This window comes from Klebsiella pneumoniae, assembly GCF_000742135.1.
GTDB lineage: Bacteria > Pseudomonadota > Gammaproteobacteria > Enterobacterales > Enterobacteriaceae > Klebsiella > Klebsiella pneumoniae.
Window position 1 is genome coordinate 5,049,078 of record NZ_KN046818.1, and the last position, 56,655, is coordinate 5,105,732.

54 protein-coding genes and 2 rRNA genes (1 of these 56 cut by a window edge) are annotated in these 56,655 nt (G+C 56.3%); 31 read left to right on the forward strand and 25 right to left on the reverse strand.

Annotated elements, in window-relative coordinates; genetic code table 11:
• The first annotated feature begins 139 nt into the window (after positions 1–139).
• Together DR88_RS02150 and rrf are read left to right on the forward strand one after the other, a co-directional pair.
• Positions 140–3,040 (forward strand): 23S ribosomal RNA (locus DR88_RS02150).
• Positions 3,041–3,137: 97 nt separating this feature from the next.
• Positions 3,138–3,253: ribosomal RNA gene (gene rrf, locus DR88_RS02145) — 5S ribosomal RNA — on the forward strand.
• Positions 3,254–3,619: 366 nt separating this feature from the next.
• On the opposite strand, the gene mobB is transcribed toward rrf, so the two are convergent.
• A complete protein-coding gene (gene mobB / locus DR88_RS02140) occupies positions 3,620–4,126 on the reverse strand; it encodes a molybdopterin-guanine dinucleotide biosynthesis protein MobB (RefSeq protein WP_002882596.1) in 507 nt (168 codons plus the stop codon).
• Positions 4,123–4,704: a molybdenum cofactor guanylyltransferase MobA gene (mobA, locus tag DR88_RS02135; protein WP_004178039.1), complete on the reverse strand. Its 582-nt coding sequence runs from the start codon at positions 4,702–4,704 to the stop codon at positions 4,123–4,125. Before mobA ends, mobB begins: the two co-directional genes overlap by 4 nt.
• Positions 4,705–4,775: 71 nt before the next feature.
• Here mobA and DR88_RS02130 point away from each other — a divergent pair, with 71 nt between their 5' ends.
• The 3 genes from DR88_RS02130 to dsbA all read left to right on the forward strand — a co-directional run bounded on the left by DR88_RS02130 (position 4,776) and on the right by dsbA (position 6,758).
• Positions 4,776–5,045 carry a YihD family protein gene (locus tag DR88_RS02130; protein WP_002882612.1) on the forward strand — a complete coding sequence of 90 codons (270 nt, stop codon included), beginning with the start codon at positions 4,776–4,778 and terminating at the stop codon, positions 5,043–5,045.
• Positions 5,046–5,120: 75 nt separating this feature from the next.
• Positions 5,121–6,107, forward strand: coding sequence for a serine/threonine protein kinase (locus DR88_RS02125; protein ID WP_002882726.1), 987 nt, complete (start codon positions 5,121–5,123; stop codon positions 6,105–6,107).
• A 27-nt stretch (positions 6,108–6,134) separates the two neighbouring features.
• Positions 6,135–6,758 carry a thiol:disulfide interchange protein DsbA gene (gene dsbA, locus DR88_RS02120; RefSeq protein ID WP_004146224.1) on the forward strand — a complete coding sequence of 208 codons (624 nt, stop codon included), beginning with the start codon at positions 6,135–6,137 and terminating at the stop codon, positions 6,756–6,758.
• A 48-nt stretch (positions 6,759–6,806) separates the two neighbouring features.
• Here dsbA and yihG read toward each other — a convergent pair whose 3' ends face one another.
• Positions 6,807–7,706 carry a 1-acylglycerol-3-phosphate O-acyltransferase, YihG family gene (yihG, locus tag DR88_RS02115; RefSeq protein ID WP_004150336.1) on the reverse strand — a complete coding sequence of 300 codons (900 nt, stop codon included), beginning with the start codon at positions 7,704–7,706 and terminating at the stop codon, positions 6,807–6,809.
• Between the two features lie 396 nt (positions 7,707–8,102).
• Here yihG and polA point away from each other — a divergent pair, with 396 nt between their 5' ends.
• A complete protein-coding gene (gene polA, locus DR88_RS02110; protein WP_025861477.1) occupies positions 8,103–10,895 on the forward strand; it encodes a DNA polymerase I in 2,793 nt (930 codons plus the stop codon).
• A 165-nt stretch (positions 10,896–11,060) separates the two neighbouring features.
• Positions 11,061–11,108, forward strand: a complete 48-nt coding sequence (gene spfP / locus DR88_RS31885; protein ID WP_071892919.1) for a small protein SpfP — start codon at positions 11,061–11,063, stop codon at positions 11,106–11,108.
• A 134-nt stretch (positions 11,109–11,242) separates the two neighbouring features.
• Here spfP and yihA read toward each other — a convergent pair whose 3' ends face one another.
• The gene (gene yihA / locus DR88_RS02105; protein ID WP_002882734.1) at positions 11,243–11,875 is read right to left on the reverse strand and encodes a ribosome biogenesis GTP-binding protein YihA/YsxC; all 633 of its coding nucleotides are present in this window, start codon (positions 11,873–11,875) and stop codon (positions 11,243–11,245) included.
• A 583-nt stretch (positions 11,876–12,458) separates the two neighbouring features.
• On the opposite strand from yihA, the gene yihI reads away from it, so the two are divergent.
• A complete protein-coding gene (gene yihI, locus DR88_RS02100) occupies positions 12,459–12,965 on the forward strand; it encodes a Der GTPase-activating protein YihI (RefSeq protein ID WP_002882743.1) in 507 nt (168 codons plus the stop codon).
• Positions 12,966–13,153: 188 nt separating this feature from the next.
• A complete protein-coding gene (gene hemN, locus DR88_RS02095; RefSeq protein WP_025861479.1) occupies positions 13,154–14,527 on the forward strand; it encodes an oxygen-independent coproporphyrinogen III oxidase in 1,374 nt (457 codons plus the stop codon).
• 35 nt (positions 14,528–14,562) lie between these two features.
• Here hemN and DR88_RS31160 read toward each other — a convergent pair whose 3' ends face one another.
• From DR88_RS31160 to glnA, 4 genes are all read right to left on the reverse strand, one after another.
• Positions 14,563–14,673, reverse strand: coding sequence for a YshB family small membrane protein (locus DR88_RS31160; RefSeq protein ID WP_085956360.1), 111 nt, complete (start codon positions 14,671–14,673; stop codon positions 14,563–14,565).
• 110 nt (positions 14,674–14,783) lie between these two features.
• The gene (gene glnG / locus DR88_RS02090; protein WP_002882749.1) at positions 14,784–16,193 is read right to left on the reverse strand and encodes a nitrogen regulation protein NR(I); all 1,410 of its coding nucleotides are present in this window, start codon (positions 16,191–16,193) and stop codon (positions 14,784–14,786) included.
• An 8-nt stretch (positions 16,194–16,201) separates the two neighbouring features.
• Positions 16,202–17,251 (reverse strand): nitrogen regulation protein NR(II), encoded by a 1,050-nt coding sequence (glnL, locus tag DR88_RS02085; RefSeq protein WP_004146229.1) that lies wholly within the window; start codon positions 17,249–17,251, stop codon positions 16,202–16,204.
• A gap of 188 nt (positions 17,252–17,439) precedes the next feature.
• The gene (gene glnA, locus DR88_RS02080) at positions 17,440–18,849 is read right to left on the reverse strand and encodes a glutamate--ammonia ligase (RefSeq protein ID WP_002882753.1); all 1,410 of its coding nucleotides are present in this window, start codon (positions 18,847–18,849) and stop codon (positions 17,440–17,442) included.
• A gap of 378 nt (positions 18,850–19,227) precedes the next feature.
• On the opposite strand from glnA, the gene typA reads away from it, so the two are divergent.
• The 5 genes from typA (at position 19,228) to fabY (ending at position 24,060) form a co-directional block, all read left to right on the forward strand.
• Positions 19,228–21,051 (forward strand): ribosome-dependent GTPase TypA, encoded by a 1,824-nt coding sequence (gene typA / locus DR88_RS02075; protein ID WP_002882755.1) that lies wholly within the window; start codon positions 19,228–19,230, stop codon positions 21,049–21,051.
• Between the two features lie 135 nt (positions 21,052–21,186).
• A complete protein-coding gene (yihX, locus tag DR88_RS02070) occupies positions 21,187–21,786 on the forward strand; it encodes a glucose-1-phosphatase (protein WP_004151865.1) in 600 nt (199 codons plus the stop codon).
• The gene (locus DR88_RS02065) at positions 21,780–22,640 is read left to right on the forward strand and encodes a virulence factor BrkB family protein (protein WP_002882807.1); all 861 of its coding nucleotides are present in this window, start codon (positions 21,780–21,782) and stop codon (positions 22,638–22,640) included. The genes yihX and DR88_RS02065 overlap by 7 nt, the downstream gene beginning before the upstream one ends.
• Entirely contained in the window at positions 22,637–23,074 is a 438-nt protein-coding gene (gene dtd / locus DR88_RS02060) for a D-aminoacyl-tRNA deacylase (protein ID WP_002882809.1), read from the forward strand. The genes DR88_RS02065 and dtd overlap by 4 nt, the downstream gene beginning before the upstream one ends.
• Positions 23,075–23,118: 44 nt before the next feature.
• Complete coding sequence (gene fabY / locus DR88_RS02055) at positions 23,119–24,060, forward strand: fatty acid biosynthesis protein FabY (protein ID WP_004178031.1); 942 nt, start codon at positions 23,119–23,121, stop codon at positions 24,058–24,060.
• 13 nt (positions 24,061–24,073) lie between these two features.
• Here the strand turns inward: fabY and DR88_RS02050 are convergent, their stop codons facing one another.
• The gene (locus DR88_RS02050) at positions 24,074–24,991 is read right to left on the reverse strand and encodes an alpha/beta hydrolase (protein ID WP_004150353.1); all 918 of its coding nucleotides are present in this window, start codon (positions 24,989–24,991) and stop codon (positions 24,074–24,076) included.
• A 204-nt stretch (positions 24,992–25,195) separates the two neighbouring features.
• On the opposite strand from DR88_RS02050, the gene DR88_RS02045 reads away from it, so the two are divergent.
• Both DR88_RS02045 and DR88_RS02040 read left to right on the forward strand, forming a co-directional pair.
• Positions 25,196–25,438, forward strand: coding sequence for a ribbon-helix-helix domain-containing protein (locus tag DR88_RS02045; RefSeq protein WP_004150355.1), 243 nt, complete (start codon positions 25,196–25,198; stop codon positions 25,436–25,438).
• Positions 25,438–25,821, forward strand: coding sequence for a type II toxin-antitoxin system VapC family toxin (locus DR88_RS02040; RefSeq protein WP_002882817.1), 384 nt, complete (start codon positions 25,438–25,440; stop codon positions 25,819–25,821). Before DR88_RS02045 ends, DR88_RS02040 begins: the two co-directional genes overlap by 1 nt.
• A gap of 173 nt (positions 25,822–25,994) precedes the next feature.
• Here DR88_RS02040 and fdhE read toward each other — a convergent pair whose 3' ends face one another.
• Genes fdhE through fdnG form a run of 4 tightly spaced genes read right to left on the reverse strand, consistent with a single transcriptional unit; the run spans position 25,995 to position 31,518 of the window.
• A complete protein-coding gene (gene fdhE / locus DR88_RS02035; protein ID WP_004150358.1) occupies positions 25,995–26,924 on the reverse strand; it encodes a formate dehydrogenase accessory protein FdhE in 930 nt (309 codons plus the stop codon).
• Positions 26,921–27,556: a formate dehydrogenase cytochrome b556 subunit gene (fdoI, locus tag DR88_RS02030; RefSeq protein ID WP_002882818.1), complete on the reverse strand. Its 636-nt coding sequence runs from the start codon at positions 27,554–27,556 to the stop codon at positions 26,921–26,923. Before fdoI ends, fdhE begins: the two co-directional genes overlap by 4 nt.
• Positions 27,553–28,455: a formate dehydrogenase subunit beta gene (fdxH, locus tag DR88_RS02025; protein ID WP_002882822.1), complete on the reverse strand. Its 903-nt coding sequence runs from the start codon at positions 28,453–28,455 to the stop codon at positions 27,553–27,555. The genes fdoI and fdxH overlap by 4 nt, the downstream gene beginning before the upstream one ends.
• 12 nt (positions 28,456–28,467) lie before the next feature.
• Positions 28,468–31,518: a formate dehydrogenase-N subunit alpha gene (fdnG, locus tag DR88_RS02020; RefSeq protein ID WP_085955160.1), complete on the reverse strand. Its 3,051-nt coding sequence runs from the start codon at positions 31,516–31,518 to the stop codon at positions 28,468–28,470.
• A 156-nt stretch (positions 31,519–31,674) separates the two neighbouring features.
• Here fdnG and fdhD point away from each other — a divergent pair, with 156 nt between their 5' ends.
• The 9 genes from fdhD to DR88_RS01970 all read left to right on the forward strand — a co-directional run bounded on the left by fdhD (position 31,675) and on the right by DR88_RS01970 (position 38,115).
• Positions 31,675–32,511, forward strand: a complete 837-nt coding sequence (gene fdhD, locus DR88_RS02010) for a formate dehydrogenase accessory sulfurtransferase FdhD (RefSeq protein ID WP_002882828.1) — start codon at positions 31,675–31,677, stop codon at positions 32,509–32,511.
• Between the two features lie 128 nt (positions 32,512–32,639).
• On the forward strand, positions 32,640–32,852 hold the full coding sequence (locus tag DR88_RS02005) for a YdgH/BhsA/McbA-like domain containing protein (protein ID WP_002882830.1): 213 nt from the start codon (positions 32,640–32,642) through the stop codon (positions 32,850–32,852).
• 402 nt (positions 32,853–33,254) lie between these two features.
• Entirely contained in the window at positions 33,255–34,235 is a 981-nt protein-coding gene (locus DR88_RS02000; protein ID WP_002882831.1) for a 6-phosphofructokinase, read from the forward strand.
• 11 nt (positions 34,236–34,246) lie between these two features.
• On the forward strand, positions 34,247–34,561 hold the full coding sequence (locus tag DR88_RS01995) for a PTS sugar transporter subunit IIB (protein ID WP_004151864.1): 315 nt from the start codon (positions 34,247–34,249) through the stop codon (positions 34,559–34,561).
• Positions 34,554–35,921: a PTS sugar transporter subunit IIC gene (locus tag DR88_RS01990; RefSeq protein WP_004150366.1), complete on the forward strand. Its 1,368-nt coding sequence runs from the start codon at positions 34,554–34,556 to the stop codon at positions 35,919–35,921. Before DR88_RS01995 ends, DR88_RS01990 begins: the two co-directional genes overlap by 8 nt.
• Positions 35,908–36,750, forward strand: a complete 843-nt coding sequence (locus tag DR88_RS01985; protein WP_002882856.1) for a class II fructose-bisphosphate aldolase — start codon at positions 35,908–35,910, stop codon at positions 36,748–36,750. Before DR88_RS01990 ends, DR88_RS01985 begins: the two co-directional genes overlap by 14 nt.
• Positions 36,751–36,808: 58 nt before the next feature.
• Positions 36,809–37,078, forward strand: a complete 270-nt coding sequence (locus tag DR88_RS01980; protein WP_002882858.1) for a hypothetical protein — start codon at positions 36,809–36,811, stop codon at positions 37,076–37,078.
• Positions 37,079–37,087: 9 nt separating this feature from the next.
• Positions 37,088–37,525 carry a PTS sugar transporter subunit IIA gene (locus tag DR88_RS01975; RefSeq protein ID WP_002882861.1) on the forward strand — a complete coding sequence of 146 codons (438 nt, stop codon included), beginning with the start codon at positions 37,088–37,090 and terminating at the stop codon, positions 37,523–37,525.
• Positions 37,522–38,115: a P-loop nucleotide/nucleoside kinase family protein gene (locus DR88_RS01970; protein WP_025861486.1), complete on the forward strand. Its 594-nt coding sequence runs from the start codon at positions 37,522–37,524 to the stop codon at positions 38,113–38,115. Before DR88_RS01975 ends, DR88_RS01970 begins: the two co-directional genes overlap by 4 nt.
• Here DR88_RS01970 and DR88_RS01965 read toward each other — a convergent pair.
• Both DR88_RS01965 and DR88_RS01960 read right to left on the reverse strand, forming a co-directional pair.
• Entirely contained in the window at positions 38,112–38,435 is a 324-nt protein-coding gene (locus tag DR88_RS01965) for an AzlD domain-containing protein (RefSeq protein ID WP_002882863.1), read from the reverse strand. The genes DR88_RS01970 and DR88_RS01965 overlap by 4 nt on opposite strands.
• The gene (locus tag DR88_RS01960) at positions 38,435–39,094 is read right to left on the reverse strand and encodes an AzlC family ABC transporter permease (protein ID WP_004195589.1); all 660 of its coding nucleotides are present in this window, start codon (positions 39,092–39,094) and stop codon (positions 38,435–38,437) included. Before DR88_RS01960 ends, DR88_RS01965 begins: the two co-directional genes overlap by 1 nt.
• 99 nt (positions 39,095–39,193) lie before the next feature.
• Between DR88_RS01960 and DR88_RS01955 the strand changes: the two genes are divergently transcribed.
• The 4 genes from DR88_RS01955 (at position 39,194) to DR88_RS01940 (ending at position 44,371) form a co-directional block, all read left to right on the forward strand.
• Positions 39,194–39,742, forward strand: a complete 549-nt coding sequence (locus DR88_RS01955; protein WP_002882865.1) for a helix-turn-helix domain-containing protein — start codon at positions 39,194–39,196, stop codon at positions 39,740–39,742.
• Positions 39,743–39,829: 87 nt separating this feature from the next.
• Complete coding sequence (locus tag DR88_RS01950; RefSeq protein ID WP_004150369.1) at positions 39,830–40,825, forward strand: substrate-binding domain-containing protein; 996 nt, start codon at positions 39,830–39,832, stop codon at positions 40,823–40,825.
• 115 nt (positions 40,826–40,940) lie between these two features.
• On the forward strand, positions 40,941–43,064 hold the full coding sequence (locus DR88_RS01945) for an alpha-galactosidase (protein WP_004150370.1): 2,124 nt from the start codon (positions 40,941–40,943) through the stop codon (positions 43,062–43,064).
• Between the two features lie 41 nt (positions 43,065–43,105).
• Complete coding sequence (locus DR88_RS01940; protein WP_025861489.1) at positions 43,106–44,371, forward strand: MFS transporter; 1,266 nt, start codon at positions 43,106–43,108, stop codon at positions 44,369–44,371.
• Positions 44,372–44,408: 37 nt separating this feature from the next.
• Here the strand turns inward: DR88_RS01940 and rhaM are convergent, their stop codons facing one another.
• From rhaM to rhaB, 9 genes are all read right to left on the reverse strand, one after another.
• Positions 44,409–44,723 carry an L-rhamnose mutarotase gene (rhaM, locus tag DR88_RS01935; RefSeq protein WP_025861491.1) on the reverse strand — a complete coding sequence of 105 codons (315 nt, stop codon included), beginning with the start codon at positions 44,721–44,723 and terminating at the stop codon, positions 44,409–44,411.
• The gene (gene fucO, locus DR88_RS01930; RefSeq protein ID WP_002882871.1) at positions 44,720–45,868 is read right to left on the reverse strand and encodes a lactaldehyde reductase; all 1,149 of its coding nucleotides are present in this window, start codon (positions 45,866–45,868) and stop codon (positions 44,720–44,722) included. The genes rhaM and fucO overlap by 4 nt, the downstream gene beginning before the upstream one ends.
• Positions 45,869–45,957: 89 nt before the next feature.
• The gene (locus tag DR88_RS01925) at positions 45,958–46,962 is read right to left on the reverse strand and encodes an ABC transporter permease (protein WP_025861493.1); all 1,005 of its coding nucleotides are present in this window, start codon (positions 46,960–46,962) and stop codon (positions 45,958–45,960) included.
• The gene (locus DR88_RS01920) at positions 46,959–47,966 is read right to left on the reverse strand and encodes an ABC transporter permease (protein WP_004220853.1); all 1,008 of its coding nucleotides are present in this window, start codon (positions 47,964–47,966) and stop codon (positions 46,959–46,961) included. Before DR88_RS01920 ends, DR88_RS01925 begins: the two co-directional genes overlap by 4 nt.
• Entirely contained in the window at positions 47,963–49,474 is a 1,512-nt protein-coding gene (locus DR88_RS01915) for a sugar ABC transporter ATP-binding protein (RefSeq protein WP_004150373.1), read from the reverse strand. The genes DR88_RS01920 and DR88_RS01915 overlap by 4 nt, the downstream gene beginning before the upstream one ends.
• Before the next feature lie 145 nt (positions 49,475–49,619).
• Positions 49,620–50,606 (reverse strand): rhamnose ABC transporter substrate-binding protein, encoded by a 987-nt coding sequence (gene rhaS / locus DR88_RS01910; RefSeq protein ID WP_002882880.1) that lies wholly within the window; start codon positions 50,604–50,606, stop codon positions 49,620–49,622.
• A gap of 81 nt (positions 50,607–50,687) precedes the next feature.
• A complete protein-coding gene (rhaD, locus tag DR88_RS01905) occupies positions 50,688–51,518 on the reverse strand; it encodes a rhamnulose-1-phosphate aldolase (RefSeq protein ID WP_025861494.1) in 831 nt (276 codons plus the stop codon).
• Between the two features lie 149 nt (positions 51,519–51,667).
• The gene (rhaA, locus tag DR88_RS01900; RefSeq protein WP_004150375.1) at positions 51,668–52,927 is read right to left on the reverse strand and encodes an L-rhamnose isomerase; all 1,260 of its coding nucleotides are present in this window, start codon (positions 52,925–52,927) and stop codon (positions 51,668–51,670) included.
• Positions 52,924–54,390, reverse strand: a complete 1,467-nt coding sequence (gene rhaB / locus DR88_RS01895; RefSeq protein WP_004150376.1) for a rhamnulokinase — start codon at positions 54,388–54,390, stop codon at positions 52,924–52,926. The genes rhaA and rhaB overlap by 4 nt, the downstream gene beginning before the upstream one ends.
• A gap of 310 nt (positions 54,391–54,700) precedes the next feature.
• Between rhaB and rhaS (DR88_RS01890) the strand changes: the two genes are divergently transcribed.
• On the forward strand, positions 54,701–55,537 hold the full coding sequence (gene rhaS / locus DR88_RS01890) for an HTH-type transcriptional activator RhaS (RefSeq protein ID WP_023285682.1): 837 nt from the start codon (positions 54,701–54,703) through the stop codon (positions 55,535–55,537).
• A gap of 73 nt (positions 55,538–55,610) precedes the next feature.
• Entirely contained in the window at positions 55,611–56,456 is an 846-nt protein-coding gene (gene rhaR, locus DR88_RS01885) for an HTH-type transcriptional activator RhaR (protein ID WP_002882891.1), read from the forward strand.
• Between the two features lie 32 nt (positions 56,457–56,488).
• On the opposite strand, the gene rhaT is transcribed toward rhaR, so the two are convergent.
• On the reverse strand, positions 56,489–56,655 hold the end of the coding sequence (gene rhaT / locus DR88_RS01880) for an L-rhamnose/proton symporter RhaT (RefSeq protein WP_025861498.1). The gene runs 868 nt beyond the window's last position; the window shows 167 of its 1,035 coding nt (coding positions 869–1,035); the start codon falls outside the window, past its right edge; the stop codon is at positions 56,489–56,491.

Sequence of the window (56,655 nt, forward strand, 5' to 3'; positions counted from 1 at the left end):
AACTCATCTTCGGGTGATGTTTGAGATATTTGCTCTTTAAAAATCTGGATCAAGCTGAAAATTGAAACGACACACAGTTAATGTGTGTTCGAGTCTCTCAAATTTTCGCAATCAGAAGTGAAACATCTTCGGGTTGTGAGGTTAAGCGACTAAGCGTACACGGTGGATGCCCTGGCAGTCAGAGGCGATGAAGGACGTGCTAATCTGCGAAAAGCGTCGGTAAGGTGATATGAACCGTTATAACCGGCGATGTCCGAATGGGGAAACCCAGTGCAATTCGTTGCACTATCGTTAACTGAATACATAGGTTAACGAGGCGAACCGGGGGAACTGAAACATCTAAGTACCCCGAGGAAAAGAAATCAACCGAGATTCCCCCAGTAGCGGCGAGCGAACGGGGAGCAGCCCAGAGTCTGAATCAGCTTGTGTGTTAGTGGAACGGTCTGGAAAGTCCGACGGTACAGGGTGATAGTCCCGTACACCAAAATGCACAGGCTGTGAACTCGAAGAGTAGGGCGGGACACGTGGTATCCTGTCTGAATATGGGGGGACCATCCTCCAAGGCTAAATACTCCTGACTGACCGATAGTGAACCAGTACCGTGAGGGAAAGGCGAAAAGAACCCCGGCGAGGGGAGTGAAAAAGAACCTGAAACCGTGTACGTACAAGCAGTGGGAGCACCTTCGGGTGTGACTGCGTACCTTTTGTATAATGGGTCAGCGACTTATATTCTGTAGCAAAGTTAACCGTATAGGGGAGCCGCAGGGAAACCGAGTCTTAACTGGGCGTTAAGTTGCAGGGTATAGACCCGAAACCCGGTGATCTAGCCATGGGCAGGTTGAAGGTTGGGTAACACTAACTGGAGGACCGAACCGACTAATGTTGAAAATTAGCGGATGACTTGTGGCTGGGGGTGAAAGGCCAATCAAACCGGGAGATAGCTGGTTCTCCCCGAAAGCTATTTAGGTAGCGCCTCGTGAATTCATCTTCGGGGGTAGAGCACTGTTTCGGCTAGGGGGTCATCCCGACTTACCAACCCGATGCAAACTACGAATACCGAAGAATGTTATCACGGGAGACACACGGCGGGTGCTAACGTCCGTCGTGAAGAGGGAAACAACCCAGACCGCCAGCTAAGGTCCCAAAGTCATGGTTAAGTGGGAAACGATGTGGGAAGGCACAGACAGCCAGGATGTTGGCTTAGAAGCAGCCATCATTTAAAGAAAGCGTAATAGCTCACTGGTCGAGTCGGCCTGCGCGGAAGATGTAACGGGGCTAAACCATGCACCGAAGCTGCGGCAGCGACACTATGTGTTGTTGGGTAGGGGAGCGTTCTGTAAGCCTGCGAAGGTGTGCTGTGAGGCATGCTGGAGGTATCAGAAGTGCGAATGCTGACATAAGTAACGATAAAGCGGGTGAAAAGCCCGCTCGCCGGAAGACCAAGGGTTCCTGTCCAACGTTAATCGGGGCAGGGTGAGTCGACCCCTAAGGCGAGGCCGAAAGGCGTAGTCGATGGGAAACAGGTTAATATTCCTGTACTTGGTGTTACTGCGAAGGGGGGACGGAGAAGGCTATGTTAGCCGGGCGACGGTTGTCCCGGTTTAAGCATGTAGGCTGGTTGTCCAGGCAAATCCGGATAATCAAGGCTGAGGTGTGATGACGAGGCACTACGGTGCTGAAGTAACAAATGCCCTGCTTCCAGGAAAAGCCTCTAAGCATCAGGTAACATCAAATCGTACCCCAAACCGACACAGGTGGTCAGGTAGAGAATACCAAGGCGCTTGAGAGAACTCGGGTGAAGGAACTAGGCAAAATGGTGCCGTAACTTCGGGAGAAGGCACGCTGGTGTGTAGGTGAAGTCCCTGCGGATGGAGCTGAGACCAGTCGAAGATACCAGCTGGCTGCAACTGTTTATTAAAAACACAGCACTGTGCAAACACGAAAGTGGACGTATACGGTGTGACGCCTGCCCGGTGCCGGAAGGTTAATTGATGGGGTTATCCGTAAGGAGAAGCTCTTGATCGAAGCCCCGGTAAACGGCGGCCGTAACTATAACGGTCCTAAGGTAGCGAAATTCCTTGTCGGGTAAGTTCCGACCTGCACGAATGGCGTAATGATGGCCAGGCTGTCTCCACCCGAGACTCAGTGAAATTGAACTCGCTGTGAAGATGCAGTGTACCCGCGGCAAGACGGAAAGACCCCGTGAACCTTTACTATAGCTTGACACTGAACATTGAGCCTTGATGTGTAGGATAGGTGGGAGGCTTTGAAGCGTGGACGCCAGTCTGCGTGGAGCCAACCTTGAAATACCACCCTTTAATGTTTGATGTTCTAACGTTGGCCCCTTACCGGGGTTGCGGACAGTGTCTGGTGGGTAGTTTGACTGGGGCGGTCTCCTCCCAAAGCGTAACGGAGGAGCACGAAGGTTAGCTAATCCTGGTCGGACATCAGGAGGTTAGTGCAATGGCATAAGCTAGCTTGACTGCGAGCGTGACGGCGCGAGCAGGTGCGAAAGCAGGTCATAGTGATCCGGTGGTTCTGAATGGAAGGGCCATCGCTCAACGGATAAAAGGTACTCCGGGGATAACAGGCTGATACCGCCCAAGAGTTCATATCGACGGCGGTGTTTGGCACCTCGATGTCGGCTCATCACATCCTGGGGCTGAAGTAGGTCCCAAGGGTATGGCTGTTCGCCATTTAAAGTGGTACGCGAGCTGGGTTTAGAACGTCGTGAGACAGTTCGGTCCCTATCTGCCGTGGGCGCTGGAGAATTGAGGGGGGCTGCTCCTAGTACGAGAGGACCGGAGTGGACGCATCACTGGTGTTCGGGTTGTCATGCCAATGGCACTGCCCGGTAGCTAAATGCGGAAGAGATAAGTGCTGAAAGCATCTAAGCACGAAACTTGCCCCGAGATGAGTTCTCCCTGAGACTTTAAGTCTCCTGAAGGAACGTTGAAGACGACGACGTTGATAGGCCGGGTGTGTAAGCGCAGCGATGCGTTGAGCTAACCGGTACTAATGAACCGTGAGGCTTAACCTTACAACGCCGAAGATGTTTTGGCGGATTTGAGAGAATTTTCAGCTCTGATACAGATTAATCGATACGTCGGTGAGATGTATTGATAAAACAGAATTTGCCTGGCGGCACTAGCGCGGTGGTCCCACCTGACCCCATGCCGAACTCAGAAGTGAAACGCCGTAGCGCCGATGGTAGTGTGGGGTCTCCCCATGTGAGAGTAGGGAACTGCCAGGCATCAAATAAAGCAGAAAGCCCGGTCGAAAGACCGGGCTTTTTGTTTTATCTGTTGTTTGTCGGTGAGCGCTCTCCAGAGTAGGACAAATCCGCCGGGAGCGGATTTGAACGTTGCGCAGCAACGGCCCGGAGGGTGGCGGGCAGGACGCTCGCCATAAACTGCCAGGCATCAAACAAGTGAAGAGCCCATCCTGCCGGATGGGCTTTTTGCGTTTCTGTCGTCCGGCCAGCGTGCCGGCATGTCTCCCCGGTGGCGCTGCGCTTGCCGGGGCTACGGATCCGACACGGGGCTACGTCCCTGTGGCCGGACAAGGTGCGCAGCACCGCCTCCGGGAAAATCCCTCCTATATCACCGTCGATAAATGACTATTGCCTCTCTAACCAACTCACAATAAATGTCGCGATCTGTGGTACATCATTTAAATCCAGCAGCGGAAGTGAGGTCGCGATCGATACATCGCTGGCCACGGCGATGGTATGCTCATCAATTACCAGCTCTTCTACACGATGGCCGCTGTTTTGCCGAAAAAGCAGGATCTTCGGCACGGGTTCATGTTTGAACCCCTCCACTAAAACCAGGTCCAGTTTGCTGGCATCCATTCGACTGACCAGCCACGTGAGATCTAATTCCGGCTTCTCTGGCGTCTCGGTCATCAATGCCCACCGCTGTTCGCTGGCGACAATAGTTTGCGCAGCGCCCGCCTTACGCAGTTCATAGCTATCTTTGCCCGGCTTATCCACGTCCATATCATGATGGGTGTGCTTTATCAGTCCCGGGCGTAATCCTAGAGCGCAAAGCTCAGGGATAAGACGCTTTAATAATGTTGTTTTTCCGGTACCGCTCCATGCGGCGATCGCCAGTAATGGGATCATGATGGCTCCTGCATCTGCTGCAAATCTTCGAGCGTATTTACATTAATGAAAGCAGTTTTCACATCGCTGAAATTCACCGGGCGCCCACCCATTTGTCGCATAAAAACCATCACCCTGCGCTCTCCATGTGCCAGATAAGCCTCCAGTTCCGGAATGATTTGACGATGAACTAATGCAACGGCAGGATGATCCCGTTCGCCGTCATGGGCCCAAACGACCGGTGCGTCCCCTCTCTGCTGGATAAAGCGCTCCACCAAAAAGGACGGAATGAACGGCGTGTCGCAGGGGCAAAAAACAAACCATGGGCTCGCGACCTGCTGCATCACAGCAAGCATTCCGGCCAGCGGCCCCTGATAACCCTCCTGTATGTCTCGAAAGACCGGATATCCGCTGGCACGCCACTGTTCAAGATGACGATTGGCGCTAATGACTAACTCATCTACCTGCGGGGCTAATGCTTCCGCGACGTGTCGCCAGAGAGGGCGACCATTTAGCGCCTGTAATCCTTTATCAATGCCGCCCATCCGCGTGGCCCTGCCGCCCGCCAGCACGACGCCGGTTATCGCCTCGCTTTGCATATGAATATCGCCTCTTTCATTGTGGGATTGACCCTGTTAACTTGTCCCTATCAAGAGTAAGGAGCATGACCATGAAATGTAAACGTCTGAATGAAGTAATTGAACTCCTCCAGCCAGCCTGGCAAAAAGAGCCTGAACTGAACCTGATGCAATTTTTGCAGAAGCTGGCGAAAGAGGCCGGCTATGATGGCGAACTGAGCGATCTTTCCGACGATATTCTGATCTATCACCTGAAGATGCGCGACTCTTCCAAAGATGCTGTCATCCCGGGTATTCAGAAGGATTATGAAGAGGACTTTAAAACCGCGCTGCTGCGCGCCCGCGGGGTAATAAAAGAGTAAAAGGTTGTAAGCGCTACCGCGTAAAGTGCAATGAGATGATATCCTGAACTATTCGTACGATTATCGGATGTCAGGATGCACGATAAGGCTTTTACTTTTCAGACGCTTCGCCCGGATACCATTATCGATGGGTTATTCGATCTGGGTATGCGGGTGGACTCCGGTCTCACCCCGCTAAACAGCTATGAGAACCGCGTTTATCAGTTCCAGGACGAAGAGCGCCATCGCTATGTGGTAAAGTTCTATCGTCCTGAGCGCTGGTCCGCAGAACAGATCCTTGAAGAACACCAGTTTGCGCTTCAGCTTGTAGAAGATGAAGTGCCCGTTGCTGCGCCGCTCTTATTTAATGACAGCACGCTTCATCAGCATCAGGGATTCTACTTTGCCGTTTTCCCAAGCCTTGGCGGTCGTCAGTTCGAAGCGGATAACCTTGATCAGATGGAATGGGTTGGCCGCTATCTGGGGCGCCTGCACCAGACGGGCTGCAAACAGCGCTTTACTGCCCGCCCGGAAATTGGCGTGCAGGAGTACCTGCTGGAACCGCGTCAGGTGTTTGAGCAGGCGACGCTGATCCCCTCTGGCCTGAAGGCCGATTTCCTGAAGGCGACCGATAAACTCATTGCTGCCGTCATGGAGCAATGGCACGGCCGCGGGAACACGTTGCGCCTGCACGGTGACTGCCATGCCGGTAATATCCTCTGGCGCGACGGACCACTGTTTGTCGACTTAGACGATGCGCGCACCGGCCCGGCGATTCAGGATCTGTGGATGCTGCTCAACGGCGATAAGGCTGAACAGCGTATGCAGCTGGAGACTATTGTCGAGGCCTATGAGGAATTCAGCCCCTTTAACAGCGATGAAATCGCGCTGATTGAACCTTTACGCGCTATGCGACTGGTTTATTATCTGGCGTGGTTGCTCAGACGCTGGGACGATCCCGCTTTCCCGGTCAATTTCCCCTGGTTAACCGGGGAGGATTACTGGCGGGGGCAGACGTCGACTTTTCTTGAGCAGGTGAAGGTTCTACAGGAACCCCCGCTTCAGTTAACGCCAATGTATTAATGTGATATATCCAGGAGAGAGTAAATCATGAAAAAAGTTTGGCTGGCGCTGGCTGGTATGATTCTGGCTTTTAGTGCATCCGCTGCCCAGATCACCGACGGCAAGCAGTACATCACCCTTGATAAGCCGATTGCTGGCGAGCCGCAGGTGCTCGAGTTCTTTTCGTTCTACTGCCCGCACTGCTACCAGTTTGAAGAAGTGCTGCATGTCTCTGACAATGTGCGCCAGAAACTGCCGGAAGGCACTAAAATGACCAAATACCACGTTGAGTTCCTGGGTCCGCTGGGCAAGGATCTGACGCAGGCATGGGCGGTGGCCATCGCGCTGGGCGTTGAAGACAAAATTACTGCGCCGATGTTCGAAGCCGTGCAGAAAAACCAGACTGTGCAGAGTGTGGCTGACATTCGTAAAGTGTTTGTCGACGCTGGCGTGAAAGGGGAAGACTACGATGCCGCATGGAATAGCTTCGTGGTGAAATCTCTAGTCGCTCAGCAAGAGAAAGCGGCAGCCGATCTGCAGCTGCAGGGCGTACCGGCTATGTATGTTAATGGTAAATACCAGCTGAATCCGCAGGGGATGGACACCAGCAATATGGATGTCTTCGTCGCTCAGTATGCGGATACCGTGAAGCAACTGGTAGAGAAGAAATAAAAAAAACGCCGGTCACTGACCGGCGTTACTTTATCTGTTTTGCAATAGCTACCGTTCTTTGTCCCTCATGATGTCAGTCAACTGACGGTCTTTCTCTTCCCATAGGCCATTCAGCCAGCGCTGGAAGCTGCGCTTAAAGTTCTTATCGTTAACGTAATCGCCGTGCAGCTCTTCGCCAATAGGGACCAGATTGATACGGACCACGATGCGCGTCAGGCGGCCGCTTAACATATCGTAAAATGGTCTTGTATGATTATCCGGGTAGCACAGCGTGACGTTCAGCAGTTTATCGAACTGCGAACCGAGTACGTTGAGCGCCATGGCGATACCAGCGGCTTTCGGCGGTAACAGGTTGTGGTAAGGAGAGCGCGTTTCGCGCTTTTTTTCTTCGGTAAAACGCGAGCCTTCCACAAAATTGACGATAGTCGTCGGATGCGCGCGAAATTTTTCACACGAACGGCGGGTGGTTTCGACATCTTTACCGCGGCGCTCCGGGTGACGAATAAGATAGCTGCGCGAGTAGCGGCGCATAAAAGGCATATCCAGCGCCCAGCAGGCGAGGCCAATGAAGGGTACCCACGCCAGCTGTTGTTTAAGGAAGTACTTATTCATCGGAATATGCTTGCGGAACAGCACGCACAGCACCACGATGTCTGCCCAGCTGTGGTGGTTGCTGATCAGCAGATACCAGTTCTTTTTGTTCAGGCCTTCCAGACCCTGGACGTCCCATTTTAGCCAGGGATTGAGATGCAACAGCAGCGCCAGCCCTTCGCACCAGCAGTACATCATAAAATTGCAAAAAACGGATATAGAGCGCCATACCGCTGGAATGGGGACCAGCAGTTTAATCAGCCCGGCGACGATGATCGGTACAGAGCAGATAATGGTGACTAAGATGGTTAAGGCGATACTCAGCGGAAGTGTTATCGCAGCGAGTAATCTCGACATAGTTAGTTTATTCAGAAAGTTAGGCTGACAAAGAGCGCCTTTAAGCTGCGCAAGAGGCTGATTTTACCAGAAAACGCGGCAAATGACGGGTCTTACCAGAACAGAAAAAAACAAGGATCTTCTATCCACATGGAAGATTAGGTCATCAAATTAATGCCAGGATCGTTGATCTGTTTTTAAGTGGTTGATAAATAGTAAATAATACTATTTATTCATTTATTTTCAGGGGCGGATAAGCTGACGTTGTAAAACTATGCACAAAGTTATCCACAAGCTAAGTTGTCGCGCGATCGCGACGATCGTTGAATCTTTTCCGCGAATTGCGGGAAAAATTCAGGATTTCATGCCCGTCTGTGGCATCCTTTATCCATAATCTGATAAACAGGCACGGAAATTATGGTTCAGATCCCAGAAAACCCTCTCATCCTCGTTGACGGCTCCTCCTATCTTTATCGGGCGTATCATGCGTTTCCGCCGCTGACTAACAGCGCAGGGGAGCCCACCGGGGCTATGTACGGCGTACTGAATATGCTGCGCAGTTTGATACTGCAGTATCAACCGACTCATGCCGTCGTGGTCTTTGATGCGAAAGGGAAAACCTTCCGTGATGAATTGTTCGAGCATTACAAATCTCACCGCCCGCCGATGCCGGACGATCTGCGCGCGCAGATTGAGCCGTTGCATAAGATGGTGAAAGCGATGGGGCTGCCGCTGATGGCTGTCCCGGGCGTCGAAGCTGACGATGTGATTGGCACCCTGGCGCGGGAAGCGGAAAGGGCAGGTCGCCCAGTCCTGATCAGCACCGGCGATAAAGACATGGCCCAGCTGGTGACGCCGGGCATCACCCTGATCAATACCATGACCAACACTATCCTCGGACCGGATGAGGTGGTTACTAAGTACGGCGTCCCGCCGGAGCTGATTATTGATTTCCTGGCGCTGATGGGCGACTCCTCGGATAACATTCCCGGCGTGCCGGGCGTGGGCGAAAAGACCGCCCAGGCGCTGCTGCAAGGCCTCGGCGGCCTTGATACGCTGTATGCGGAACCGGAGAAGATCGCTGAACTGAGCTTCCGCGGCGCGAAAACGATGGCGGCGAAGCTCGAGCAGAACAAGGACGTGGCTTATCTCTCTTATCAGCTGGCGACCATCAAAACCGACGTCGAGCTGGAGCTCACGTGCGAAGAGCTGGAGGTGCAGCCGCCGGCGGCAGACGATCTGCTGGCGCTGTTCAGACAGTATGAGTTTAAGCGCTGGACTACCGACGTTGAGGCCGGAAAATGGCTGCAGGCTAAGGGGGGCAAACCGGCTGCGAAACCTGCAGTGCCTGCAGCAGCGGCAGAAGCGGAAGAAGAGGTTGAAGACGCTACTGCACTTTCAGCAGAGCATTATGTCACTATCCTTGATGAGGCTACGCTGCTCACCTGGATCGATAAGCTGAAGCAGGCGCCGCTCTTTGCCTTTGATACGGAAACCGACAGCCTGGATAACATCTCCGCCAATATGGTTGGTCTTTCATTCGCTGTTGAGCCGGGCGTGGCCGCCTATGTCCCGGTAGCGCATGATTACCTTGATGCGCCGGATCAGATCCCGCGCGAGCGCGTGCTGACGCTGCTTAAACCGCTGCTGGAGGATGAGAAGGTGCTCAAGGTCGGGCAAAATCTCAAATACGATCGCGGCATTTTGGCTAATTACGACATTGAGCTGCGCGGGATTGCGTTCGATACCATGCTCGAGTCTTACATTCTCGACAGCGTGGCGGGCCGCCACGATATGGACAGTCTTTCCGACCGCTGGCTGAAACATAAAACCATTACCTTCGAAGAGATCGCTGGTAAAGGTAAGAATCAGCTCACCTTTAACCAGATTGCGCTGGAAGAGGCTGGTCGCTACGCGGCGGAAGATGCCGACGTTACGCTCCAGCTGCATCTGAAGATGTGGCCGAAGCTACAGCAGCATGAAGGCCCGCTGAATATCTTCCAGCATATTGAAATGCCGCTGGTGCCGGTGCTGTCTCGCGTTGAGCGCAACGGCGTTAAAATCGACCCCGCCGTGCTGCATGCGCACTCGCAGGAAATTGCCCAGCGCCTGGTTGAGCTGGAGCAGCGAGCACATGAGATCGCCGGGGAAGCGTTTAATCTCTCCTCCACCAAACAGCTGCAAACGATCCTGTTTGAAAAACAGGGTATCAAGCCGCTGAAGAAGACGCCGGGCGGTGCGCCGTCCACCTCTGAAGAGGTGCTGGAAGAGCTGGCGCTCGATTATCCGTTGCCGAAAGTGATTCTGGAGTATCGTGGGCTGGCGAAGCTGAAGTCTACCTATACCGATAAGCTGCCGCTGATGATTAACCCCAAAACGGGCCGCGTGCATACCTCCTATCATCAGGCGGTCACCGCCACCGGCCGTTTGTCGTCTACCGATCCAAACCTGCAAATCATTCCGGTGCGTAACGAAGAAGGGCGCCGTATTCGCCAGGCGTTTATCGCGCCGGAAGATTACGTCATTGTCTCGGCGGACTACTCGCAAATCGAGCTGCGCATTATGGCGCACCTGTCGCGGGATAAAGGCCTGCTGACCGCCTTCGCGGAAGGGAAGGATATTCACCGGGCGACGGCGGCTGAAGTATTTGGCTTACCGCTGGACAGCGTCAGCAGCGAACAGCGGCGTAGTGCGAAAGCCATCAACTTCGGTCTGATCTACGGCATGAGCGCCTTTGGCCTGGCCCGCCAGCTGAACATCCCGCGTAAAGAAGCGCAGAAGTACATGGATCTTTATTTCGAGCGTTATCCGGGCGTCCTGGAGTATATGGAGCGCACCCGCGCACAGGCGAAGGAGCAAGGGTATGTTGAAACGCTGGATGGCCGTCGACTCTATTTGCCGGATATCAAGTCCAGCAATGGCGCTCGTCGTGCCGGCGCGGAGCGTGCGGCGATTAACGCCCCGATGCAGGGGACGGCTGCGGATATTATCAAGCGGGCGATGATTGCCGTTGATGAATGGCTGCGGAGCGAGAAACCTCGCGTGCGGATGATCATGCAGGTTCACGATGAACTGGTCTTTGAAGTGCATAAGGATGAGCTCGATGCCGTATCGAAAAAGATCCACGAACTGATGGAGAATAGCACTACGCTGGCGGTACCGTTGCTGGTGGAAGTGGGCAGCGGCGAAAACTGGGATCAAGCGCACTAAGTATACAAAGCGCAACGCGATTTTCTGTAAGTAAGCAACATAACTTATAGAGTTTTGTGAGGATCATTTGAATTTGCTATGTAAATAGTGAAAAAAAACTACAAAAAATGCTTTATCCGTGAGCGAAAGAAGAGTAAAGTTATTCGCGTAGGGTACAGAGGTAAGATGTTCTATCTTTCAGACCTTTTACTTCACGTAATCGGATTTGGCTGAATATTTTAGCCGCCCCGGTCATTTATGACCGGGGCGTTTTTTATTGCGCGAAAGAAAAGTTTTAGGCTGTGAAAACAACGTAGTATGAACGTCCGGATAGGGCGCTACGCGCCGTTATCCGGAAAAAGCGGGGGTTACTCGGCGTCTTCGACGGCTTCTTGCGGCGGGATTTCGTTAAACCAGCTATCCAGCTTCTGTCGCAGCTTATCGACGCCAGATTTTTTCAGCGAAGAGAAGGGTTCAACCTGGACATCGCCATTGAAGGCCAGTACCGCTTCACGCACCATATTCACTTGCGCTTTACGCGCGCCGCTGGCGAGCTTATCGGCTTTGGTGAGCAGTACCAGCACCTGAATATCGCTCTCTACCGCCCATTCGATCATCTGCTGATCGAGATCTTTAAGCGGATGACGTATGTCCATCAGCACCACGAGACCCTTCAGGCACAGACGTTTTTCCAGGTATTCCCCCAGCGCGCGCTGCCACTTGATCTTCATCTCTTCGGGTACTTGCGCATAACCATAGCCGGGCAGGTCGACAAGGCGCTTGCCCTCAGCGACTTCGAACAGGTTAATCAGCTGCGTACGCCCCGGGGTTTTGGAGGTACGCGCCAGGTTCTTCTGATTAGTCAGCGTATTCAGCGCGCTGGATTTTCCCGCGTTGGAGCGGCCGGCGAACGCCACTTCAATACCGGTATCGGCAGGAAGATGGCGGATATCTGGCGCGCTAGTGACAAAGTGCGTCAGTTGATAATTCCAGTTGGTCAAGACGGTCGTCTCCGTTAAAACAGGCTATGGCAGGGATTATACCTGAACAGCAGAAAAAGGCTGTTTTTACCGCACGCCGTTCCTGTAAGTAAAAACCATATGGTTTGTGAGACATTGACTATTCTTTGTATAGGACATACCTGAGGAAAATAAGACAAAACATATTTAAAATATTGAAAATTAATCAATTATAGAAATAGAGAATTCTGAAAATAGATTTTTAACTGCCAGACTGGTTGTCGATTTTTGTCAACAAGGTAAAGTAATACACAACGGCGGGGATGCTGAAAGGATTAGGACTCAGGACGAGGAGTCAGGAAGCGCCAGGAGGCGAAGACCACAGGATAGTCAGGATGACGCGCGTCTTGGAGACGTTTTACAGGGAAAAGGAAGAAACAGGGACCGTTGGACGCTAAGGGAAAGACAGGGTGAGTCGTTAGCGAACAGGGAAAGAAGAGCCCGTTAAGGGTGGTCAGTGAGGAAAAAGGCGACAGAGTAATCTGTCGCCTTTTTTCTTTGCTTGCTTTCTGCTAGATTCCGCCTCAATTCTATACTGAATACTACTGTCTGAAGATTACACATCATGAAAAAACCGACATCCGCCACCCGTGGCAAATCCGGCCGCAAGTCGCGTGAAGAGTTAAATCAGGAAGCTCGCGATCGCAAACGGCAGAAGAAACATCGTGGCCACGCGGCAGGCAGTCGCGCGAACGGCGGCGATGCGGCTTCAGCGGGTAAAAAACAGCGTCAGGCGCAAGATCCGCGCGTGGGTAGCAAAAAACCGATCCCGCTGGGCGTGAGCGAAAGCAGCGCTCCAGCCCCCAAGCAGCATAAACCAAAGAGCGAGAAACCTATGCTTTCACCGCAGGCTGAGCTGGAGTTGCTGGAGAATGATGAGCGCCTGGACGCGCTGCTGGAACGTCTGGAAGAGGGCGGCACCCTTAATGCTGAAGAGCAGAGCTGGGTGGACGCCAAACTGGATCGCATTGATGAGCTGATGCAGCAGCTCGGCCTCTCTTACGATGATGAAGATGAAGAAGAGGAAGAGCGTCAGGAAGATATGATGCGTCTGCTGAAGGGTGGAAACTAACATTTGCATCCCATCGGATTCCCGGTACTCCTTATAACCCTTCTGGTTATATGTTATCTGCTGTGGTTATTCGTTAAACTACGACGGTTGTCGCGGCGTCAGAAATGGCTGCGCAACCGGCTCATGACCCGCGGTGCGGTGGGGCCGGGACGGCGTACCCGTCGGCGGCACCATCGGAAGGAGTGAGCATGTCTGAGCAGATAATCGACTGGGATCTGGCCCTGATCCAGAAATATAACTATTCCGGGCCGCGCTATACCTCGTATCCCACCGCGCTGGAGTTTTCACCGCAATTTGGCGCGGCGGAATTCGATGCCGCTGTGGCCCGTTACCCACAGCGTCCCCTGTCGCTGTACGTGCATATCCCGTTTTGCCATAAGCTGTGTTATTTCTGCGGCTGCAATAAGATAGTCACCCGCCAGCAGCATAAGGCCGATCAATATCTCGATGTCCTTGAACAGGAGATCATCCACCGCGCGCCGCTGTTTGCCACTCGCCAGGTGAAGCAACTGCACTGGGGGGGCGGCACGCCAACTTATCTCAATAAGGCGCAAATCAGTCGCCTGATGGATCTATTGCGCAGCCATTTCCATTTCAGCGCGGAAGCCGAGATCTCCATAGAGGTCGATCCGCGTGAGATCGAACTGGATGTCCTCGATCATTTACGCGCTGAGGGTTTCAACCGCCTGAGTATGGGCGTACAGGACTTCAATAAAGAGGTTCAGCGTCTGGTTAACCGTGAGCAGGACGAAGCGTTCATCTTTGATTTGCTCAACCATGCGCGGGAGATTGGTTTTACCTCGACCAATATCGACCTCATTTATGGCCTGCCGAAGCAAACGCCGGAGAGCTTCGCCTTTACCCTGCAAAAGGTCGCCGAGCTCAATCCTGACCGCCTGAGCGTGTTTAACTATGCGCATCTGCCCACGCTCTTTGCCGCTCAGCGGAAGATTAAAGATGCCGATCTGCCCTCCGCTGAGCGGAAGCTGGAGATCCTGCAGGAAACCATCGGCTCGCTGACGACGGCAGGCTATCAGTTTATCGGCATGGACCATTTCGCCCGTCCCGATGATGAATTAGCGGTCGCGCAACGTCACGGCGTACTGCATCGTAATTTCCAGGGCTACACCACTCAGGGCGATACCGATCTGCTGGGGATGGGCGTTTCGGCGATCAGCATGATTGGCGACAGCTACGCCCAGAACCAAAAAGAGCTCAAGCAGTACTACCAGCAGGTAGCAGAGCAAGGGAACGCCCTGTGGCGCGGGATCGCGTTAACTCGCGATGACTGTCTGCGTCGCGACGTGATTAAAGCGTTGATCTGTAACTTCCAGCTGGATATCGCGGCGGTCGAGGCGCAGTGGGACGTGGATTTTGCGTCTTATTTCGCCGAGGATCTGAAGCTGCTGGCGCCGCTGGCGCATGACGGGCTGGTGGCTGTGGATGATAAGGTCATTCAGGTGACGGCGAAAGGTCGCCTGCTGATCCGCAACATCTGTATGTGCTTTGATGCCTACCTACGGCAAAAGGCCCGGATGCAGCAGTTCTCACGGGTTATTTAATGTTTTCCCCCTCTCCCGCAGGAGAGGGGGAACAATTAGCTGAACAGCCCGACCAGCGCAGCGCACAGCAAGGCAGCGACTGCCGTTTGTGGCGTGTGACTCGCAGCGGCGCCGCTCGATATCATACTCACCAGTGATTCAAACATGATGCTCTCCCCTAATGCCGGGGACGATCATACTCAACTCATCGGAACAGTAAAGTACAAAATAGCAGCACTTTGCGCCGATCGGCTATTTTTCATCATGCTGTTGTACCCTACTCCATACCCAACTCTTTTAGCTTACGCGTCAGGGTATTACGTCCCCATCCCAGCAGGCGCGCAGCCTCCTGTTTGTGCCCCTGAGTATGGCGCAGGGCGGTCGTTAGCAGCGTGCGCTCCATTTCGGGTTGCGCTTCTGAGAGCAGGTTTTGATGACCGGATCGCAACGCCCGATCGGCCCACTGACCCAGCAGCGTCGCCCAGCTGTCAGGCTGCATCTGCGTTGGGCTATCAGGAATCGTGGTCTCAAACAGTTCGCTCGGCAGATCCTGCGTCAGCACCTCCTGGCCGGCGGCCATGACGGTGAGCCAGCGACAGGTGTTTTCCAGCTGACGGACGTTGCCTGGCCACGCCAGGCGGGTCAGCGCTGTCTCCGTTTCCGGATGCAGCTGTTTGGCTTCAACGCCGAGCTCGCGGGCGGCTATCTGCAGGAAATGGCGGGCCAGGCGTGGAATATCTTCCCGGCGCTCGCGCAGCGGCGGTAAATGCACCCGGATGACGTTCAGGCGGTGGAACAAATCTTCACGAAATTTCCCCTCCTGCACGCGCTGTTCCAGGTTCTGGTGGGTAGCGGCGATGATCCGCACATCGACCTTGACCGGCGCGTAACCGCCCACGCGATAAAACTGACCATCCGCCAGCACGCGCAGCAGACGAGTCTGGACATCAAGCGGCATATCGCCAATTTCATCCAGGAACAGCGTACCGCCGTCAGCCTGTTCAAAGCGACCCTGACGGACGGTATTGGCGCCGGTAAAGGCTCCTTTTTCATGGCCGAACAGCTCGGACTCAATCAGGTCCTTGGGGATCGCCGCCATATTCAGCGCGATAAACGGCGCTTTTGAGCGTGGACTATGGCGATGCAGGGCATGTGCGACAAGTTCTTTACCGGTACCGGATTCGCCATTGATCAGCACGCTGATGGATGAGCGCGACAGGCGGCCAATAATGCGAAAGACATCCTGCATAGCTGGCGCTTCGCCGATGATGTCGGCAGTTGGGCTACTTATCGGCGCATTTCGCGGCTGCTGCTGCTCTTGATAGTGGCTTATCGCCCGGTCGACGAGGGCGACGGCTTCATCGATATCAAAAGGTTTGGGCAAATAATCAAAAGCGCCCTGCTGATAAGCGCTGACCGCGGCGTCCAGATCGGAATGCGCGGTCATTATGATGACCGGAAGCATTGGATGGCGCTGCTTAATCTGTTTGAGCAGCGCCAGACCATCCATTCCCGGCATACGGATATCTGACAGCAGTACATCCGGGGTTTTGGTGGTGAGGGCATCTAGCACCTCATTGCCGCTTTCGAACGTTGTGCAGCTCAAGCCGGCTCCGGTGAGCGCGCGTTCAAGCACCCAGCGGATGGAGCTATCGTCATCAACGATCCAGGCTATCCCTCGTTGCATAAACACCTCTACTTCCGAATAGGCAGGTATACCGAAAATTCGGTATGACCCGGCCAGCTGGTGAATTCAATTTTGCCGGAGTGCTGATCGATAAGGCTACGGGCGATAGATAAGCCCAGGCCGGTACCGCCTTCGCGGCCGCTGACCATCGGATAGAACAGCGTATCCTGGAGATGGGGCGGAATACCCGGGCCATTATCTTCAACGTCGATGCGGGCGGCGAGGCGATAACGCACCCCGTGCAGCGTCAGCTGGAAAGCGGTGCGGGTGCGAAGAATAATTTCGCCCCCTTCCGGCCCCAGAGCCTGCAGCGCATTACGGACGATGTTCAGCAACACCTGTTCAATTTGATCCGGGTCGTGGGGTAGCTCTGGTAGGCTGGGGTCGTAATCGCGGATCAACTTCACGTTGTCCGGCAACTCCATGGAAACCAGTTTAACTACCCGTTCGGCGACTTTGTGGATGCTTTCGGTAACGTGCATGCCCGGATGCTGTGGTCCGAGCAGGCGGTCGACCAGATTTCTTAACCGGTCGGCCTGCTCAATGATCACTTTGGTATATTCCGTTAGCGCCGGGTCGGGCAGCGCTTTGCTGAGCAGCTGGGCCGCGCCGCGCAGGCCGCCTAACGGGTTTTTTATCTCATGCGCCAGGCCGCGGACGAGGTCGCGAGCGGCGACCTGCTGCGCATGCTGCAGCTGCTCCTGGCTCAGGCGGCGCTGATTATCCATCGGCGCCATTTCCAGCAGAATAAAGCCTTCCGGCAGCCGCTGGGCGGTCAACGACAGGATGTGCGAACGGCCATCGATAACCAGCGTCACTTCGTTATCGGTAAACCCCTGGCCCGCCTGCAGGCTCTCCTGCATCAGCCCGATATTCAACGAAAAATAGCTCAACAGCTCAGGTAATGGGGTGCCAAACAGTTTGCGCGAGCTCTGCGCCAGCAGCTGCTGCGCCGCAGGGTTGGCAAAGTGCACCGCCAGGTCATCATCGACCAGTAAAATACTGTTGATAAGGGAGTTAAGGATCTGCCCAGCATCGGGCAGTGTGCCTGTTGCCATTCGACAGTCTCCTGAAAATGAGTGCACCAATTTAGTGCAGTATAGCTTTTTATCGGTAAAAAGCTCGCGAGATCAGCGTGTTGGTGGAGAAAAAAGCCCATCCTGAGATGGGCTGAAAGTTTCCACGGCAACAAAATATCCCGGGCATCTCGCGCCACAACACGACATACCCTGGATTTACAGCAAAATTAGACGCTGTAGTACAGTTCGAACTCAACCGGATGCGGAGTCATGCGTACGCGGTCGTTCTCTTCCATACGCAGGGCGATGTAGGCATCGATAGCGTCATTGGTGAACACGCCGCCAGCGGTCAGGAACTCGCGGTCAGCATCCAGGGCCTGCAGGGCTTCTTCCAGAGAACCGGCAACCTGCGGGATCTCTTTCGCTTCTTCCGGCGGCAGGTCATACAGGTTTTTATCCATTGCTTCGCCCGGATGGATTTTGTTCTTGATACCATCAAGGCCAGCCATCAGCAGCGCCGCAAAGCACAGGTACGGGTTGGCAGCCGGGTCCGGGAAGCGCACTTCGATACGACGCGCTTTCGGAGAGGTCACCACCGGAATACGGATAGAGGCAGAGCGGTTACGGGCAGAGTAAGCCAGCATAACCGGCGCTTCGTAACCCGGGACCAGACGCTTGTAGGAGTTGGTGGTCGGGTTCGCCAGGGCGTTGATGGCTTTAGCGTGTTTGATTACGCCGCCGATGTAGAACAGCGCCTGCTCAGACAGACCGGCGTATTTGTCGCCGGAGAACAGGTTGGTACCGTTTTTCGCCAGAGACATATGGCAGTGCATGCCGGAGCCGTTGTCGCCGAACATCGGTTTCGGCATAAAGGTCGCGGTTTTACCAAAGCGGTGAGCGACGTTGTGAACAACGTATTTGTAAATCTGAATTTCATCCGCTTTTTTGGTCATGGTATTGAAGCGGGTTGCCACTTCGTTCTGACCTGCGGTTGCTACTTCATGGTGATGGGCTTCAACAACCAGACCCATCTCTTCCATGATCATACACATGGTGGAACGGATGTCCTGAGAAGAGTCTACTGGCGGAACCGGGAAGTAACCCCCTTTCACGCCCGGACGGTGACCTTTGTTACCGCCTTCGTATTTGGTAGAGGAGTTCCACGCACCTTCAATGTCATCGATCGCGACATGGGAGCCGGAGATAGAGGCACCAAAGCGGATGTCGTCGAACAGGAAGAATTCTGGTTCTGGCCCGAACAGGACGGTATCAGCGATGCCGGTGGCGCGCAGGTACTCTTCAGCGCGTTTCGCGATGGAGCGCGGGTCACGGTCATAGCCCTGCAGGGTGCCTGGCTCGAGGATATCGCAGCGGATGATCAGGGTCGGTTCTTCGTAGAACGGGTCAATGACCGCGGTGGACGCGTCCGGCATCAGGACCATGTCAGATTCGTTGATACCTTTCCAGCCACCAATCGAGGAGCCATCAAACATTTTGCCTTCTTCGAAGAATTCGGCATTTACCTGATGAGACGGAATCGTGACGTGCTGTTCTTTACCTTTGGTATCGGTGAAGCGCAGATCGACAAACTTCACTTCGTGCTCGTTCAGCATCGTCAAAACGTGTTCAGCGGACATACTTAAACTCTCCCGGATTGGTCATTGTCGTCGTGGTAACGAAAACTTCATACTGCTTAAAAGTGGCGTTGTTGCCTTAAAAAATATAAAGCGAAATCTGTGCCAACTTTTAAATGCCCCATAAAACGCTGTATCATGCGCACCATAGTGCAAAAGGACTGCACCATGATGGAGATAATGCACCAAAATAGTGCTTCAGTGTGAACATTGAGCACCATTTTGGTGCGGTTTTTGTTACGGTGCCCTTTTATCGCTCCGTGAAAGCGGTCACAAAGAAACTCTGCAATACTTGTTTGCGGAGGATGTTTGTGATCCTGTTCAGTCCTTCGCTTAATACGTGTACAATAACGCGCTATTTCTAATGCCTGAGGCAAAGTTGTGATCGAAAATCTGCGTAATATCGCCATCATCGCGCACGTTGACCATGGTAAAACTACCCTGGTTGACAAGCTGCTACAGCAATCCGGTACGTTCGACGCACGTACTGAAGCACAAGAACGTGTGATGGACTCCAACGATTTGGAGAAAGAGCGTGGGATTACCATCCTCGCGAAAAACACCGCAATCAAATGGAATGATTACCGTATCAACATCGTTGATACCCCAGGGCACGCCGACTTCGGAGGTGAAGTTGAGCGTGTTATGTCCATGGTTGACTCTGTGCTGCTGGTGGTAGATGCCTTTGATGGCCCGATGCCGCAAACGCGCTTCGTGACCAAAAAAGCTTTTGCCCACGGTCTGAAGCCGATCGTGGTCATCAACAAAGTTGACCGCCCGGGCGCGCGTCCGGACTGGGTTGTCGATCAGGTGTTCGACCTGTTCGTTAACCTCGATGCGACCGACGAACAGCTGGACTTCCCGATCGTTTACGCGTCCGCGCTGAACGGTATCGCGGGTCTGGATCACGAAGACATGGCTGACGACATGACCCCGCTGTACCAGGCGATTGTCGATCGCGTGCCGGCGCCGGACGTTGATCTTGACGGTCCGCTGCAGATGCAGATCTCCCAGCTGGACTACAACAACTACGTTGGTGTTATTGGCATCGGCCGCATCAAGCGCGGTAAAGTGAAGCCGAACCAGCAGGTCACTATTATCGATAGCGAAGGCAAAACCCGTAACGGTAAAGTCGGTAAGGTACTGACTCACCTGGGTCTGGAGCGAATTGAGAGCGACGTAGCTGAAGCTGGCGACATCATCGCGATCACCGGTCTGGGCGAGCTGAACATCTCCGACACCATCTGCGACCCGCAGAATGTCGAAGCGCTGCCGGCCCTGTCCGTTGATGAGCCGACCGTTTCCATGTTCTTCAACGTCAACACCTCTCCGTTCTGCGGTAAAGAAGGTAAGTTCGTTACCTCTCGCCAGATCCTGGACCGTCTGAATAAAGAGCTGGTGCACAACGTGGCGCTGCGCGTTGAAGAAACCGAAGACGCTGATGCGTTCCGCGTTTCCGGCCGTGGTGAACTGCACCTGTCCGTTCTGATTGAAAACATGCGTCGTGAAGGTTTCGAGATGGCGGTTTCCCGTCCGAAAGTTATCTTCCGCGAAATCGACGGCCGTAAGCAAGAGCCGTTCGAGAACGTGACGCTGGACGTCGAAGAGCAGCATCAGGGTTCTGTCATGCAGGCGCTGGGCGAGCGTAAAGGCGACCTGAAAAACATGAATCCGGACGGTAAAGGCCGCGTACGTCTCGACTACGTGATCCCAAGCCGCGGTCTGATCGGCTTTCGTTCAGAGTTCATGACCATGACCTCCGGTACCGGTCTGCTGTACTCCACCTTCAGCCACTACGACGACGTTCGTCCGGGCGAAGTGGGCCAGCGTAACAACGGCGTACTGATCTCCAACGGTCAGGGTAAAGCGGTAGCGTTCGCGCTGTTCGGTCTGCAGGATCGCGGTAAGCTGTTCCTCGGCCACGGCGCTGAAGTTTACGAAGGCCAGATCATCGGTATTCACAGCCGTTCCAACGACCTGACGGTAAACTGCCTAACCGGTAAGAAACTGACCAACATGCGTGCGTCTGGTACTGACGAAGCCACGGTTCTGGTTCCGCCGGTTAAGATGACCCTGGAGCAGGCTCTGGAGTTCATCGATGACGACGAACTGGTAGAAGTTACTCCGACCTCTATCCGTATCCGTAAACGTCACCTGACCGAGAACGACCGTAAACGCGCGATGCGCGGTGCAAAAGAAGAGTAATTTTTTCTTCTTGTTGTTCGCTAAACCCCGCCTCTCCGGCGGGGTTTCTTTTTTTCATTCCTGCATCACACGCCAATAGTCAAATCCAGCCTTTCCCGCTAAAGTTAATTTTCCACGGCGCGGAAGGAGACAAAAATGCTCTATATCTTTGATTTAGGTAATGTGATTGTCGACATTGACTTCAACCGGGTATTGGGAGCCTGGAGCGATTTAACCCGCATCCCGCTGGCGACGCTGAAGCAGCATTTCACCATGGGTGAGGCTTTCCATCAGCATGAGCGCGGCGAGCTCAGCGATGAAGACTTTGCCGCCGCCATGTGCCATGAAATGAATATGCCCCTCAGCTATGAACAGTTTGCTCACGGCTGGCAGGCGGTGTTTGTCGCGCTGCGCCCGGAGGTGATTACCATCATGCATAAACTTCGTGCCCAGGGGCATCGGGTGGTGGTGCTCTCCAATACCAATCGTCTGCACACCACGTTCTGGCCCGATGAATACCCGGAAGTGCGCGCGGCCGCCGATCGCATTTATCTGTCGCAGGAGATGGGATTGCGTAAGCCTGAAGCGCAAATTTATCTGCGAGTACTGGAAGAAGAGGGGTTTTCCGCCGCAGATACGGTCTTTTTTGATGATAACGTCGATAATATAGCAGGGGCCAACCGGTTGGGGATCACCAGTATCCTGGTGACTGGTAAGGAGACCATCCCTGACTATTTCGCGAAACAGCTATGCTAAAAACCGTTCATCAAAAATTACTCCACCATACCCGGCCGCTGCTGGCGTGGCTAAAGCTGCTGTGGCGGCGCATTGATGAAGACCATATGACCACCCTGGCGGGGAACCTCGCCTATGTGTCATTACTGTCCCTGGTGCCGCTGATTGCCGTCGTGTTCGCGCTGTTTGCGGCCTTTCCTATGTTCTCCGAAGTCAGCGTGCAGATCCGTCATTTTATCTTCGCCAATTTTATTCCGGCGACCGGGGATGTAATCCAGGGATATATCGAGCAGTTCGTGGCCAACTCCAGCCGCATGACCGCCGTAGGCGCCTTTGGCCTGATCGTCACCTCGCTGCTGCTGATGTACTCGATCGACAGCGCGCTAAACACCATCTGGCGCAGCACGCGCAGCCGCCCCAAAGTTTATTCCTTTGCCGTTTACTGGATGATCCTGACCCTCGGCCCGCTGCTGGCGGGCGCCAGCCTGGCGATCAGTTCCTATCTGCTGTCGCTGCGCTGGGCAAGCGACCTGGACGGCGTAATTGATAATCTGCTCCGCCTATTTCCGCTGATCCTCTCCTGGGCAGCGTTCTGGCTGCTCTATAGTATTGTACCGACTACCCAGGTACGTAACCGCGACGCGGTGATCGGGGCGCTGGTGGCGGCGCTGCTGTTTGAGGCAGGTAAAAAGGCGTTTGCCCTCTATATCACCACCTTTCCGTCCTATCAGCTAATTTATGGGGTGATTTCGGTGGTGCCGATTTTGTTCGTCTGGGTGTACTGGACCTGGTGTATCGTCTTGCTTGGCGCTGAAATTACTGTCACTCTCGGTGAATACCGCAAACTTGAAACAGAAGAAACAGAACAACCATGATTGCATTAATTCAACGCGTATCCCGTGCAAGCGTTACCGTGGCGGACGAGGTGACGGGCGAAATTGGCCCAGGGCTTCTGGTGCTGCTGGGCGTCGAGAAAGACGATGATGAACAAAAGGCGAATCGCCTTTGTGAACGCGTGCTGGGCTACCGCATCTTCAGCGATGCGGAAGGGAAAATGAACCTGAATGTCCAGCAGGCGGGCGGCAGCGTGCTGGTGGTTTCGCAATTTACGCTGGCGGCCGATACCGAGCGGGGGATGCGACCGAGCTTCTCGAAAGGCGCTGCCCCTGACCGCGCTGAGGCGCTGTATGAGTATTTCGTCGCCCGCTGTCGCCAGCAGGAAATGCACACCCAGACCGGAAGATTCGCTGCGGATATGCAGGTTTCTTTGGTCAATGATGGTCCCGTGACCTTTTGGTTGCAGGTATGACCCAGCTTCCGGGCAGGCTGCGGGTAACAAAAGAGAGTACGACTATGTATCACCTTCGTGTACCGCAAACAGCAGAAGAGTTAGAGAGCTACTACCAGTTCCGCTGGGAGATGCTGCGTAAGCCGCTGCATCAGCCTAAGGGATCGGAACGTGACGCCTGGGATGCGATGGCGCATCATCAGATGGTAGTGGATGAAGAGGGCAACCTGGTTGCCGTCGGCCGGCTATATATCAATGCGGAGAATGAAGCCTCCATCCGCTTTATGGCTGTGCATCCCTCGGTGCAGGATAAAGGGCTGGGGACGCTGATGGCGATGACCCTGGAGTCCGTCGCGCGTCAGGAAGGGGTTAAGCGGGTTACCTGCAGCGCGCGCGAAGATGCGGTGGAATTTTTCGCCAAGCTCGGATTTGTCAATCAGGGTGAGATCACCACCCCGACCACCACGCCGATCCGTCATTTTCTGATGATCAAACCGGTCGCGTCGCTGGACGATATTTTGCACCGCGGCGACTGGTGCGCACAGCTCCAGCAGGCGTGGTATCAGCATATTCCGCTGAGTGAAAAAATGGGCGTACGTATTCAGCAGTACACCGGGCAGAAATTTATTACCACCATGCCGGAGGCGGGGAACCAGAATCCGCACCATACGCTGTTCGCCGGCAGCCTGTTTTCGCTCGCTACCTTAACCGGATGGGGGCTTATCTGGCTGATGCTGCGCGAGCGGCACCTGGGAGGCACCATTATTCTGGCGGATGCGCATATCCGCTACAGCCAGCCTATTAGCGGCCGCCCCAGCGCCATCGCCGACCTCGGTTCTCTGAGCGGCGATCTCGACCGACTGGCGCGCGGGCGTAAAGCCCGCGTCCAAATGCAGGTGGAGCTTTTTGGCGACGATAAACAGGGCGCCGTTTTCGAGGGGATCTACATCGTGTTGCCGGCGAAGCCCTTTGGCTCGTACGAAGAGGGCGGCAACGAGGAAGAGTAAGCGCCTGGGGCAGTTATCGTCCTGGCGATGCCACACGCCAGGCGATATCCCGCATGGCATCACGCGCGGCGTTGCTGATGCCTCCCAGCTGAAAGAAGCCGTGGATCACCCCCAGATAGCGCTGACAGGAACTCTCCACCCCTTGCTCCGTCAGCCTTCGGTACAGCACTTCGCCCTCATCACGTAAAGGATCGAACTCCGCCGTCAGGATGTGGACCGGTGGCAGACCGTGAAAATCTTCGCGCCACAGCGGACTGGCATCCGGATGGGTAGCGGGTGTGGCCGCTAAATACATTTCGTAGCCGCTAAGCAGCGTGTCCCGGGTAATGATGTAATCCTCGCCGTTGCTGGCGTAGCTTGCCATGCTGGCGGTAGCGTCGAGCATCGGGTAAATCAGGATAAGCTGTGCAGGCTGCCATGTTCCCGCCGCTTTCAGGCGCAGGGCCGTGACCAGAGCGAGGTGCCCGCCGGCACTGTCGCCAGCCAGGGTGATACGTGATGCGTCAACGCCAAGCTGCTCCGCGTGCCGGTGGATAATCATGACACCTTGTTCTGCGTCATCGTGCGCCGCCGGAAAGGTATGCTCCGGCGCCAGGCGGTACTGTACAGCGATCACCCGGCAACCGCTGAACATGGCTAACTGACGGAGTTGGTTATCGTGGGTGGTAAAGCCGCCGCTGACAAAACAGCCGCCGTGGTAGTAGATAAGCGTGGGTAGCAGGCCGTCGGCAGTGGGCGGTGAAACGACGCGGAAGTGCATACCCTCCAGGGTGATATCCTCCACCCGCACTCGCGTTTCCGTCTCCCCGGCGAGTACCGCACTGGCGATATAGCCGGCCCTCCGATCATCAATATGCTGATCGCGTGATGACGGACGACCTGCCGCAATAAATGCCTCAACCAGCGAAGCAATCCCTTTTTCCAGCGCCATATGAAGTTCCTTATACTGTTTTAATATCCAGTGTTATAGCCTGGATTATGGCGAAAAGACAGGCCTGTTGAGGTCGCCTGTGCATTATGGAAAGCGGCTCGCAAAAAAGAGTTTACCTGACAAAATCCTGTTTGTTTCCGATTCCAAAAGCTCTAGATTGCTCATAACTTCATCACTGGTGATATACTTGAGGTATATATGAGCATGATGGCTGAAAGGGATATGGGCAGAATTCTTCTCGATTTATCAGACGATGTCATTCAACGTCTCGATGACCTCAAAGTGCAGCGTAACATTCCGCGAGCGGAACTGTTACGTGAAGCGGTTGAACAATATCTGGAGAAACAAGATCGAGCTAAAGATACCATCTCCAGTGCGCTGGGTCTGTGGCAAGACTGCGAAGAAGACGGCATGGAATATCAACGTCAGCTACGCAAGGAGTGGTAATGACCTCCGGATCTGCGCTTTTTGATACCAATATTCTTATTGATTTATTTAGCGGGCGTCGCGAAGCCAAACAGGCGCTGGAGGCCTGGCCACCGCAGAATGCGATCAGTCTGATTACCTGGATGGAGGTGATGGTTGGCGCTAAAAAATATCACCAGGAGCAGCGCACGCGAATGGCGCTGAGCACCTTTAATATCATTAACATCTCACAGGATATTGCAGAGCGAAGCGTTGCGCTGCGGCAGGAGTATAAGCTTAAGCTGCCGGATGCCATCATTCTGGCGACGGCGCAACTCCATCGTCTGGAACTAATTACGCGGAATACGAAGGATTTTGCCGGTATTCCTGGCGTAGTCACGCCGTACGAAATCCACCCTGAATAATTCGAGTGGCAGGAGGACGACAAGTGAGCGACAGACTCGTCTGAAACGAATATCTCCAGCCAAAGGTTGGCCTCTGATAACGGTCAGTGACGCGTGTGAATAATCCCTGCGCACGTTCGTGTCACAAGAAGGAAAACGGGCGACAAGAGCCGCCCGAAATCATACTGCAGAACTTACTCCCCTTCGCCGGGGAACATGAACGGGTTAATTGAGCTTCTGGCGAAGCCCTCCTGTTCCATGCGGGCGTCGAGCACCAGGGAGGCCAAATCGTCGGCGACGGCTTCGACTTTCGGATCCTTCTCCTGATACATAATCTTCAGGTAGGTTCCGCAGTCGCCGCAGCTTTCGGCTTTCACCGCCGCCTGCTCGTTGTCCAGCGACCAGTAGTGCAGGTCGCGGCTCTGCTCGCAGTTGCTGCACTTGACGCGTACTACGTGCCACTCAGTTTCGCACAGGTTGCAGTGCAGATAGCGCAGCCCCTGAGTGGTGCCGATTTGCACGATGCTGGAGACCGGCATCGAGCCGCACACCGGGCAGAACTGGCGCTGTTCGCCGTATTCGGCGCGCGCTTTTCCTGGGATCAGACTGGCCATCTGCGCCCAGTAGAGCGACAGCGCAGCCCAGATGAACGGCGCTTTGTCGCTACTGACGGAGGCGAAATCGGAAACAAACAGCGCGCTGGCCATCTGCTCCAGCTCCTGCTCAGAGGCTTTTTCCAGATTCTCAATGACCGCCAGCGCCGGGCCGCTCATTTCCGGCTTCAGCTCGGCAATCAGCGAGTGCAACAGCTTGTGCCAGTGCTTGTCGCGCGGCAGGACGTGGATATCCAGCGGCGGCTTGCCCTGTTCGCTGGCCGCTTTAATGCGGGCGGTGAGATCCATCTGCAGCGGATGGTCGTACAGCACTACTTCCTGGGCATGGGCAATCAGCGCGGCAAAGCGCAGGTAATCGCCTAGCGGGTTATTAGCGGCCAGCTCGCGCAAGCGTTCAGCGCGGCGGTTATACAGATTTTTCAGCCTGGGGAACAGTAACGGCGGAATTGCTTCCGCCGTGCGTTTCTCGCTCGAACCCAGCTCGTCTTGCGGGATTATGCGAATACTCATTCAGATGACTTTTCCTGTTTCTGGCGGACCTCTCGGTACCAGCGCGGGTGATGTTTCTTCGCCCACGTTTTGGTAACCCAGCCTTCCACCATCGCGGTAATGGTGCCTTTCACCCAGAGGGCGGCGTAGATATGCACCATGATAACCACAATTAACGCCACTGCGGCAAATGAATGCAGCATCAGCGCAAATCGGATCACCGGGATTGAGAAAGCCGGCGCAAAATACGGACGCCAGATGATCACACCGCTCACCAGCAGCAGTACCAGGAAGATAATCGCCGCCCAGAATACGCATTTCTGGCCGAAGTTATAGCGCCCGGTATCGCCCACCTCCTCGTTGACGACGATCTTACGAATATTCTTCGCCCAAAAGATATCATCCCGATTGATTAGGTTGTGATGCCAGTAACGGAAAAACATGATGATAAACGACGCGAACATCACCACCCCGACGAACGGGTGGAGAATTCGCGCCAGCTGCGGCGTGCCGAGGATATGCATCAGCCAGTTAAAGGACGGGAAGAAAAAGCCTAACCCGCTCACCGCCGCCAGGACGAAGCAGAAGGCGGTGACCCAGTGGTTGATGCGTTCCGGCGCCGTGTAGCGCACGATGGTGTCACGTCTTTTCATTTGCGCACCTCGTCTTTCTCTTCATGCAGATTGTCCTCTTCCTCTTCCGCGCGGTTCGGACCGACGCCGACGTAGTGGAAGATACTGGCTGCGAAGGTCGCGGCGAAGCCGACGGCCGCCAGCGGTTTCCAGATGCCTTTCCAGAACTTGACGGTCTGGCTGATCTCCGGGTTTTCCGGCAGGCCGTGGTACAGATTCGGCTTGTCGGCATGGTGCAGCACGTACATGACGTGGGTGCCACCGACGCCGGCCGGATCGTACAGGCCCGCATTGTCATAACCGCGGGTTTTCAGCTCAGCCACGCGTTCGCCGGCCAGCGTTTTCATATCCTCTTTGGAGCCAAAGTGGATTGCGCCGGTCGGACAGGTTTTCACGCAGGCAGGCTCCTGGCCGACGGTCACGCGGTCTACGCACAGGGTACATTTGTAGACGCGGTTGTCTTCCGGGTTCAGACGCGGTACATCGAACGGACAGCCGGCGATACAGTAGCCGCAGCCGATGCACTGCTCGGACTGGAAGTCGACAATGCCGTTGGCGTACTGAATGATCGCGCCTTCTGACGGGCAGGCCTTCAGGCAGCCCGGGTCCGCGCAGTGCATGCAGCCATCCTTGCGGATGAGCCATTCCAGCTTGTCGTTTTGTTCCACCTCCGAGAAGCGCATGACCGTCCATGACTTGGCGGTCAGGTCCGCCGGGTTGTCATACACCCCGACATTGTGACCGACTTCATCACGAATATCGTTCCATTCGGAGCAGGCCACCTGACAGGCTTTACAGCCGATACAGGTGGTGACGTCGATAAGCTTCGCCACCTCCTGCTGGTGGTCCCGCGCCTGAGGCGCGGGGGTGAAACCGTTAGTCGCGGAACGACGAATAATATCTTGCGATTGGTAAGCCATAAGTCGTCTCCGTTACACCTTTTCCACGTTCACAAGGAAAGCTTTGAACTCCGGCGTCTGCGTATTCGCATCACCGACGAACGGCGTCAGGGTATTGGCAATAAAGCCTTTTTTCGCCACGCCCTCATAGCCCCAGTGAATAGGAATGCCGATGGTATCGATATCCTTACCGTCAACTTTCAGCGTGCGAATACGTTTGGTCACCACCGCCTTGGCTTTGATATAGCCGCGGTTGGAGGAAACTTTCACGGTATCGCCGTGGCCGATGCCGAGCTTATTCGCCAGTTTTTCCCCGATCTCCACGAACTGTTCCGGCTGGGCGATGGCGTTAAGTAGCGCATGCTTGGTCCAGTAGTGGAAGTGCTCGGTTAGACGGTAAGTGGTGCCGACGTACGGGAACTTCTCGGCCTTACCCATCTGCTCGAGATCGCCTTTGAAGACGCGAGCGGCCGGGTTAGAGACCACGTTCGGGTGCAGCGGGTTGGTTCCGAGCGGCGTTTCAAACGGCTCGTAGTGTTCCGGGAAAGGTCCTTCCGCCATCTTGTCGATAGCGAACAGACGGCCCATCCCTTCCGGCTGCATGATAAACGGACCGACGTCGCTGCCAGGCGCGGCGGCGCTGTAGTCCGGAATATCCACGCCGCCCCATTTGGCGCCGTCCCATTTCAGCAACTGACGCTTCGGATCCCACGGTTTACCCTGCGGGTCCGCGGAGGCGCGGTTATACAGGATGCGGCGGTTGAGCGGCCAGGCCCAGGCCCAGCCCAGGGTATTGCCGAGACCGGATGGATCGGCGTTATCGCGGCGCGCCATCTGGTTACCTTCCGGCGTCCAGCTCCCGGCGAAGATCCAGCAGCCGCTGGAGGTGGTGCCATCATCTCGCAGCTGCGCAAAGGAGCTCAGCTGTTGGCCTTTCTTGACGATCACCGCGCCGGTTGCCGGGTCGGTGATATCCGCCAGCGCTTTACCGTTGCTTTCCATCGCCACTTCTTCCGATGCCGGCTCGTGTGGCGTGGAGTAGTTCCACGTCATGTTGAGCACCGGCTCCGGCGCCGGGCCACCCTCTTCGGCATACATCTTACGCAGGCGAGTGAAGATACCGGCGAGAATTTCACCATCGGTGACGGCGATCCCCGGGGCGTCCGCGCCTTTCCAGTGCCACTGCAGCCAGCGGCCGGAGTTGACGATAGACCCATTCTCTTCGGCGAAGCAGGTGGAGGGCAGACGGAACACTTCGGTCTGGATTTTCGCCGGATCGACATCGTTCGACTCACCATGGTTTTGCCAGAAGGTGGACGTTTCGGTATTGAGCGGGTCGATAGTCACGAGGAACTTCAGCTTCGACAGGGAAGCGACGACCTTGTTTTTGTTCGGGAACGAGGCGACCGGGTTAAAGCCCTGGCAAATATAGCCATTCACTTTGCCCTGATTCATCATCTCGAAGTACTGCAGAACGTCGTAGCTCTTATCCCACTTCGGCAGCCAGTCATAGCCCCAGCTGTTTTCCGCGGTGGCTTTGTCGCCGAAGAAGGCTTTCATCATGGAGACGAAGAACTTCGGATAGTTGCCCCAGTAGTTGACCTGGTCTTTCAGCAGCGGCTTCGGCGTGTTAGCCGTCAGGTAGGTCTGCAGGTCGGCCTGTTTTTCGTTCGGCAGCGACATGTAGCCTGGCAGGCTGGTGGAGAGCAGGCCGAGGTCGGTCAGACCCTGGATATTGGAGTGGCCGCGCAGGGCGTTGACGCCGCCGCCCGCCATCCCCATGTTGCCGAGCAGCAGCTGGATCATCGCCATGGTGCGGATATTCTGCGCACCGATGGAGTGCTGGGTCCAGCCGAGAGCGTACAGGAACGATGCGGTCTTATCCGGCGCGCTGGTTTCAGCAATGTATTCACAGACTTTGAGGAAGTCGGCCTTCGGCGTACCGCAGATGTTTTCGACCACATCCGGCGTATAGCGGGAAACGTGCTGTTTTAGCAGATTCCAGACGCAGCGTGGATGCTGCAGCGTGGTATCGCGTTTGGCGAAGCCGTTTTCATCCAGTTCATAGTTCCAGCTGGTTTTGTCATACTGGCGTTTTTCGGCATCGTAGCCGCTGAACAGACCATCATCAAAGCTGTAGTCCTCACGCACGATCAGGCTGGCGTTGGTATAGGCTTCGGTGTATTCGCGGTTGAATTTTTCGTTATTCAGCAGATACAGGATCACGCCCGACAGGAAGGTAATGTCGGTACCGGAACGAATCGGGGTATAGAAATCAGCCACCGACGCCGTACGCGTAAAGCGCGGATCGATAACGATGAGCTTGGCGCCGTTATGAATTTTGGCTTCCATCGCCCAGCGGAACCCCACCGGATGCGCTTCTGCGGCGTTACCGCCCATCACTACGACCAGGTTGGCGTTTTTAATATCAACCCAGTGGTTGGTCATCGCACCGCGACCAAATGTTGGAGCAAGACTTGCTACCGTTGGTCCGTGTCAGACACGCGCCTGGTTATCCACCGCCAGCATCCCGAGGGCGCGGGTGAATTTTTGCGTTAAATAGCCGGTTTCGTTACTGGAGGCGGAGGCGCACAGCATCCCGGTAGTCAACCAGCGGTTGACGGTGGTGCCGGCGTCGTTTTGCGCGATAAAGTTGGCGTCGCGGTCCTCTTTCATCAGCTTGGCGATGCGATCGAACGCTTCGTCCCAACTGATTTGCTGCCATTTATCGGAGCCTGGCGCGCGATATTCCGGGAATTTCAGGCGGCTTTCAGAATGGATAAAGTCCACCAGACCAGCCCCTTTCGGACAGAGCGCACCACGGTTGACCGGATGATCCGGATCGCCTTCGATATGGAAAATGGATGCTTTGGCGTTTTTCGCGCCGTCGCCGAGGCTATACATCAACAGCCCACAGCCGACAGAACAGTATGTGCAGGTGTTACGGGTTTCGCGCGTGCGCAGCAATTTGTACTGCCGTGTCTCCGCGAGCGCAGTTGCCGGGGCAAAGCCCAGCGCTGCTGCCGTGGTTCCCGCCATACCGCCAGCGCAGATCTTAAAGAACTGCCTTCTGCTGACCTGCATGGTTCGCTCCTTGTTTCGACATTGTCACATGTAGTTATTTGCTTTGCGGTGAAGGCCGCAAAGGTTCAGAATTAGGGCAAATTTCCCTCATTCCTGAAGGGATAAAAACAGAATACCACATTGTGTGTATGCCTGTTCCAATACGGTTAAAGCAAAGTGAACAAGAAGCCTCTCGAACAAATCAAAAATGTGACGAATGTCACAGGATATCGCCAGGTCTCCCTCTGGAAACGCGAGGATCTGCAACACCCTCAGCCAGATGAGTTAGCGGAAGAGGTGCCCGTCGCGCTGGTCTACAACGGTATCTCTCACGTGGTGATGATGGCCTCCCCGAAAGATCTGGAGCAATTCGCCGTCGGCTTCTCCTTATCCGAAGGGATTATCGAGCACCGGCGGGAGATTTTCGGCATGGACGTGGTAGCGGTGTGCAACGGCCTTGAGGTGCAGATTGAGCTCTCCAGCCGGCGTTTTATGGGCCTCAAAGCCCGGCGTCGCGCGCTGGCCGGGCGCACCGGCTGCGGCGTATGCGGCGTCGAGCAGCTCAATGATATTGGTAAGCCGGTCCAGCCGCTGCCGTTCACTCAGTCGTTCGATTTAGCCAATCTCGATCAGGCCCTGGCGCATCTTAACGACTTTCAACCGGTTGGCCGGCTCACCGGCTGTACTCACGCGGCCGCGTGGGTCCGGTTGACGGGCGAACTGGCGGGCGGGTTTGAAGACGTTGGCCGGCATGTCGCCCTGGATAAATTGCTGGGCCGGCGGGCGGAAGTCGGCGAGGGGTGGCAGCATGGCGCCGCGCTGGTCTCCAGCCGCGCCAGCTATGAAATGGTGCAGAAGGCCGCGATGTGCGGCGTCGAGATCCTGTTCGCGGTCTCGGCGGCCACCACCTTAGCAGTGGAAGTTGCCGAGCGCTGCAATCTGACGCTGGTGGGCTTTTGCAAGCCGGGCAGGGCGACAGTTTACACCCATCCGCAGCGTTTAATTGCGGGTTAAATATTGGTCAATAAATTTGAACAATGACAGCAAATCCTTCCGCTTTTTGTTTAGCGATGTGCGGGATACTATTTAACACATCAAGGCACAGCGCCTTATCTAAACAACTAAATGAAAGGGTTTATATCATGAAAAGCATCAAAACTTTTGTCGCAGTAATCGCTATGGCCGCCTCTTTCGCTTCCTTCGCTGCTGAAACCGTGACCGCAACCGCCTCCACAATGGACGGCGCGGAAGCGAAAATCGCCGCACAGGCGCAGGCTGCCGGCGCTTCGTCTTACAAAATCACCGAAGCGTTTACCGGCAACCGCGTGCATATGACTGCCGAACTGAACAAATAAGCGTATAGCAACTGTCGAAAGAGCGCCTCAGGGCGCTTTTTTTGTTTTCGTTTTCCGCTTCCCGTCTCTGCGAAATTTGCCAATATTTTCCTCTGCTACGAAAAAAATGTGGCTCTAATCACGTTTCCGTTCTTTTCTTGAATCCTCCTTTTTATGGCAAAGGAAAGGTCAGCACGCCTGAATATCTCGATTTTTTAACGCCATGAAATTTAAAGATATTAAAAACAGAAAGCGATGGAGATCACTCTCTTTAAATGGGATATGTATCACAAAAATAGGTGTTTCGCCGTACCTGTCAACTATTCACTGCGGTAATTTAATACGCATTATGTGATCTTCATTGCAAATAGAAGGCTTGTACTCAGGGAAAAATGTTGTCAGGCAAATGAGCGAGGATGCGTCATGAAAATTGGTATCGTTATTAGCGGCGGGGATGTTTCTGGAATGAATAATTTTATATTCCAGATAGCCAGGCAGGCTAATGCTGATATCACGCTGTTTAATGGCGGTATTCCAGGGCTACTGGAGAAAAGTCATCAGGATATGGCGTGGCGCGATCTGGTTGATTATTCAATTACCGCGGTGCCGATCATTACCTCGGGGCGAACCAGTCGCAAACTGCAGCGCAGTGAATATGAAAGCATTGCTAAAAAACTTAAATCTCTGCGTATTGATGTGCTCATTATGGCCGGGGGGGATGGCAGCCTGCAGTTTCTGAATACCCTTAGTGAATTTGAGATTAATTGCTTTGGTGTGGGAATGACTATCGATAATGATGTGTATGGCAGTGATTATACGATTGGTTTTTCCACGGCCTGTGAGCAAATTATTAAAGAAGTCTCTCGTTTAAGAAATACCGGAAGAGCGCTGCCCGGTCGGGTTTTTATGGTTGAGATATTAGGAGGCTATTGTGGAGAACTAACGTTGCAGTCCGCCATTAAATGTAATGCGGATATTGCCCTGATCCCGGAGGCACAGATGCCGTTGGCCGTGCTCGCGGAACGGATTACCCGGAAGCTGAGTACGCAGAATAGCGTCGTTATCCTCTGCTCAGAAGGCTATACCAAAGAGTACTCTCCTGGCTTTCAGGGGGCGATTGATACCATGATTAAACAGCTGGAACCACAAATAGGTGTCCGTATCCGTAAAACGATCGTCGGCTATGGTTTACGCAGCGGTGATCCAACCTGCGAAGAGATTTATCAGGGCACTATTATGGCCAGTGAAGTGGTTCGCTGTATTCAGTCAGGTATGAAAAATAAAGCCATAATAATTAATTCCAGTAACAAACCTATTCCGATTGATTTAGTCAGTATGAAAAAACGTCTGGTCGATACTGAAGGACATCATTATAAACTTGCCAAGCAACTCAATATTATTTGAGGAGACCCTCAATGCTGAAAATTTTATGCGTATGTGGCTGCGGCCTCGGTTCAAGCTTTGCCATTGAAATGACGGCGAAGGCAGTTTTAAAGAAGCTGGAAATTCCCGCTCATATTGAACACACCACCGTTTCCGAAGCTGGGGCCTTTAAATCAGATATGATTCTGACGCAAAAAACCTTTGCCGACATCTTAACTGCCGATGCCAGCGAAGAAGAAATTAAACGTGTTGTGGTGTTGAATAAACTTACTGATAAAGAGGAGATTGAAACTAAGATCGTCGCATTCTTAAAAGAACGTCATCTGAAGGTGGCTGATTATGAATAGCTTCGTGGCGTTTATCGTTAAGGATTTACTCGGCCAGGCATCCATTCTTATTGCTTTTATTGCCATGCTTGGCCTGATCCTGCAAAAGAAATCGCCAGGCAAAACCGCGGAAGGGACATTTAAAACGCTGCTCGGTTTCTTAATTATGATGGCCGGGATAAACATCATTGTCGCCACGCTGACCTTCCTGAATGATATCTTCACCCAGGGATTTGGCATGAAAGGCTATATTACCGATGTGGCCGCCATCGCTGGGTTAGCGAATCGGGAATTAGGTTCGGAGGTGGCGCTGACGCTGCTGGTGATCTTTGCCGTCAATATTATTATCGCCCGGCTGACGCCGCTGAAATATATTTTTCTGACCGGCCAGGCGCTGCTGTGGATGGCGACGATCGGCGCCGTGATTGGCTATAAGTCCGGGCTCACCGGCGTACCGCTGATTTTAACCGGGGGCATCTTCGGCGGCGTGATGGCGGTGTTAATGCCGGCCCTGGCGCAGCCGGTGGTCAGGCGCATTACCGGGTCTGACGATGTGGCCCTGGGGCACTTCTGTACTATCGGCTATCTGGTGCAGGCTGCGGTCGCTAAAGTTGTCGGCAAAGGCTCTCGCTCCACGGAAGATCTCGAACTGCCTGATAACTTTAAGTTTCTGCAGGATACCTATCTGGCCATGGCGGTGGTGATGGTGCCGATGTATCTCATCCCGGCTATCGCGGCGGGGCCTCAGTACATCGCGCAGTTCTCCGGCGGCATTAATTACCTGATGTATGCCTTCATGCAGTCCATTCAGTTTGTCGCCGGGGTCTTTGTCCTCTATAGCGGCGTGCGTTTATTACTCAATGAGCTGGTGCCGGCTTTTCGCGGTATCGCGATGCGTATTGTCCCGGATGCAAAGCCCGCTCTCGATTGCCCGGTGCTATTTCCCTATGCACCGAATGCGGTGATTGTTGGATTTCTGGCAACGACTGTCGGCTCGATTATCGGCATGCTGGTTTTCCCGATGTTCGGCCTGGCGATGATTCTCCCCGGGCTGTTAACCAACTTTTTCGCCGGCGGTACGGCAGGGGTATTTGGCAATGCGCTGGGCGGACGTCGCGGGGCGATGATCGGCGGGGTGATTCACGGCCTGTTTATCACATTTCTGCCGGCCATTCTGGTACCCATGCTGGAGAGCTACGGCTTTACGGGCGTCACCTTCAGCGATTCAGACGTCATCAGCTCCGGTCTGGTATTAGGCCACGCCTTCCAGAATAACTGGCTCTTTGTCGCCTTGTTTATTGTGTTTGTCGCCGCACTGGCATGGTTTGTAAACGGTAAATCCGCTAAGCCGAAAGGGGAAAGTGTTCATGAGTCTGTATAATTTTAATGAGATTTTAAAAATCGCTCAGGAAAGAGATTTTAAAGCGATTGGCTCGTTTAACTTGCACTGTATTGAGATGTTACCGGCTTTTTTCAAAGCCGCGCAAAACAGCCGCAGCCCATTAATGATCCAAATATCAACCGGTACCGCAGAGTATCTGGGGTATCGGTTACTGGTCGATGCCGTGCGTTCATTAGCAGACAGTGAAAATATCCCGACCTGCCTGCATCTCGATCACTGCTCCGATATTAAAGCCATCGAGACGGCAATGAATGCGGGCTTTTCTTCGGTGATGTACGACGGGTCTCACTTAAGCCTCGAGGAAAATATCGGTAACACGCGGATTGTGGTGGAAATGGCCCGGCCGCGGAATATTACGGTAGAAGGTGAGCTGGGGGCGATCGGCGGGTCAGAGGATGGAAAAGCGGTGGCTGCCGAAGATATCTGTTTTACTACCGTCGAAGACGCGACGCGTTTTGTGAAGGAGACACAGGTCGATATGCTGGCCGTCTCGGTGGGCACTGTGCATGGCCTGTACACCGGTAAAGCGCAGATACAGCATGCGCGGCTGAAGGCGATAAGCGAAGCGACGGGCGTGCCGCTGGTGCTGCATGGCGGCACAGGTGTCAGCGATGAGGATATGCGGCTGGCCGTCACCGAAGGGATTAATAAAGTGAACGTCGGAACGGAAATGAACGTGCAGTGGGTCGATCGCTGTAAATCAACGTTTGAGAAAGGAAAAGTAAATGACAGCGTACGGAAATTTTTAATTCCCGCCAACCAGGCAGTGACTGCCGTATTAATGGAAAAAATGGCGCTATTTAAATAGCGTTTTTACCGACACATATCTTTTGTTGCCTTGTCTTCCGCCAGGGAGGGAGCTTGCTATGTTTGAATCATTGAAAACGCTGTGGAAAAAAGAGCAAAACCCGCTGCAGGATTATGATCAACAGTCCCGTCAGCTGGCGGAAGAGATCGCCAGACTGGAAGGCGAATTACAGCGCCAGCCCGATAATAGCGACGTGCAAAAAACATTGATGTTGACTTACAACCGGGCATTATCGGTATATGCCAAAAGTAAGAGCCACCGGCAGGATATCGATGCGCTGTTTCTGCAGATTGATAATTTACGCAATATTATTCGCCGCAATATCTAGGAACAGAGAATGACCATAAAAGAACTGCTTATTGAGGCCGATGCCATTCAGGTTGGCGTTGTGGAGTCCGACTGGCAGCGGGTAATAAAGCTGGCTGCCCGCCCGCTGGAGGCAAAAGGCTTTATTTCGACGGAATATAGCCAGGCGGTGATCGACAATACTTTAAATCATGGCGCTTATTACGTTTTTGATGAAGGGATTGCCATCCCCCATGCCCGCCCCGAATGCGGCGTCAGACGCAACTGCTTTAGCCTGGTGGTGCTGGAAAAGCCTATTCCCTTTGCGGACAGTGAAAAAGCGGACATTGTTATTATGTTTGGCGCCCGGGACAGCAATGCGCATATCGAGGAGGGCATCCGTTCCATCGTCGCGCTGCTGGATAATAATGACACCATGGCCAAACTGCGGACGGCCCGCAGCCGGGAGGAGGTTGTCGCATTACTATGAACAGACATCTGACCCCAGGCTGCAAAACGGCCATTTTAATCAACGGCATTCCGGCGTCGGGGAAGAGCACCATTACCCGTTTGCTGGCGGAGACCTTCAGCCTGCCGGTATTGACCATCGACGGCATCAAAGAGCCGTTTATGGCGCGTCTGGCCCCGGTCGACCGGCCAATGAATCGCCAGCTGGGCTGCGCGGCGTATGAGGTGATCTGGTCGATTGTCGGCGCGTCGCCTGCCAGTATGGTTTGGTTGATCGACGCCTGGTTCGGCTTTCAGCCGCGGGAGACCTTGCAGAGACTGCTACAGCAGGCGGGCGTGGAGCAGGTGATTGAGGTCTGGAACCATATCTCTCCGGAGCTGGCCGTCGCGCGCTATGCCTCGCGGCTGGCGACGCGGCCGCCGGGCCACCCCGGAGAAGAGTATTTGCCGGAGCTGGCCCAGCTGGCCGGGCGGGCGCAGCCCATGTCGTTAGGACCTGTACTGACGATAGACCAGCGGCACCCGCTGCAAATCGAACCGGTTATTCAGTGGCTTGTAGGCACGATCGCCGAACAGCACAGCGGTTTTACAGATTACGCTTACTCGTCCTAGGGCATACCCGCCAGGCGCAGCAGCGCGGTCACCACGGCGGCGGCGATAATCACGCCGATCAGCGGGACCTTGCGCCAGGCGAGGAACACAGCGAAAGCAACGCCCAGAACGCGCGCCATACCGGCGAAATGTGCGCCCTCATAGAAAGTGGTGGCAAGGGCGACGGAAAAAAGCAGCACCGTCGCCGCATCGGAAAGCAGCGCCTGCGAGCGCTCGGAAAATGCCAGCCGATTGCCGAGCTTCGCGCCGCCGAGGCGCATCAGATAGGTTCCCAGCGACAGGATGGCGATACCGGCGATAAACAGCGTCATATTGCCCATTATTTTTTCCTCGACAGTAAACCGAACAGCGAAAGCAGCACCGGCAGCCCGGTGGGCACAAACGGTACGGCGGCAAGCGCCAGCGCGGCGCCGCTGGCGGCGCGGATCAGCGTAGTGCGGTTTTTAAAGGCCGGGATCACCAGCGCCAGCAGGATCGCCGGGAAGACCGCATCAAGCCCGATGGTTTCCGGCGCTGGCAGCAGTTTGCCGACGGCCGCGCCGGTTAGCGTACCGAGGGGCCAGATCAGCGCGACGCCAGCGCCGCACAGCCAGTAGGCCGCTTTGCGCTGCGCGGGGGTGGGCTGCGACAAGCCAAAGACCACGCTCTCGTCGTTCATAATGTGGCACCCGATAAAGCTTAAGGCGCGCCGACCAACCAGTTCGCGTACGGTCACCCCGAACGGGATATGACGCGCATTGACTAACAGGCCGGCGGCGGCGGCGGCCAGCGGACTACCGCCGCTGGCGACAATGCCGATAAACATGAATTCAGAAGCGCCTGCCAGCACGGACACCGAAAGCAAGAGCGGCACCCATAAAGGGAAGCCGTAAGCCACCGCCAGCGACCCATAGGACATGCCCACCACCCCGACGGCAAGGCAGACCAAAACAATCGCTTTTATCGTGTCTCCGCTGAGACTGGAGAGAGTTTGTTTCATATCACTTAGCCATATCGAACGAATTTCCATTATAATGAACACATAATGATCGTTTTTCAAGGCGAACGAATTGTTCGATATAAAAAACAAGGGGCGGGTATGACACAGCCAATCAGCGTTATCGCCAAAAGTCTGGTGCGGGAGCGGGCGCGGACCGGGCTTTCGCTGGCGGAAGTCGCGCGTCGGGCGGGTATCGCAAAATCCACGCTATCGCAACTGGAGTCCGGCAACGGCAACCCGAGTCTGGAAACGCTGTGGTCGCTCTGCGTAGCGCTGGATATTCCATTTGCCAGGCTGCTTGAGCCGCAGGTGAACAAAACGCAGGTGATCCGCCGCGGCGAGGGGACCAAAGTGGTGGCAGAGCAGGCGAACTATCAGGCCATTTTGCTGGCCGCCTGTCCGCCCGGCGCGCGTCGGGACATCTATTTGCTGCTCACCCAGCCCGGCGCCGACCGCATTTCGCATCCGCATCCGCCAGGCTCGGTGGAACATATTATCGTCACCCAGGGGCGGGCGCGGGTAGGGCTGACGTCGGCGCCGGAAGAGCTCGGCGAGGGCGACTATATCTGCTACCCGGCGGATCAGGAGCATGTTTTTCAGGCGCTGGAGCCGGATACGCAGGCCCTGCTGATCGCTGAGCAAAACTGACATCGCGTCGGCGGGGGACGCGCGCTCGCTGGACGTCATAGCCATATTGCGGGAAACTAGCTTTCCTATGCGAAAACAGGGATTTTTATGTCGCTGAAAGCCATTGCCAAACAACTTGGGATCTCCGTCACGACCGTCAGCCGGGCGTTGAACGGCTACGACGATGTGTCGCAGGAGACCCGCGCCCGGGTTGAGGCTGAAGCGCAGCGCCGGGGCTATCGCCCCAACACTTTCGCCCGCCGTCTGAAAATGGGCACCATCGATGCCGTTGGTCTCGTCTTTCCTGTCCGCCCCGCGCCGCTCAACAATAACGTTTTTCTCGAGATGGTCGGGGAGATCAGCCATGAGCTGGCGCGCAATGACATTGATTTGTTGCTGATCGCCGATGATGAGCAGGCGGATAAACATGGCTATATGCGCATGGTGCAGGGCCGTCGCGTCGATGCATTAATCGTGGCCCATACTCTGGATGACGATCCGCGGCTGGCGCAGCTGCAGGCCTCCGGCTTTCCGTTTCTGGCGCTCGGCCGTAGCCGCCTGGCGCAGCCCTACGCCTGGTTTGATTTCGATAACTATGCCGGCACCTGCCGCGCCACCCGCCATCTGATTCAACAGGGCCACCAGCGTATCGCTCTGCTGGGCGAGAACAACAATCAGGCGTTTATTTTGCAACGGCGTAACGGCTACCTCGATGCCCTGCGCGAGGCGGGGTTATCCGATGCATGGCTGCGTAGCGTGCCGGCGACGCGCCGCGGCGGCTATCAGGCCACGCTGGAGCTGCTGCGTCTGCCTGAGCCGCCTACCGCGATTATCACCGACTGCAACACCCATGGCGATGGCGCCGCGATGGCGCTCGCCCACCTGGGGCGTTTAACCGGCGACAACCGCGTCGCCCTGGTGGTGTACGACGGGTTGCCGCAGGACAGCATCATTGAGACCGATGTCGCCGCGGTGATCCAGTCCACGCGCCAGGGCGTGGGACGGCAGATTGCTGATATGGTGCGTCGCTTAATCGCCGGGGAGGATCTCGCCACGCTGCAGGTGCTATGGCAGCCGGAATTTTTCCCAGGTGAAACCGCCTGATCTTACCCCTTTTTAACCCGTAATTCTGAAGCCGATCACGGATCCGAAACGTTTTGGTTGGCATCCGAAACGTTTCGGATCAACAGTAAGACATTCCTTGTAATGGAGATGTCTGATGTCTGATTCGCTGATTCACCTGCAAAGCGCCGGTGCCGATGTTGTGATTAAAACCCGCCCTTTCGCCGAAATTGTCTACTGGGGACCGCATTTAAGCCACTTTTCGCCGCAGGATGCCGACAGCCTGACGCGCCCGGTCGCCAACGGCAGACTGGATGTTGATTCGCCAGTGACCTTAATGGCGGAGCTGGGCCATGGTCTGTTTGGCGCGCCGGGCATTGAAGGCCATCGTCAGGGGCTGGATGCCTCTCCGCTGTTCACCACCAGCGAAGTGCGGCACGAGGGCCAGACGCTGACCCTGGTCAGCGAAGATCCGCAGGCCGGCCTGCGCCTGCAGAGCGAGATCGCGTTGGATGCCAGCGGCGTGCTGAGCGTGCGCCATGGCGTGACCAATCTGCGCGCCAGCCCATGGCAGGTGGATCGCCTGGCGGTCACGCTGCCGGTCGCCGAACGCGCTCGCGAGGTGATGGCTTTCCATGGCCGCTGGATCCGCGAGTTTCAGCCTCACCGCCTGACGCTGGAGCACGACAGCTTTGTGCTGGAGAACCGCCGCGGGCGCACCTCTCACGAACATTTCCCGGCCCTGATCACCGGCAGCCGCGCCTTTAGCGAGATGCAGGGTGAAGTCTGGGGCGTGCATCTGGCCTGGAGCGGTAACCATCGCCTGCGGGCGGAGGTGAAAACCGATGGCCGTCGCTATCTGCAGGCCGAGGCGCTCTATCTGCCGGGCGAAATGGCGCTGGCGGAAGGGGAAACCTTGTGGACGCCGTACCTGTATGCCAGCTACTCGGCGAATGGGCTGAACGGCATGAGCCAGCAGTTCCATCGTTATCTGCGCGAACGGATTATTCGTTTCCCGGGCAACAAACCGCGCCCGGTGCATCTCAACACCTGGGAGGGGATCTATTTCGACCACGACCCGGACTACATCATGCGTATGGCCGACGAAGCGGCGGCCCTGGGCGTCGAGCGCTTTATTATCGATGACGGCTGGTTTAAAGGGCGCAACGACGACTGGGCGGCGCTTGGCGACTGGTATCTCGATGAGAAAAAATACCCCTACGGCCTGACGCCGGTTATCGATCACGTGAAGTCTCTGGGTATGGAATTCGGTATCTGGGTGGAGCCGGAAATGATTAACCCGGATTCCGATCTGTACCGGGCGCACCCGGACTGGGTGCTGGCGCTGCCGGGCTATACCCCGCTGACCGGCCGCCATCAGTTTGTCCTGAACCTCAACATTCCCGAAGCGTTTGATTATCTGCTGGAGCGGATGAGCTGGCTGCTGGGCGAGCATGCGGTGGACTACGTGAAGTGGGATATGAACCGCGAGCTGGTGCAGCCTGGGCATCAGGGACGCGCCGCTGTGGACGCGCAAACGCGCCAGTTCTACCGCCTGCTGGATACGCTGGTGGCCCGTTTCCCGCACATTGAATTTGAATCCTGCTCCTCCGGCGGCGGACGGATCGATTATGAAGTCCTCAAACGCAGCCATCGCTTCTGGGCGTCTGACAACAATGACGCCCTTGAGCGCAACACCATCCAGCGCGGCATGAGCTACTTCTTTCCACCCGAGGTAATGGGCGCGCACATTGGCAATCGCCACTGTCATGCCACCTTCCGCCAGCATAGTATCGCCTTTCGCGGCCTGACGGCGCTGTTCGGTCATATGGGCCTTGAGCTGGATCCGGTGAGCGCCGATGAAGAAGAGCGCGCCGGATACCGAAAATATGCAGCCCTGCATAAACAGTGGCGCGACGTGATCCATCACGGCGTGCAGTGGCGAATAGATATGCCGGACGCCACCACCCTTGCCCATGGCGTCGTTAGCCCGGATAAAGCGCAGGCGATCTTCCTCGTTAGCCAGCTGGCGATGCCGGACTACACCCTGATGGCGCCGCTGCGCCTGGCGGGCCTGGAGGCGAGCGCCCGCTATCAGGTGACGCTCCTCGATCATCCGAACATTCAGATCACCGGCGAGGGCGGCCACACCATGCGGAAGCTGCCGGCATGGATGACGACGCCGCAGACGGTGAGCGGTGAGTGGCTGCAGCAGGCGGGGCTGGCGCTACCCATCCTCGACCCGGAAAGCGCCATTCTGATTGGTCTGCAACGCGTGTGATGGTATCGGGCCGCGCTGCGGCCCTTCTTGAGGAAAATATAATGAACCCGACCGTCTGTACCCACAAAAACAACCCCAACTTCTGGATTTTCGGGCTGTTCTTCTTTCTCTACTTCTTCATCATGGCCACCTGCTTTCCGTTTCTGCCGATCTGGCTGTCGGACGTCATCGGCCTGAATAAAACCGAAACCGGCCTCGTTTTCTCCAGCCTGTCGCTGTTCGCCATCTGTTTCCAGCCGATCCTCGGAGTGATCTCTGACAAGCTGGGGCTGAAAAAACACCTGATGTGGATCGTGACCGTTCTGCTGGTGCTGATTGCTCCCTTCTTCCTTTATGTTTTCGCTCCGCTGCTGAAAACCAATATCTGGCTCGGGGCGCTGAGCGGCGGCGCCTATATCGGCTTTGTATTCTCCGCAGGCGCCGGCGCGATGGAGGCCTATATCGAACGGGTAAGCCGCAACAGCGGGTTTGAATACGGCAAGGCGCGCACCTTTGGCTGCCTGGGATGGGCGCTGTGCGCGACCACCGCCGGAATGCTGTTCAGCATTAATCCCGAATGGGTGTTCTGGATGGGGTCGGCCGCCGCGCTGCTGCTGGTGGTGCTGGTGGCCATCGCCAAACCGCAGGCCAGTCAGTCCGCGCAGGTAATGGACTCGCTCGGCGCCAATCGCCCGGCGATCGATTTAAAAACGGCGGTGCGCATGTTCCGCCAGCGTAAGATGTGGATGTTTATTCTGTATGTTATCGGCGTGGCCTGCGTGTATGACGTTTTCGATCAGCAGTTCGCCACCTTCTTCAAATCGTTCTTCGCGACCCCGGAAGCGGGCACCCGCGCCTTTGGTTTCGCCACCACCGCGGGAGAAATATGTAACGCCATCATTATGTTCAGCTCGCCGTGGATTATTAACCGTATCGGAGCGAAGAATACCCTGCTGATCGCCGGGATGGTGATGGCGGCAAGAATGATTGGCTCTTCCTTCGCCACCACCGCCGCGGAAGTCGTAGCGTTGAAAATGCTCCATGCGCTGGAGGTGCCGTTCCTGCTGGTGGGCGCCTTTAAATACATCACCGGCGTGTTTGACGTCCGGCTGTCGGCGACCATTTACCTGGTGGGCTTCCAGTTCGCCAAGCAGGTGGCGGCGATCTTCCTCTCCGCCTTCGCCGGCAATATGTACGATCGGATCGGTTTCCAGGAGACCTATATGATCCTCGGTGGTATTGCTCTGACGGTTACCTTAATCTCCGCGTTTACGTTAGCGGGTAAGGCGAAAACCGAGCCGCTGCGCGATAATGCAATGACCGTTTAATCGACCGGCCTCCCGTCTGGAGGGAGGCCAGTTATTTTTACGCCAGATAAAACACTTCTTTGAGCTCCGCGCTCAGCGGGCTGTTATCCGGGTTGCTGGGCATCACCTCGCGCATGTATTTCCACCAGCGCTGGCACACTTCCATGCTGGCGACCGCTTCCCAGCGGGCTTCCGATTCAATCTCCACCGTCGCGAACAGGAGATGGCGTTCTTTATCGAGATAAATGGCGTAGTGGTGCGCGCCGTGATCCTTCAACACTGCCTCCAGCTCCGGCCAGATGGGGTTATGGCGGCGCTGGTACTCCTCGTGCGCGTCGGGGTTCACCTGCATGACGAAGGCTTTACGGATCATAAGGCCTCCAGATAGAGCTCGCGAACCTCATCGCGGCTGGCGGGGCGCGGGTTACACGGCGCGCATGGGTCGGCCAGCGCTTTATCCAGCCAGCCTTCGATATCGGCTTTGCTGACGCCAAGCTGGCTGAAACCCTGGGGGATCCCTACGCGTTTGCTCAGCGTGCGGATGGCATTGATGGCCTCCATGCTGGCAGCTTCATCGCTCATGCCGCGAGTATCGACGCCCATCGCCTGCGCCACGCGGGCAAAGCGCGCCACCGCGTTCGGGCGGTTAAAGTTTTCGATGATCGGCAGCAGGATGGCGTTGCATACCCCGTGCGGCAGGTTGTGGGTGGCGCCAGGCTGATGGGCCAGGGCATGTACCAGCCCGAGGCCGGCGCTGTTGAACGCCATGCCCGCCAGATACTGGCCAAAGGCCATCTGCTCGCGGGCCTGCAGATCGTGTCCATCGTCTACCGCTTTCGGCAGCCACAGGTTGATCAGGCGGATGGCTTCGAGGGCGTTGGCGTCGGTCAGGGGATGGGCGCCAACGGAGACAAAGGCCTCGATGGCGTGGGTCAGGGCATCCATGCCGGTGGCGGCGGTAACCGCTGGCGGAATGTCGAGCATCACGCTGGCGTCGTCGACGGCGATATCCGGGATCAGGTTCGGGTCGATAATCACCTCTTTCACCTGCCGCTCGCTATCGATAATTACCGCGTTGCTGGTCATCTCCGCCGCCGTGCCGGCGGTGGTGTTGATGGCCACCAGCGGCACGCCAGCGTTTTTCACTTTGCCGACGCCGGAGTAGGCGGTGGAGGGGCCTGGGTTGGCGGTGAGGATTTTTATCGCTTTGGCGGTATCAATCGGGCTACCGCCGCCGAAGGCGATCAGGTAATCGCAGCGGGCCGCCTGGTAAGCCGCATAGCCTTGCTGCACCAGCGCTTCGGTGGGGTTGGGGAATACCTCGTCAAATAGCTGATAAGCCATCTGCTGTTCATCCAGCGCGGCGAACAGGCTGTCCAGCAGGCCCAGCTTCACCAGCTGACCGTCGGTGACGATCAGCGCCTTGCCCCACTGTTTGCCCGCTACCAGCTTGACCATATCACCGATCGCGCCTGCGCCGTGGAGGCTGATTTTAGGTAGTGCCAACATAAAACTCATGATAATTCTCCTTAATGTTGATTTTGGGAAATCCGTTTCCCCTCACCCCGACCTTCTCCCGCAGGGAGGGGGCCAGGGTGAGGGGGAAATTAACATCGTCTTCGCTGCATCATCCGCCGGGTAATAATCGGCAGGGAGATCACCACGATCAGCATGGCGCCGATAATCACCGACATCACGATGCCGGGGACGTTCAGCAGGCTCAGGCCGAAGGTCACCAGCCCCATCAGAAAGGCGGCGATGATCACCCCGGGCATGCTGCCGGAGCCGCCGAGAATATTGACGCCGCCGAGCACCGCCATGGTGACAACCGCCAGCTCCCAGCCCATCGCCAGGGTGGGGCGGGTACTGCCGAGCCGTGAGGTCAGCAGGACCGCCGCCAGCCCGGCCATCAGCCCAACCAGCGCGAACAGCACCAGGTTATGACGCTTAACGTTGATCCCGGAGAACCAGGCGCCGGTCGGGTTATTGCCGATGGCGTAGGTCCGGCGACCAAAGTTGGTTTTATGCAGCAGGAAGGTGAAGGCGGCCGCGAGGAGGATAAACAGCGCAAACTCAAAAGAGAGCGCCCCCCACACGTATCCCAGGCCGAACCAGGCAAAGCTCTCCGGATAGTGGTTGAGTGCCTGATCGCCCAACAGGATATAGGTGATGCCGCGATACAGGCTCATGGTGCCGATGGTGATCACAATGGACGACAGGTTAAAGCGGGTCACCAGCAAGCCGTTGAACAGGCCGCACAGCAGACCTACGCCCAGGCCGATGACCACCAGCAGCGGAGTGTCCATCCCCGCTGCCGCGCAGAAGCCCATCACCGTTGAGCTGAGAGCCATCGTCGAGGCTACCGACAGATCGATTTCCCGGGCGATAATCAGCATCGCCATCGGCAGGACGACGATCGCCTTCTCGGTAAAGGTAAAGGTGGCGTCCGACAGGTTCCAGATATTGAGGAAGTACGGGGAAGCCACGGCGTTGCCGATAAATACCGCCAGGGTGACCGCCAGTAAAAACCCTTCCCAGCACAGCAGGCGGCGCAGCGGCGACGGCGCGGCCGGGGCGTTTTTCATCTCTTCAGATACCATCATTTTGCTCATGATTTCACCGCCTGTTTCTGTCGGGCTAACGCCGCGTTGCGCAGGATTAACCGCCCGTGACCGCGATTGCCGCGCTCGTTGAGCAGCACCGCCATGACGATCACCGCCCCGGAAATCGCCATTTGCCAGAAGGGCGAGATGCCGATCACCGGCAGGGCGTTATTGATGACCCCAAGGAACAGCGCGCCGCACAGGCAGCCCAGCACCCGTCCGCTTCCGCCCATGGTGCTGATACCGCCGATCACGCAGGCGGCGACCACCTGGAGTTCAAAACCGTTGGCGACGTCGACATAGGCGACGGCGAAGCGCGAGATCCACAGATAGCCGCAGAAGCCGGCCAGCGCGCCGGAGAGACAGAAGCTGACGAACTGCATTTTTCCGGCGTTAATGCCGGTGTAGTATGCCGCCGTCGCGTTGCCGCCCGCGGTGTATAAGGCCCGGCCGGTGCGGCTGTAGCGCAGGAAATAACCCACCAGCAGCAGCGCGGCGATGGCGCACCAGCTCAGTAGCGGCAGCCCCAGGAGGGGGCTGCGCGGCAGACTGAGAAAATCAGCGCTCATCTGATGTGAGTTAACCCAGCCGCCGTCAGTCAGCAGGAAGATAATGCCGCGATAAATGCTCATGGTGCCCAAGGTCACCACAATGGCGGGAATGCCGAGGCGCCAGACCAGCAGGCCGTTAATTACTCCCATCAGCAGGCCCAGCAGAGTCGCCAGCGCCAGCAGCGCTACCACCGGAATACCCGGATAGTGGGCGTTAAGCAGGGCGACGATCATCCCGGTCAGCGCCAGGTTGGCGGCCATCGACAGATCAATGCCTTTGGTGAGCAACACCATCATCTGGCCGAGGGCGAGGATGATAAGGATGGCGGTATCGTTAAACATCTCCACCAGATTGCCCGGTGAAACGAACGACGGCGCCCGGCTGCCGATGGCGCCGATCATCAAAATGATGACCACCGCCAGCAGCGCTTCGCGATGTTTCAGCCATGCGTGTCCCATCATGCTGCCTCCTGGCCGATGCCGCTGGCGGCGCTAACGATGGTTTCCGCCGTCGCTTCCCCGGCCCGGTACTCGGCGACCATCAGCCCTTCGTGCATTACGATAATCCGGTCGGCCATGCCCATCACTTCCGGCAGCTCTGACGACACCATAATCACCGCCAGCCCCTGGCTGACCAGCTCGGACATAAACTGATGCACGGCGGCCTTTGAGCCGATATCGATGCCTTTGGTCGGCTCATCGAGAATGATCACCTCGGGCTGGGTCGCCAGCCATTTGCCAATCACCACTTTCTGCTGGTTGCCGCCGGAGAGGGTCTCCACCGGCTGCCGCCAGCTGAAGGCTTTTACCTGCAGGCGCGAGGCGTACTCGTCGGCCAGCCGCCATTCCCGGGCGTCGTTCAGGACGCCGTTAGGGTTGAGCTTGCTGAGCTGCGGTAAACTGATGTTCTGGGCGATAGGCAGGGCGATGATCGCTCCCTGTTTCTGCCGCTCTTCCGGCACGCAGACGATGCCCGCGCGGATGGCGTCGGCGGGCTGGTGAAAGCGCATGGTTCTGCCGTTCAGGCGGATCTCGCCGGAGGAGGGGCGCGAGACACCGGAGAGCGCCTGCATCAGCTCGGTGCGTCCGGCGCCCACCAGGCCGTAAAAGCCGAGAATTTCTCCCTTGCGCAGGCGGAAGCTGATATGGGCAAACTCGGTAGGATGACAGAGATCGGTCACCTCCAGCACCGTTTCTCCGGGTGTGCAGTCGACTTTCGGGTAGGTTTGGCTGATCGCCCGGCCCACCATCATCGACACCATCCGCTCTTCGGTGATGTCGCTTATCGCCCCGGAGCTGACGTACACCCCATCGCGCAGAATGGTGTAATAATCGGCCAGCTCGAAGATTTCATCGAACTTATGCGAGATAAACAGGATCGCTTTGCCGTCCTGCTTCAGACGCTCAACGATGTGATAAAACTCCAGGATTTCATGCTGGGAAAGCGCGGCGGTCGGCTCATCGAGGATCACCACCTGGGCGTCGAAAGCCAGCGCCCGGGCAATCGCCACCATGTGACGCTGGGCGATGCTGAGGGTTTTCAGCGTGGCTCGCGGGTCGATCTGGACTTCCAGCCGGGTGAGGATCTCGTTGGCTCTGCGGTGCATCGCCGGCCAGTCGAGCGTTTTGAGCAGTCCCTTATACAGATACTGGCCGACGAAAATGTTTTCGCTGACCGAGAGTTCGTCAAACAGCACGGTTTCCTGGTGAATGGCGGTGATCCCTACCTTATGCGCTGACTCCGGCGTTGGCAGATGAATGGGGATCGCTTTATAGAGGATCTCGCCCTCTTCGGGCTGATAAATACCGGTCATCACTTTGACCAGCGTGGATTTCCCCGCGCCGTTTTCGCCAATTAAGGCGGTCACTTTGCCGGGCCAGAGATCAAGCTGCACGTTCTCAAGGGCGCGCACACCGGGAAAAATCTTGGTGATCCCCTTCAGCGACAGCAGTGGCGTTGATGCTGACATGATAGTTCTCCACAAAAATCACCCCTCACCCTAACCCTCCCCCACAGGGGCGAGGGAACGGTCCGGCGTCCGCTGGCCGCATCGCGCAGAGGGCCAGCCGTTCCCCCTCTCCCTCCGGGAGAGGGCCGGGGTGAGGGAACAAGGATTAGAAAATTTTCGAGAACTTATCGATGTTGCTCGCATCGTAGACAAACGGCTTGGCCATCGCGCCATTCCCCTCGGCGTCCAGCTTCACTTTGCCCAGCTTGCCCATACTGGCTTCGGTTTTGGTCGCCGTGCCTTTGACTAAATCGTCGGCCAGATAGGTGGCGGCGTAGCCCAGGTCAATCGGGTTCCAGATGGCGAAGCTTTTGCTGGCGCCGGACTTGATCGCGCCGGCCATTTCCGACGGCAGCCCCAGCCCGGTGACATACACTTTGCCGATTTTGCCCTGGTCCTTCACCGCCTGCGCGGCGGCAACAATCCCCACCGACGACGGCGAGACAATGACTTTCAGGTCCGGATATGATTTCAGCAGACCCACCGCTTCGCGGTAGCTTTTATCCGACAGATCGTCACCGTAGGCGACGGTGACCAGCTGCACCGACGGATACTGCGGTAGCACCTTTTTCATCTCCTCAATCCAGATGTTCTGGTTCGTGGAGGTTGGGGTGGCGCTTAACACGGCCACCTCGCCTTTCTCAACGTTCAGCGCCTGCAGCGCATCGGCGGCAAGCTTGACGTTGGTTTCGCCAATTAAGGCGTTATTTGAGGGGTTAAGATGGATCTGACGGCCTGCCGGCGCCACGCCGGAGTCCCATGAGACCACCTTGATGCCGCGCTGCATCGCTTTTTTCAGCACCGGCACCACCGCGTCCGGATCGTTGGCGGAAATGGCGATCGCATCCACCCCCTGGGCGATCAACCCGTTCAGCACGTCGATCTGCGCCTCGGCGGTGGTAGTGGTCGGGCCGGTGTAGATCACTTTGACATCACCTAACTCCTTGGCTGCCTGTTGGGCGCCAACGTTGGCGGCTTCGAAGAAGCCATTTCCCAGCGATTTCGCCACAAGGGCGATTTTAACTTCGGCTAAGGCGGAACCGGACAACGCCAGGGCGGCAACGGTGAGGATCAAGCTTGTCTTTGTTTTCATTGCTTTTACTCCACATGAGTTAGTTTTGTAGGGTTTGCAGGTGATATTTCGCCCCGTCTCGGTGAGCGGGGCGCGATGTTGTTATGGATAAAGATCTAAAGCGGACTGCAGCGGCTGCACGTTGAAGCGTTTGCCAAGGGCGATAAGCTCGTCGCGGGTGATGGTCTGCTTCATCCCGCCCATCGACAAGACTTTCACCAGCACTTCGGCGGACTTCTCGGCGGTATCGATCAGGCCGAAGGTCTCATCCAGCGTGGGGCCGCTGCCGAAGACGCCGTGGAACGGCCACAGCACCAGCGAGTGTTTTTGCATGGTTTCGGCGGTCGCCTGGCCGATTTCATCGGTGCCCGGCACCATCCACGGCAGAATGCCGACGCCATCCGGGAAGACCACCAGACATTCGGTGCTACCTTCCCACAGCTTACGGGTGAAAAGATCGCTGTGGTTCTCCAGAACACAGGTCAGGGCGATCAGGTTGGTGGCATGGCAGTGCATGATCACCCGGTCTTTGCCGCCGGTCAGTTTGATGCGCTCGCTGTGCGACAGGAAGTGTGCCGGCAGCTCGGAGGTCGGGACGGCATCCTCCGTCAGGCCCCACAGGATATGGTATCCCGCGCCGTCGCTGTCGACCTTCACCACGCCGAGGTTAGCGGCCGGGTCGAGCTGGACGTTACGGAAGAATTTGCCGGAGCCGGTGACGATAAATGGCTGGTTGGCCAGGGTTGGCATCGGCTGGCTGAGGGCGATATAGCGCGGTTTGGCGTGGAAATCCGCCGCGTAAGGTTCGATATCCGCTTCATCCAGACGCAGCGTCAGGTTGCCGCCGTTGCGTTCGTCCCAGCCTTTCAGCCAGGCGTCGGAGGTGGCTTTGATCATGCCCTGGACGAACCAGGCGTCGATAATGGTCTGCATAGTCTTGTCTTTCCTGTTGATTCGGTGCGGGGTTGACCCCCTCACCCTAAATATGTGCGTGCCCCCGGATTGCGCCGTAAACGGCTTATCCGGGCTACCGGTTCGTAGCCCGGGTAAGGCGTCAGCCGCGACCCGGGGAAGCCCGTGCATTACCCGCGCTGGCTCAGAACCGCATTCTCATAAGCCCGTACGCTGTCCAGCCACTGGCTGCCCGCCGGCGTGTCGTGACGCTGACAGTACATCTCCCAGATGGCCTGCCACGGCAGCGATTTTTGCTCTTCGAGCAGCGCCAGGCGGGCGGTGTAATCGCCGTCGTTCTCCAGCTGGCGCAGCTGGGCGGTCGGTTCCAGCAGGGCGCGCAGCAGCGCTTTTTTCATATTGCGGGTGCCAATCACCCAGGCCGCGATGCGGTTGATGGAGGCATCGAAGAAGTCGAGGCCGATGTGCACGCGGTCAAACAGGTTATGGCGAATGATTTCGCTGGCGATGGCCTGGGTTTCATCATCCAGCAGCACCACGTGGTCGCTGTCCCAGCGCACCGGGCGGCTGACGTGCAGCAGCAGGCGCGGGATGTAGAGCATGGCGGCGGAGATCTTGTCGGAGATCACTTCCGTCGGATGGAAGTGGCCGGCATCGAGGCACAGCGCCGTCTGACGGCTGGTGGCGTAACCCATATAGAACTCGTTGGAGCCGACGGTGTAGCTTTCGGCGCCGATGCCGAACAGCTTGCTCTCCACGGCGTCGATATGGTGCGCCGGGTCGAGCTTCTCGCTGATCACCTCATCAAGGGCGTTCAGCAGCCGCTGGCGCGGGGCGAAGCGGTCAACGGTTATATCCTTCATGCCGTCCGGCACCCAGATATTCATCACCGACGGCGTGCCCAGCTGTTCGCCAAAATAAGCGGATACGCGGCGGCTGGCTTTGCAGTGGTCGATCCAGAACTGGCGGATCTCATCGTTGGCGTGCGACAGGGTAAAGCCGTCGGCGCTCAGCGGATGCGAGAAGCAGGAGGGGTTGAAATCCAGCCCCAGTTTGTTGGCTTTCGCCCACGTAACCCAGTTTTTAAAGTGCTCCGGCTTAATCTCATTGCGGGCTACCGGCGCGTCGGATTCCAGGTAAATAGCGTGCAGATTGAGACGCTTTGGCCCCGGGATCAGGCTCAGCGCCTGCTCAAGGTCGGCGCGGAGTTCTTCTGCATTGCGCGCTTTGCCCGGGTAGTTGCCGGTCGCCTGGATACCGCCGGTCAGGCTTCCCGCCGGGTTTTCGAAACCGGCGACGTCGTCACCCTGCCAGCAGTGCATGGAGACGGGCAGACGGTCCAGCTGGCGCAGGGCCTCCTCGACATCCACGCCGACGGCGGCGTAGCGCTGCTTAGCAATTTCCCAGGCTTGTTCAAGTTGAGTGGTCATGCGCAAAGCTCCTTGGTCTGTTGTGGCTGAAACTGCGCCACGAAACGGGCAATTTCACTATCAGGATTGGGGGTAAAAGTGGTGAGCGCCGCGTTGCCGCGCACTACCTGACGAAACTCATCGACATTGGCCAGCTCGTCGAGGGTCATTAACTGGATGCCGATATTGCCGAGGGTGGAGGCCTCTATCGGGCCGGCCACGACGGCGATCCCGCAGGCGTCAGCGCACAGCTGGTTGAGCAGCGTGTTCTGACAGCCGCCGCCGACGATATGCAGCTGGCTGAAGGGGTGGCCGCGCAGCGCCGCCAGCTCGTTAAGCACCCGGGCGTAGAGCAGCGCCAGGCTGTCGAAAATGCAGCGCGCCAGTTCGGCATCGCTTTCAGGAACCGGCTGCCCGGCGTCGCGACAGGCGGCCTGGATCTCGGCGCTCATACTGGCCGGGTTGATAAAGCGGTCATCGTTGCAGTCAATTATGAAGCGGCACGCCGGTAGCGCGGCGGTGCGGGCGATCAGCCCCTGCAGGTCGCTGATGTTTTGCTCTTTTAGCACCCGCTGCAGCAGCCACAGGCCCATGATATTTTTCAGCACCCGATAGCGGCCTTCGGCTCCGCCTTCGTTGGTGATATTGGCCTGCAGCGCCGCGTCGCAGGTGTACGGCGTCAGGCTTTCAAACCCCATCAGCGACCAGGTGCCGGAGGAGAGATAGGCGGCATGGCGGTCGGCCAGCGGGGAGGCGATCACCGCGCTGGCGGTGTCGTGGCTGGCGACAGCGACTACCGGAATTCGGTTACCCTGCGGGCAGATCCAGTGGCCTATCACATTGCCGGGGTGGGTCGGCTTTCCGAACCACGCCAACGGCGCGCCGGTCCAGTTCAGCAGCGTCTCATCCCAGCTATCGCTGTTAATATTGACCAGCTGGGTGGTGGTGGCGTTGGTATATTCCCAGTTCAGATTGCCGGTCAGGCGGAAGCTGAAATAGTCGGGGATCAGCAGGGCATGGGCAGCCTGACTGACCAGCTCCGGCTGCTGCTCCACCAGAGCGCGCAGCTGATAAAGCGTGTTAAACGGCAAAAACTGAATGCCGCTGCGGCGATAGATTTCCGCCCGGCCCAGCTGCGCTTCAGCGTGACGCAGCAGGCCCTGGGTGCGGTCGTCACGATAGGAGATCGGCAGCCCGACGCGCTGGCCCTGCTTATCCAGCAGGACATAATCTACCCCCCAGGTATCGATGCCGATATTGTCTATCAGAATGCCCTGCTCACACACTTTCTCCAGCCCGCGGCGGATCTCGCCTTCCAGGCTATCTACATCCCAGCAGTCGAAGCCGTCTACTTTCTGCAGACTATTGGTGAAGCGATGAATTTCGCGCAGCGTCAGGGCGCGCGGCCCGGGCTGATAGCTGGCGAGCATCACCCGCCCGCTGGAGGCGCCTAAATCGACAGCGACACAATGACGAATACTCATGAAACGATCCTTCTTAAAATCATTGTCCGCAGTCTAAAAAAGGCCGTTTACTGACACCTTCTCGCTACGGACAGCCAAAACTGGCCGCTGGCAAGAAAGCAAAGGTGACCGTGAGGGACATCACAGTTTGCGGTTTTAGGGGATGGCGAGGGGGATGTGATGGCCTCCGCAGTTCCGCATCTTTCCGGCTGATTCTTGAAAAAGCGGCAGGATTTACGAATTTCGCGGTCAAAAATTGAAGGCCGGATAGCCAACCCTTCATTACTATCAGCCGGTGACTGATAATTTTTCTCATTACGAGGGTGGCATCATGACCATATTGCACAGTACGGATTTCTTTAAGGCCGGGATCTCGACGGTGGCTATTGAACCCCGCCTCCCTCAGTCGGCCTTTCCGGAGCATCACCATGATTTTCATGAAATAGTTATCGTGGAGCAGGGATCGGGTATTCACGTCTTCAATGGCCAGCCCTATACCATTGGCGGCGGTTCGGTCTGTTTTATCCGCGATCACGACCGCCATCTTTACGAGCACACGGATAATCTGTGTCTGACCAATGTGCTCTATCGCGCGCCGGATGCGTTTCGCTTTCTCGCCGGGGTCAGTCAACTATTGCCCCAGGAACAGGAAGGAAACTACCCCTCGCACTGGCGGGTGAATCAAACCGTCCTGCAACAGGTGCGGCATATCGTGGCGCAGATCGAGGCCGTGGGGAGCGATACGGATACTCATGCCGTCGCCAGCCGTGAGATCCTGTTTATGCAGCTGCTGGTGCTGTTACGTAAGAGCAGCCTTGCGGAAGAGGCCACCAACAACGATGCGCGGCTGAATCAGCTGTTGGCCTGGCTCGAAGAGCATTTTGCGCAGGAGATCTGCTGGGAGGAGGTGGCGGCGCAGTTTTCGCTGTCGCTGCGTACGCTGCACCGCCAGCTGAAGCAGCAGACCGGTCTGACGCCACAGCGCTATCTTAATCGGGTGCGCCTGATGAAAGCCCGCCACCTGCTGCGCCACAGCGATGAAAGCGTGACTGATATCGCTTATCGCTGCGGCTTCGGCGACAGTAACCACTTTTCGACGCTTTTTCGCCGGGAGTTCGACTGGTCGCCGCGCGATATCCGCCAGGGGCGCGACGCCATTCTTCAGTAACGCGAGAAGAGTCAACGTATTGCAGACTAAAAACGCGAATAATGCGCCGTTATCCGCGTTTGGAGTGTGAGCCGTGGCCGGTCTGATTTTACGTAAAGAGGAGTTTTTCCCTTCCGCCACACAGGCAGTGGCGGTGGCAGACCGCTACCCGCAAAATGTCTTTGCCGAACATACCCATGAGTTCTGCGAGCTGGTGCTGGTGTGGCGAGGCAACGGGCTGCACGTCCTTAACGATCGCCCCTGGCGCATTACCCGCGGCGATCTGTTCTACATTCGCGCCGAAGATAAACACTCCTATGCTTCCGTTAACGATCTGGTTCTGCAGAACATCATCTATTGCCCGGAGCGGCTGCAGCTCAATTTTGACTGGGCCGGGGCGATCCCTGGCCTCTTCGGTACGCCGTGGAAGCCCCACTGGCGCATGGGCAGCACCGGTATGGCGCAGGCGCGCCAGGTGATTAGCCAGCTTGAGCATGAGTGCGCCCGGCGCGACGCGCAGGGAAATGCGATGGCCGAACTGCTTTTTGCCCAGCTGGCGCTGACGCTGCAGCGCCATCGCTACGCGACGGATGATCCCGCGGCGACGCAGCGCGAAGCGCTGCTGGACAAACTGCTGGCCGCGCTGGCGGCCAGCCTTAGCCGCCCCTTTGTTCTGGAGCGTTTCTGCGAGCAGGAGGGCGGCAGCGAGCGGGCGCTTCGCCAGCAGTTTCGCCAGCAAACCGGGATGACCATCAATCACTATTTACGCCAGCTGCGGATCTGCCATGCGCAGTATCTGCTGCAGCATACCGAGCGCTTAATCGGCGATATCGCCATGCAGTGCGGCTTTGAGGACAGTAACTACTTTTCGGTGGTTTTTAGCCGGGAAATCGGCATGTCGCCGGGGCAATGGCGGCAGCGCAGTCGCGCCGCCGCCTGAAGAGCGTCGTTGTCAGGCAGATGATCCGGTGATTAACTGGCCATTCCCAGACCGACGATATTGGCGGCGATGATAATCACCACGCAGCCGAGGCTCAGGACGCTCACCGGACGACGGCCGGCATTGTTCCACTCCTTCAGCACCAGACCCACCACACCGCCGCACAGCACGTAGAAACTCATGTGCAGCATCCAGCTCA

What these genes read in the sequence shown, in the direction of transcription:
- DR88_RS01925 (WP_025861493.1), bottom strand. Translation starts at nt 46,962, where the DNA reads ATGAGCAAAATGATGGTATCTGAAGAGATGAAAAACGCCCCGGCCGCG.
- DR88_RS01985 (WP_002882856.1), top strand. Translation starts at nt 35,908, where the DNA reads ATGAGTCTGTATAATTTTAATGAGATTTTAAAAATCGCTCAGGAAAGA.
- fabY (WP_004178031.1), top strand. Translation starts at nt 23,119, where the DNA reads ATGTATCACCTTCGTGTACCGCAAACAGCAGAAGAGTTAGAGAGCTAC.
- DR88_RS01995 (WP_004151864.1), top strand. Translation starts at nt 34,247, where the DNA reads ATGCTGAAAATTTTATGCGTATGTGGCTGCGGCCTCGGTTCAAGCTTT.
- DR88_RS01990 (WP_004150366.1), top strand. Translation starts at nt 34,554, where the DNA reads ATGAATAGCTTCGTGGCGTTTATCGTTAAGGATTTACTCGGCCAGGCA.
- DR88_RS02050 (WP_004150353.1), bottom strand. Translation starts at nt 24,991, where the DNA reads ATGGCGCTGGAAAAAGGGATTGCTTCGCTGGTTGAGGCATTTATTGCG.
- yihI (WP_002882743.1), top strand. Translation starts at nt 12,459, where the DNA reads ATGAAAAAACCGACATCCGCCACCCGTGGCAAATCCGGCCGCAAGTCG.
- glnL (WP_004146229.1), bottom strand. Translation starts at nt 17,251, where the DNA reads ATGGCAACAGGCACACTGCCCGATGCTGGGCAGATCCTTAACTCCCTT.
- DR88_RS02065 (WP_002882807.1), top strand. Translation starts at nt 21,780, where the DNA reads ATGCTAAAAACCGTTCATCAAAAATTACTCCACCATACCCGGCCGCTG.
- DR88_RS01915 (WP_004150373.1), bottom strand. Translation starts at nt 49,474, where the DNA reads ATGTCAGCATCAACGCCACTGCTGTCGCTGAAGGGGATCACCAAGATT.
- rhaM (WP_025861491.1), bottom strand. Translation starts at nt 44,723, where the DNA reads ATGATCCGTAAAGCCTTCGTCATGCAGGTGAACCCCGACGCGCACGAG.
- fdoI (WP_002882818.1), bottom strand. Translation starts at nt 27,556, where the DNA reads ATGAAAAGACGTGACACCATCGTGCGCTACACGGCGCCGGAACGCATC.
- DR88_RS01965 (WP_002882863.1), bottom strand. Translation starts at nt 38,435, where the DNA reads ATGGGCAATATGACGCTGTTTATCGCCGGTATCGCCATCCTGTCGCTG.
- hemN (WP_025861479.1), top strand. Translation starts at nt 13,154, where the DNA reads ATGTCTGAGCAGATAATCGACTGGGATCTGGCCCTGATCCAGAAATAT.
- DR88_RS01940 (WP_025861489.1), top strand. Translation starts at nt 43,106, where the DNA reads ATGAACCCGACCGTCTGTACCCACAAAAACAACCCCAACTTCTGGATT.
- DR88_RS01920 (WP_004220853.1), bottom strand. Translation starts at nt 47,966, where the DNA reads ATGATGGGACACGCATGGCTGAAACATCGCGAAGCGCTGCTGGCGGTG.
- fdhE (WP_004150358.1), bottom strand. Translation starts at nt 26,924, where the DNA reads ATGAGTATTCGCATAATCCCGCAAGACGAGCTGGGTTCGAGCGAGAAA.
- DR88_RS02000 (WP_002882831.1), top strand. Translation starts at nt 33,255, where the DNA reads ATGAAAATTGGTATCGTTATTAGCGGCGGGGATGTTTCTGGAATGAAT.
- rhaS (WP_002882880.1), bottom strand. Translation starts at nt 50,606, where the DNA reads ATGAAAACAAAGACAAGCTTGATCCTCACCGTTGCCGCCCTGGCGTTG.
- DR88_RS02125 (WP_002882726.1), top strand. Translation starts at nt 5,121, where the DNA reads ATGCACGATAAGGCTTTTACTTTTCAGACGCTTCGCCCGGATACCATT.
- DR88_RS02040 (WP_002882817.1), top strand. Translation starts at nt 25,438, where the DNA reads ATGACCTCCGGATCTGCGCTTTTTGATACCAATATTCTTATTGATTTA.
- DR88_RS01975 (WP_002882861.1), top strand. Translation starts at nt 37,088, where the DNA reads ATGACCATAAAAGAACTGCTTATTGAGGCCGATGCCATTCAGGTTGGC.
- DR88_RS01970 (WP_025861486.1), top strand. Translation starts at nt 37,522, where the DNA reads ATGAACAGACATCTGACCCCAGGCTGCAAAACGGCCATTTTAATCAAC.
- glnA (WP_002882753.1), bottom strand. Translation starts at nt 18,849, where the DNA reads ATGTCCGCTGAACACGTTTTGACGATGCTGAACGAGCACGAAGTGAAG.
- rhaD (WP_025861494.1), bottom strand. Translation starts at nt 51,518, where the DNA reads ATGCAGACCATTATCGACGCCTGGTTCGTCCAGGGCATGATCAAAGCC.
- DR88_RS01980 (WP_002882858.1), top strand. Translation starts at nt 36,809, where the DNA reads ATGTTTGAATCATTGAAAACGCTGTGGAAAAAAGAGCAAAACCCGCTG.
- DR88_RS01960 (WP_004195589.1), bottom strand. Translation starts at nt 39,094, where the DNA reads ATGAAACAAACTCTCTCCAGTCTCAGCGGAGACACGATAAAAGCGATT.
- DR88_RS02045 (WP_004150355.1), top strand. Translation starts at nt 25,196, where the DNA reads ATGATGGCTGAAAGGGATATGGGCAGAATTCTTCTCGATTTATCAGAC.
- fucO (WP_002882871.1), bottom strand. Translation starts at nt 45,868, where the DNA reads ATGAGTTTTATGTTGGCACTACCTAAAATCAGCCTCCACGGCGCAGGC.
- mobA (WP_004178039.1), bottom strand. Translation starts at nt 4,704, where the DNA reads ATGCAAAGCGAGGCGATAACCGGCGTCGTGCTGGCGGGCGGCAGGGCC.
- DR88_RS01945 (WP_004150370.1), top strand. Translation starts at nt 40,941, where the DNA reads ATGTCTGATTCGCTGATTCACCTGCAAAGCGCCGGTGCCGATGTTGTG.
- mobB (WP_002882596.1), bottom strand. Translation starts at nt 4,126, where the DNA reads ATGATCCCATTACTGGCGATCGCCGCATGGAGCGGTACCGGAAAAACA.
- rhaS (WP_023285682.1), top strand. Translation starts at nt 54,701, where the DNA reads ATGACCATATTGCACAGTACGGATTTCTTTAAGGCCGGGATCTCGACG.
- DR88_RS02130 (WP_002882612.1), top strand. Translation starts at nt 4,776, where the DNA reads ATGAAATGTAAACGTCTGAATGAAGTAATTGAACTCCTCCAGCCAGCC.
- dtd (WP_002882809.1), top strand. Translation starts at nt 22,637, where the DNA reads ATGATTGCATTAATTCAACGCGTATCCCGTGCAAGCGTTACCGTGGCG.
- DR88_RS01950 (WP_004150369.1), top strand. Translation starts at nt 39,830, where the DNA reads ATGTCGCTGAAAGCCATTGCCAAACAACTTGGGATCTCCGTCACGACC.
- yihX (WP_004151865.1), top strand. Translation starts at nt 21,187, where the DNA reads ATGCTCTATATCTTTGATTTAGGTAATGTGATTGTCGACATTGACTTC.
- DR88_RS02005 (WP_002882830.1), top strand. Translation starts at nt 32,640, where the DNA reads ATGAAAAGCATCAAAACTTTTGTCGCAGTAATCGCTATGGCCGCCTCT.
- polA (WP_025861477.1), top strand. Translation starts at nt 8,103, where the DNA reads ATGGTTCAGATCCCAGAAAACCCTCTCATCCTCGTTGACGGCTCCTCC.
- fdxH (WP_002882822.1), bottom strand. Translation starts at nt 28,455, where the DNA reads ATGGCTTACCAATCGCAAGATATTATTCGTCGTTCCGCGACTAACGGT.
- DR88_RS31160 (WP_085956360.1), bottom strand. Translation starts at nt 14,673, where the DNA reads ATGTTTGAATCACTGGTGAGTATGATATCGAGCGGCGCCGCTGCGAGT.
- rhaB (WP_004150376.1), bottom strand. Translation starts at nt 54,390, where the DNA reads ATGAGTATTCGTCATTGTGTCGCTGTCGATTTAGGCGCCTCCAGCGGG.
- glnG (WP_002882749.1), bottom strand. Translation starts at nt 16,193, where the DNA reads ATGCAACGAGGGATAGCCTGGATCGTTGATGACGATAGCTCCATCCGC.
- yihG (WP_004150336.1), bottom strand. Translation starts at nt 7,706, where the DNA reads ATGTCGAGATTACTCGCTGCGATAACACTTCCGCTGAGTATCGCCTTA.
- DR88_RS01955 (WP_002882865.1), top strand. Translation starts at nt 39,194, where the DNA reads ATGACACAGCCAATCAGCGTTATCGCCAAAAGTCTGGTGCGGGAGCGG.
- dsbA (WP_004146224.1), top strand. Translation starts at nt 6,135, where the DNA reads ATGAAAAAAGTTTGGCTGGCGCTGGCTGGTATGATTCTGGCTTTTAGT.
- rhaA (WP_004150375.1), bottom strand. Translation starts at nt 52,927, where the DNA reads ATGACCACTCAACTTGAACAAGCCTGGGAAATTGCTAAGCAGCGCTAC.